This is a genomic window from Bradyrhizobium sp. PMVTL-01 (assembly GCF_051861855.1).
In the GTDB taxonomy this organism is placed as follows: Bacteria; Pseudomonadota; Alphaproteobacteria; order Rhizobiales; family Xanthobacteraceae; genus Bradyrhizobium.
Map to the genome: position 1 here is coordinate 628,817 of NZ_CP193983.1, position 57,671 is coordinate 686,487.

A 57,671-nucleotide genomic window follows, 5' to 3' on the forward strand; every position below is an offset into this window, starting at 1 on the left:
GCCCTGGTAGGCAGCATTGTAGCCCTGACGTTTAAGGTCAATCCGCATATAGAGGTCGCCGGCGCTTTGCCAGGTGGGCCGTCGCCGGCGCCAGCCCGCTGAGACCGGCCGTAAGGTCAACATGGTAGCTGGTCCGTCGATCGATTGGGCCGCAGTCTCCAGGATTTGGTCGGGTTCTTAACCGAACTGCGGGCACTTGGATGCGATCTCTACCTGCACCAACAGGCCCTCGACACCAGTACGCCGTCGGGCAGGACGATGTTTCAGATGCTTGGCGTCTTTGCCGAGTTCGAGCGCGGCCGGATCCGCGAGCGGGTGAACGCCGGACTTGCCAGAGCGAAGGCGAGGGGGGCGAAACTCGGCCGTCGGCCGGTAAAGCCGGCGATCGAGACGCGCATTCGCGAACTGAAGGCCGACGGCATGGGCATTCTCAAGATCGGCCGCACAGTCGGCGTCGGCACGAGCGTGGTGCAGCGTGTCCTCGGGCAGCGAACGGCTATTGAACCGGCTGCCCCCCGCCGAACCCCGATTGGGCGATCAGCCTAGAGCATCCGATTTGTCGTCAGAGCAACAGCACACAGCGTCCCTTCGCGATTTTTTTGCTGCGCTGGCCCTTTCGTCTGCCCGTGGCCCGACTGCGTGAGACTTTCGGCATGTGGACCCCAAGCTGACGTGGGATCGATCACCCCCGCCCCGGGGACGGCAGATCGCCCATCCCGATCGCCACGGTCGTTGATCGTTACTCCTGCGAGATCAGCAACTACTTCAGACCCGTCCCGCCGGGGCGGGGGCTAGATGCGGCGCAAGAAAAACGTCTCGAGTTTGCCCTTGCCCTTCACATCGATGTATCCGCGCGGATCGAGCGCGAAGGCCCCGACGAGGTGACGGGCCGTATCCTGGGAAACATGGATCCGATCGGGCAGGGAATAGGCCTCGAGCCGGCTGGCGACATTCACGGTGTCGCCCCAGACGTCGTAGATGAAGCGGTGCGCACCGATGATGCCGGCAACCACGGGGCCAGAATGTATGCCGATCCGGATCTGCAAGGACCACCCGAAATGGCCGTTGACGCGGCGCAGCCGATCGATCATGCCGACCGCCATTGTCGCGATCGCCGTGAACGGATCGGGATTCGGGTCGGGCACGCCGACGACGGCCATGTAGGCATCGCCGATGGTCTTGATCTTCTCGACGCCGAGTTCCAGCGCAAGCGCGTCGAATTCCGAGAACAGCCGGTTCAGATATTCGACCATCGAGGCAGGCGTTGTCCGTGCCGAATGCTCGGTGAAGCCCACGATATCGGCGAACAGAACGCTCACGCCCTCGAAGCGATCGGCGATCATGATCATGACCTCGCCATGGTTCAGGCGGCCAATTACCTGTTTTGGCAGGATGGTCGACAACAGCCGCTCGAACTTGGCGGTCTCATCCTCAATGCGGCGAAGATACCTCTGTTCGCGGTCGCGCCAGCGCTTCTTGTTCAGGCAAGCGTTGATCCGCGCACGCAGCAGGATCGGATCGAACGGCTTCGGCAGATAATCCTCCGCCCCGGCCTCGATGCAGCGGACGGCGCTCTCGGTCTCAGCCAAGGCCGTGATCATGATCACCGGGATGCGACGCAGTTGCTTATCGGCCTTCATGCGGACAAGCACATCAAATCCGTTGATATCGGGCATCATTAAATCGAGCAGGACGACGTCGAACTCATCGCCGGCGAGCGCCTGCAGCGCTTCCTGGCCACCGGCCACCGAAACCACGCGATGACCATCGCGGCTCAGTCGGCGGGACAGGAGATCGCGGTTTGCCTCGATATCATCCACGACGAGAATGGAGCCGGTTTCAGTGACAGCATCTGGCTCATGCCGGACTGGCCCGAGGCTGCGCATCAAGTCACGAACGATGACCGCGCCGGTCTGATCGGGAGCCAAGTTTTCCTCGACGTCGACCGAGAATCGTACGATGCGATCGAGACGTAGCAGCAGGTCGGTAGCCGCGACCAGCAGGCGGTCGAGATCTGCCCGAAGCAAGGCGTCTGGTAAATCAGCCACATCCTCGCGCAGCATCTCCCCATAGCCCTTGATCGCGTTCAGGGGCGTGCGCAGCTCATGACGCAGCACCTGCTCTTGCTCTGCGCCCGCTGAACCGGCCGGGTTCTTGGCGCGAGCGTAGTCCACCAGCCGGTCGACCTTGTCGGCCAGATCGCGGGCAGCGCCGAGGATGCGGTTCATATCGGGGAGAATGTCCGAGCGCCCTTTCCGGGACGCCTCGTCCTGGATGATCTCTGCATAGCCGAGCAAGGCATTGACTGGAGACAGCAGTTCCTGGCGGAGGTGGGCCAGCTGAATGCGCCCGGCGCGCGCGCTGTCGGTATCAGTGATGCTCATGGTCGGTCCGGACTCTCTGAGGCACCAGTTCGTCGAGCGCCGCCAGCACAGCCTTGCCGCTGTATTCGCCCTTGTGCACCAAATGCTGAACGTGGCCGCTGAGGCGTGCGAGATCCTCGGCGCCCAGCGTCTTTGCGGTGACGACGATGACCGGAATGCGCTGCCAGCGGGGGTCGGCGCGCACCCGCGCGACGAACTCGAACCCGTCCATCTCGGGCATTGCGCATTTCGCAAAAACGGGACAGCAGTTTCGCTAACTGACGGACAGCAGTTTCGCTAAATCGCGGACAGCGTAGCGGCGCTGGCTTTTGGTTGCCTGGTTGTTGAAGTCAGTTGGTATTCGTTTCGCTGTTTTCGACGTCGGTCAAGGGGCGTGCAGCTTTTTTCCTTCGTATGCTGTCGCCTTCGAGGGCGATACGGTGGGAGTTGTGGATGATCCGGTCGAGGATAGCATCTGCGATGGTTGGCTCGCCGATCATATCGTGCCATTGGGCAACGGGCAGCTGGGCGGTAATCAAGGTCGATTTGCGCCTGTAGCGCTCTTCGAAGATTTCGAGGAGATCGAGGCGCTGCTGGTCGTTGAGGGTGTGGGTGCCCCAGTCGTCGTATGTGGACGGCCTCTGATGGCAAGCACAATTTGGCACTTCGAACGACTTGGACGGCTGCGATCGTATGTCCGGCCTTTAGCCCGGATCATATCTCCGCTGGCCCTGATGAAGTCCGACAACCAAGGGGTCACATCAAGGATGCGAGCTTTGAGGCTCACACGACTGGTCGGGTTTTCCTGGTTTTCGGTGGCGACCGTTGTCTTTCATCATGCCTTTCTTGCACTTACCAAGCTTATAACTCTTCGATGCGGCTGTCCGACACTCAAAGTTTGCCGAACATCTCGGTGCGGAAGCATTCTCCGGTTTTCATCATTGCCCAGATGATCCGAGCAAGCTTGTTGGCGAGGGCGACGGTCACAAGCCGCGCCGGCTTTTTAGCCAAAAGCCCGACAATCCAGTCGCGCAAGCCGCCGCGGCGTTTTTCCACAACGTTTAGAAGCGATGTTGCTCCGAGAACGAGTAACTTCCTTATATATCGATTACCCGCCTTGGTGATGGTTCCGAGAGTTGGTTTACCCCCGCTTGAAATTTGCCTGGGCGTCAGACCCAGCCAGGCAGCAAAATCCCGTCCCGAATTGAATACGCTTGGGTCTGGTACACTGGCTGTAATTACCGAGGCAACAAGCTTGCCAACGCCGGGAATTTCTCCGAGCGAACGGCTCGTCTCGCTGAGCGCGTGAGCCTTGGCGATCTCCCTCTCCAAATCATCGAGTGCGCCTCCGAGCGCATCAATTTGCTGACCGAGAACCTTCGCGGCCAGGACAGCGGCGTCGGGAAGAGTCGCGTCGCCTTCTGCGAGGCCTAAAAGCTCGTCGACGCGGCCGGTGCCCTTGGCGACGACAAGACCGAATTCGGCCAAATGGCCGCGTAGAGCGTTCACGCTCATCGTTCGCTGTTTGACCAGCAGCTCGCGCGTCTTGTGCAACATCAGGGTCGCTTGCTGATCAGCGCTCTTGATCGGCACAAAACGCATGGCAGGGCGCGAGACCGCTTCACAGATGGCTTCCGCATCGACGGCATCGTTCTTACCTCGTTTGACATAGGGCTTTGTGTAGGCCGGCGGCATCAGAGACACATCGTGTCCCATGTCCTTCAGTTCGCGCGCCCAATAGTGCGCTGAGCCGCAAGCCTCCATGCCAACGCGGCACGGCTCGATCCTCGAGAAGAACTCGCGCATCGTCCGGCGCGTCAGCTTGCGCTTTACGGCTGGTGCATCCTCACTAGACAGCGCATGAATCTGAAAATAGTTCTTGGCGAGATCAACGCCTATTCTAATAAACTTCATCTCGGACGGTCTCCCTTCTTTGTGGCGCTCTGGCGACCACGCCTTGGCACTATGATGCCGTTGAGGTGAGGCCGTCCACACCATCAAGGATGAGTAACTGGACACGTGCGAGCTTGTCGATGAGGCGCGGGAAGCGACCATCGAGACGGGCCATGGCGAGGTCTTCGAACAGGCGCGGCATCCGCAAATAAAGGACGGAATGGTCGAGCCTGGCCGCCTGGCGTCCGAAGGCACACGCCAGCCAAGTCTTGCCAGTCCCGGTCAGGCCGGTGATGATGAAGTTCTCATGGGCTTTCAGCCAGGCGCCTTGCGCCAGCTGCAGGGTGTTGCGCCGGTCAAGGCCGCGGCGGGACGCGAAGTCGACGTCTTCGATACAGGCGTCGACGAAGCGCAGCTTGGCTGCGGCCAGGCGATTGGTCAGGCGCCGGTCGGCGCGCATGGCGGCTTCGCGATCAAGCATCAGGCCGAGCCACTCGTCGCGGCTGAGATCGGCGGCATTGTCCTGTTCGGCCAATTGCCGATAGGCGGCCGCCATTCCGGCAAGGCCGAGGGCCTGCATCTGGTCGAGGGTCGGGTGGGTCAGCATCACGATCTTCCTTTCCTTCATTGATAATAGGCGCCGCCACGGATGTTGGCGTGGGAGGGCGTGGCTTTGATGGGCTCGGCGGCAGGGCTCGCGCGGTCCAGCCCGGATTTGAGGATGGCGCTCACGGAGGAGTAATTGATCGCGTTGATGGCGAGCGCCCTCTCACAGGCCGGTTCCAGCCGATTGCGCTCGTAGCGCCGCGCCAGGGCGATGATCCCCATGGCGGAGCGATAACCCTGCTCGGGATGCGGGCGCTCACGCATCATCCGCTCGACCAGGGTGGCGGCGTTGACGCCGACCCGCGCTGCCATCTTGATCAAACTCGCCGGTGTCATATTGGCGTAACGCTGATGGGCCTTGGGCATGTGCTCGTTCACGGTGACATGGCCGCTGCGCTGAGAGCGGCGCACATGGCTGGCGACACGCGTGTGATCCTGGAAGATCTCGACGGCTCGATACGTGAGCCGGACGTCCACCCGACGGCCGATCAGTCGGTGCGGCACCGAGTAAAAGGTCTTGTCGACTTCGACGTGATAATCGGGATGGACCTTCGCGGTTTTCCACTCGGCGTATTCGAATGGTTCGCTCGGCAGCGGCGCCAGCGCCTCGCGCTCGATCTCCTCGAACAGCTGCCGGCGGGATTTGCCGATATGGCGCATCGGCCGATTGTTCAGCTCCTCCAGCAAACCGCCGATTGCGGCATTGAGATCGGTCAGGTTGAAGAACCGCCGATGGCGCAGCCGTGCCAGAATCCAGCGCTCAACAATTAGCACCGCGCCTTCAACCTTGCCCTTGTCGCGCGGCTTGCGGCTGCGGGTCGGCAAAATCGTCGTGTCGTAGTGCTCGGCCATGGCGGCAAAGGTTTGGTTGAGCGTCGGCTCGAACCATAACGCCTTGACGACCCCGGCCTTCAGATTGTCGCAGACGATCGCCTTGGGGACTCCGCCGAAGTACGACAGGGCCCGGGTCTGGCCTTCGATCCAATCTGGCAGTCGCTGACCGAAGCTCGCCATAGCGAAGGTCAGCGACGAGGCCCCGAGCACCGCGACAAATATCTGCGCCTGACGGATCTCGCCGGTTTGCGGATCGGTCACCTCCACCGTCGGGCCGGCATAGTCGGTCTGCATCACCGCACCCGCCGCGTGGCGGTGGCGGAAGGTTGGGTTCGCCCGCCGCCGATAGGCGTCAAACTTCTCGCAGAACCAAGTGTAACCGTAGCCGTCGGGATGAGCCGTCCGGTATTCCTGCCAAAGCAGCGTCAGCGTCACGCCCTTGCGCTTGAGTTCCTGCGCCACCCGTGGCCACTCAGGCTCGCTCAAGTCCTGCGGCGGTCGTCCGACCCGCCGGAACAAGGCCCGCTGTAACGCCGCCTCGCTCTCGCAAATCGGCGGCAGCGGCCAGCTCAAGCCCGCTTCGCGCGCCCGCAGCAGGTAGGTGGCAACCGAGGTCTTGCTGATCTGCAGCCGTTCCGAGACTGCCCGCACCGACAGGCCCTGCTCGTACGTCAGCCTCAGGATCGATCGTAGGTCCTTCACAGTGGTTCGTTTCGCTTGCTTCCGTCTCGGCATTGCCCCTCTCAAACTCAGCTTGAGAGAGAACATTGCCTGAACGGCGCTCCCGAAAACCAACCTCCCGCATCTGTCCGCGATTTAGCGGAATCCCTGTCCCGGAGTTACTGAAATCGCTGTCCGCGAATTACCGAAATCGCTGTCCGGGAATTGCCGAAACACGCAGGCATCATCAGATCGAGCAGGATTGCGTCCGGCAAAGCATCGTTCAAATGCTCGAGGCCCACCCGACCATTCTCCGCCTGCGTGACCCTGCAGTCGATCGACCGCAAAGCACGCCCCATCAGCTCGCTGGCTGCTGCATCATCCTCGACGATCAGCACGTGCCGCGGGCTGCACATGCGTGCCCTTGGGATCGCGATGCCGGGCCAGACGCTCCGCTACCCATGCGGCATCGACGGCTGCTACGAACGGCTGCAACGCAGCCGGCACCGTGTAATGTTCCGTATTGGAACATCCAGCCGCGGGCTGCGACGCGCCACTCGGGAGGGTGGTCGGCCCCAGCTTTTTGGAGCTGGGGCCGTTTCGTTTTTTTGTGTATTAAGACCTCCAGGCTAGCCGATGTGGTCGGCGCTAATTGGGATATCGACCTATGCCGACATCACCGACCGCGTCTGCCGCACGGTTGACAGACGAAGCTCGGCTCCGTCTTCCACGCAGCGGCGCCATGAACGAAGCCACATGGTCACGCGGGAAAATGCAGAACCAGCAAGACAGTCGAAGCGGCGATTAAGGCGGTAAACGCCAGGACCACGAGATAGAAAGATCTCTTTTGCCTTTCGTTCTGCTCGGCACTTTTGCGCCAGTGCATGGTGGCCGTCTCTCTCGCTCAGCTTTGCTGTCGATATCGCTGCAGCCACTCTCGGAAGGCGTCTCTTTGGTGGCGTGCAAGGAGGCCAGTGTGCACGAACCGGGTCGGCGCAGTCTGTTCGGTAAGCGACACTCTAGAGGGAGGGGAATCAGGACGCTAGTTGTCGGAGGATCCCCAGCTTAGGTCGTGGTGTTCTTGGTCATTTGGCAAGTTCTTGGCTCTAGCCGGTCCGACCGGGTGTCGGAGTAAAATAACCCGCTGGACTAGTGCCCTAATCTGGAATCTATTCCGCAGATAAAGCGCCCAGCATTCGTCCTCAACGCGCCCGAATCTCGATCGCATTCTTGGCGCGTCGGAAGCAGCGCTGGTAACCATGCTTCTGGCTACCGCTCCATCGCTAGACCTTGGCCCCCAGCCCCCAGCGATGGAGCGGTATATCACCCATCTTGCGCATTCCAGGGATGGTGATCAGGTGTTCCAGGCGATGGTGATCACGGATTCCAGCGATCGTGATCAGATGCGGAGGCGAACACGACTGACGGGTTTATGTGTGCTGGAAATGGTCTCCTGGTCAAGGCTGGCGGGTTGGTTCGGAGATCGTTCCGGCGGTCCATGGGAGGGCCCCGTGCGCGGCGCGGAGTGCCCCCATGAGCGACGGAGCGACGCGCGCGGGAGGGGCCTGTGGGCCGGCGGGGCGATCGTGCGCGAGGTGCTCACGGTTTTTTCTTTTCGCCAGCCTGACGCCGTAGACTGTCGCCTTTGAGCTCGAGGCGGTGCGCATTGTGAATGATGCGGTCCAATATCGCATCGCCAAGGGTGGGATCGGCAATGACGTCGTGCCATTGCGACACGGGGACCTGACTTGTGATCAACAAGGATCCCTTGTCGTAGCGATCATCGACAATCTCGAGCAGATCGCGGCGCTGGTCGGCGGTGAGCGGTTCGGGTCCCCAGTCGTCAAGGATGAGGAGATTGACGCGCTCGAGCGCGGCGATCAGGCGCGCCAGACGGCCTTCGCCGCGCGCCTGGGCGAGATCGGCGAACAGGCGGGATGTTCGCTTGTAGAGGACGGAGAAGCCGTCGCGGCAGGCCTTGTTGCCGAGCGCACAGGCAAGCCAGGACTTGCCGGTGCCGGTTGGGCCGACGATGACCAGGTGGTTGGCCTCACGGATCCATTGGCAGGTGGCGAGGGTTTGGAAGAGCGAACGGTCAAGGCCGCGAGCGGTGCGATAGTCGACGTTCTCAATGGCGGCGGCTTGCCGGAGCTTGGCACTGGTCAAGCGGCGCGTGAGGCGGCGGTTGTCGCGGGCGGTGACCTCGCGATCGACGAGGAGGCCGAGCCAATCGGCGTGCGGCATCTCGGCCGCCTCGGGGTTGTTCTGCAGTTCAGTGAGGGTATCGGCCATGGCGGCGAGGCCGAGGGCGCGCAAGCGATCGACGGTGGGGTGAATAAGCATGCTGATCTCTCCTGATCAATTGTAGTAGCTGCGGCCACGGATGTTGGCGTGGAAGAGGATGGGCGCCTCCTCGGCGGGAGGCGCGGTTCTGTCGGTGCCGTTCTTGAGGATGGCGGCGACCGTTTTGTACGAGCGGGCGTTGAGCAGCAGGGCCCGGGCGCAGGCGGCGTCGACGCGTTCCTGGCCGTAGCGCTTGACCAGCCCGAGAATGCCGATCGCGGAGCGGAAGCCCTGTTCCGGATGCGGCCGCGACCGCAGGATGACGTCGATCAGGGTGTCGGCGTCGGGGCCGACCTTGGCGGCTTCGGAACGAATACGCTCATGGGTCCAGTCACGATAGCGGCGATGCGAACTCGGCATATGCTCGGCAATCGTGGTCGGGCGATGCGGCAAGGTGCTGCGCAGATGCGAGGCCACGCGCTTGCCACGGAGGAAGATCTCGACGGTCTTTTGGGTGATGCGAGCCTCGACCTCCTGATGCAAGAGGTTGTGAGGGACGCTGTAGTAATGCTTGGCGATCTCGACGTGATAATCGAGGTTGACCCGGCAGCGCTTCCACTCGGCATACTCGTACGGTTCATCCGGCAAGGGGGTGAGCGCCTGATGATCGAACTCTTCGAACAGATCGCGCCGACTTCGCCCCCAGCTCCGGAGAGGTCGATCGTTCAGCTCGACAAGGAGGCTGTGGATCGCCTCGTTGAGGGCGGCGAGCGAGAAGAAGCGGCGGTTGCGCAGACGCGCCAGAATCCATCGCCCGACGATTTGGACCCCGACCTCGACCTTGGCTTTGTCGCGCGGCCGATACGGCCGCGCCGGGACGATGGCGGTGCGGTAATGGCGGGCGAGATCGGCATAGGTCCGGTTGACCATCGGCTCGTGAAAGCAGGCCCGGGTGATGCCGGCCTTCAAATTGTCGCTCACCGTCTGCCGGGCCACACCGCCGAAAAAGGCAAAGGCCCGCACGTGCGAGGCGATCCAGTCCGGCAGGCTCTGGGTGAGGCTGGCCTCGGCGTAGGTGTAGTTCGAGGCGCCGAGCACGGCGACGAAGATCTGCGCGCTGCGCACCTCACCGGTGAGCCCGTCAACTACCTCCATGGTGTGGCCGGAATAGTCGACGAACAGCTTCTCGCCGGCGACATGGACCTGGCGCAGGGTCGGCTTGAGGCGGCCGGCCCATTCCTTATAGCGTTCGCAGAACCACGCATAGCTGAAGCTGTCGGAGTTTGCGTCGCAATACTCCTCCCACAACAGCATCAGCGTGACGTTCGGGCGCCGCAGCTCGCGATGCACGAGCGCCCAGTCCGGATGCGGACGCTCGTCGCTGGGCCGATCGGAAGGCGGCGGAAACAGGCGGTTCTCGAGCTGGACGTCGTCATCGAGCTCCGTTGGCAACGGCCAGGTCAGACCGGCGCGGCGGGCTCGGTTGACGTACTTACTGACCGTGCCCTGGGCCAGACCGAGGCTGCGGGCAACGGCGCGTTGCGACATGCCGACGCTGTAGTGCAGGCGTAGAACTTCGCGAATGTGGCGCATGGACAGTCTCTCTGTCGGCATCTCGATCCTCTGCGGTTGGGCAAAAGACCGAGCTACCCCGGTTGCAGACTGTCAGCGGTGGGCGCCTCCTGGTTGTCCCCGATCATGATCGCTGGAAATAGCGATCACGATCGGCTGGAAACGGTGATCACGATGCTCTGGAATGGGTGATCACGATGGCCTGGAATCGGTGATCACGATCGGCTGGAACGCGCAACCCATCTTCGGCGGCAGCAGCCTCATATAGGTGCAGCTCGAGGCAGCCGCGCTCGGCTGCGAACTTCTTGGCATGTGTGAACGACTTCACACATGCACTTAGTTACATTCTGCTATTGACGGTCCATTGCTTTACCGAGGTCATACTTAGCATCCACCCAGCGTGCGAGCGCTGGGGGTTATTGTTGTGGATTAAAGGAATCGGCTAGGTGTCGGCAGCGACGGAATCCGGCCGGGGCTGGACAGTTGCGACCAGGGCCGTGCCTCCCGCACGGCCTTGGCTCAAATCCTTGGATTAGGATGCCTGCTAGGCCCTCGCACATTCCCACTTATTTCGAGCGCCTGGGTCTTGAAGCGAACTTAAAACGTCAGTCAATCCCCGGCGAAGTCGGTCCCCGCACTGTGGTCAAAGTGCTCGCGAAGGGCTGGATCGAGCCGGTGGGGCCAAACGGAAAATATCGGATCACAGGGCTGGACTTGATGCGATGAAGCGCAAGATCTGAACGACTACTACGACCGATCGAGCCGGGCTATTCCTATCGAGGCGCGGACAGGGTGCGCCGCCGCCTACGACGCCGGGTCCGCTCGCGAGCCTTCACCAACGCGCGCACCGCGACTCGCAGTTTTGATCTGCCACTCGCCATTGGAGACCCCTCTCCATATCTCTTTCCCCGGCCAGCCCCATCCTCTATCCATAGGTTGATTCCGGCCAGTGCATGGCGGCCACATCGGCTGACTTTTTGTGCATGGTGCCGAATCGCGCAGCTGTACATCCGAGCTACGCAACCGGCGACAAGCGAGGCACTGGCCTCACTGCTCGTGTCTTATACTGAGAGCGGGTTTTTCTATCCGTGTCACAAATCACGGTCGCTCCAAGGAGCCCGTCGGTCCGGCCGGCGGGCTCTTCTTGATGACCTCGCCAAAGGCTGGTTAACTGGACTCGTTCCAAATCTAGTGGAGACTCTTAACGTGGCTATCGGAATTGTAAAATGGTTTAATGCAACCAAAGGTTATGGCTTCATCCAACCGGAAGATGGCGGTAGGGACGTATTTGTTCATATTTCTGCAGTGGAGAAAGCTGGGTACACCGGCCTCGCCGAGGGCGCGCGCGTCAGCTACGACGTCATTGCGGATCGCCGTTCTGGCAAGGCGGCAGCGGAGAACCTTCGCATCGCTTAAGGGGTGCGAGATCGAAACTGAAGGAGCCCGCCGCAAAGGCGGGCTTTCTATTCCTAGTCAACGTCTTCTTCCAGTTCCTCGTCTTCTTCCAGTTCCTCAGCTTCTTCCAACTCCTCGATGGCGCGGTCAATCACGTCGATCGCCTGCTGCACCTCGATGATGGCTCTGATCGCCCCCTCAGGGATCTCGCCGGGAGATGCGATCGTTTGAGCCCAGGTGAGGCGCTTTCTGGCGAGAGCTGCGTGCGCGGTCATCAGAGTTTTGAGATCGTCATCGGCCATGGGAGTTCTCCCTCAGTTTCAAATGATGGCTAACAACGGCGCATGTCGGATGTATGTCGCTTGGCGGGCTTTTTCAGTCTTCCCCCGTCAATTCCTTCCCTCGTCCGATATCGACATCGATAAAGCTGTCCGGGGACATTTGCCGAGCTGCGTGACCTTCGCCTCGCTGGTCATCGGTCCAGTCTTCGCCCGCGACATGAAATTCACCGTCAAGCTGATGGTCGGGCCGTACAGCTTTCCGTCGGTCATAACGAACACGGCCGCCCCCATCGTGCCCTCGAGCATGGCGGACTGGATGCGCCCTGCACGAACCCGGCGGTATTGCAGAACCAATCCGGATCCAGCCTTCGTTCGGACGCACATCGATGAGACGCCACCCAAGCTGGCTTGCCCAGGGCGGAATAGGAATACGATCGAGCGCACTTGCAATCATGCGAACCTCCTTCGATCACCTCGTCGCTGCTCCCACTGGGCTCATTCGGGCAACCCCGCTTTCCGAAGCCCCTCAATCAGCAGCTTCGCGTTTGATCGCCCGCCGCGAGCGATAAACTCAGAGATTGTGAAGGCGGGATGGAGCTCAAGCACACGCGCCGCCGCTTCACGCGCTTCTGCATCGCGTCCGAGATCGGCGAAAGCGGACGCAAGACAACAATAAGCTACCGAAAACGAGGGTTCTGACGGAGGGCCTTCCTCGCGGCGACCACGGCCTCGTCAAAGCGACAGCTCAATCAAGGCCATCCCCATGCCGGTAAGCGGCCGGTGTAACAGCGGGTCTACCGGGCTCGCGCGAATGGCACGTTCAAAGCTGCGGATCGCTTCCTCCGGTGCCCGCACTTCGATAGACCTAGCCTCTGCAGCCCCATGCGGTAATCGCATTTGGGTTGCGCGCGACTGCCCGGTCAGCCATTTCGATTGCACCTTCATCATCGCGGACCAAGAACGCCGAGATCAGGGCAGCAAAAGCCAACGTTTCCGGATCACCATCGTCGATGCTCCAAGGCCAAGCGACAAAGCCGAATGGCTTCCTTGCGCTCGAATTGCGGATCGGCAGCAAAGCCAAAGACGACGTTGTTCATGTGGAGGACACCTGCCAGAGCCGCGACAAGGCCGAACCGAGGGTCCAGTTCCAAGGCACGATGCGCCAGCGTGATCGCCTGGGCCACCCCTTCGCGGGTCGCTAGGTAAAACTGCGGCATAGCCCGGAGATAAAGATCATAGGCAGTGAGGTTCTCCGGTCGCCGCCGCGCCGCCAGTGCAATCCCTGTTTGAAGCAGTTTTGGCTGAATGGCTGAGACAACCGCGACCGTCACTTCGTCCTGGAGAGCGAAAATGTCCGTCAGGTCACGCTCGAACCTGTCCGCCTATAGATGCGCGCCTTGGCGGGAGAGGCTTGGCGATCAATTCCCGCTTCAGCCGCTCGAACTCGGCGTAGGTGGCTTCCTCAGCACGTTGCATCAACGCAGAGTAACCGACCAGGTCGGCAGCCAAGATCGCTGCTAATCGCCTTTGAACCCGCTGCTCCGCCCCAGTGCCCTCCGAACGGCCCGGCAAAACACGTCGCTGGGACAAGGAGGAGCTTAGCACTTTGTTGTGGACCTGTGAGCGGTAATCGCGGGAGGGGCCCTGTTGCCCCAAGCGGCGGCCCGTGGCACGGCGGCAATAAGCGCGCGTCAACTCCCGATCCGCCCCAAGGCCCTGCCGGTGATCCTGACCGACCGACGAGGAGCGAGATGTCTGGGTGCGCGCGCTTGGGCGCGCTCGAGGGCCTCGACCACAAGCGCTGCTTCACGCACGAGAGCGGAAAGCATTCGGTCCACCCCGTTGCGACATCCACCATTGTTAGCGTCTGAATGAAGGCCCCGGATACGGACATGCCGCCGTGCGCAACCAGATCCGCTTCGCAGTACCCCGGCGGAGGTGATCCCCGGTCATTGAATGTACGCACCGGGACTTGCCGCCGTACGGCACTGGAAAAGCCCGCCCGCCGTCGGCGTCCTCCGGCTGCTGCGATCCTTACGTCGCTCAGCAGGCGATTGATCGTCGCCGCGCTCACCCTAAAACCTTAGACCGCTCATCAGCAGAAAGCGTCAATCTGCCGTGCCGTTCAAGAGCCGGAAGCAAGAACGGGATCATCGCGACGAGCCGCTTACTGCAGAGCCGGTCAGACGAGTCCCATAGCACAATCAGTGCCATACGAATGGAAGCTCCGTAAGTCCGGCCCCGCCGCCGCGTCACGGCCGACCCCGATGCCCCGTCCGCTGACAGCGCTCGGATCGCGTGCTTGCGATGCCATCCCGCAACGGCGCACAGCTCGTCTAGGATCCGTCCCTTCTCGAGCCGCCCGCTTGCCCGATAACGCTCGGCCAGCGCTGATGTGATCTCGCGCTTTGCGCGCATGCTGATCTTCCCTGCCATAGCCGCCACCGAACTGATTCAGCAGCTCCGCCCCAGACACGACAGGGAAGTTGTCCGGTAACATTTTTAGCGAGGCAATGCGGCGCCGCTGACCCAGCTCAATTGTTCCTCGGTCAACTCGATCTCGCCGTCCTTGGTCGTGGCGGTCAGATGGTCGGGCCGCGATGATTTTGGTTCGTAGCTCATAGATCTCGCCCGGTTTGAGCAACACGCGCACAAAATGAGGTGCGGCTGCCCGACACCGCTGGGACGCTCATCAAGCAGCGAACCCATTTTTCTCGAAACCAAAATTGCGACATGTGACTAGGGTCACGGTGGCGGCGAGAGCGTTGGGCCAGTGTGCCGGCACCAGTTGGGATGGCCCGCGCTGGTTCGGATGGAGAGAAATCATGAAAACCGCGCCGCGCAATGTCAAAACCAGTATCGAGGCCCGCGAGCCTAAGGACGAACTGAGAGAGGCGGAGCTGAGGACGGTCTCCGGCGGGCAGGTAGAAATGCAGGAAATCCACATAGTAAAATATCTGGATAAGGCTTCGCCAAAGCTTTTTTGATGGAGAAGATCGTGAGCAAGAGCAACGACATTTCGAACCCCGGTCGCGCCACGCAGAGCCGAGAACTACAGGACAACGAGCTGGACGCAGTGTCTGGCGGCATCATTGCCATCTTGATCGGTCTGTTGCTCCCAGCCGCTCAAACCGCCCGTGAACCTAAGTGATGGCAATAACGGAATGTCGGGATCTGGGTGTCGCCAGTGATCCAGTTCACAGTGGCGGCGAGAGCTTTGGGCCAGCGTGGCCACATCAGCGACGGATGTCCACGCTGCTTGGATGGAGAAGCTCATGAGCGAGACCAACGACACTTCGAAGCCCACCGCGCTCGAAGATCATCGCCCACTCGCGGATAGCGAGTTCGATGCAGTAATCGGCGGCACGTCGGAAACCGCATCTGCCAAACTTTCGGCGGCTTGCTGCAAGGGAACTCACATCCCTAATGTCATCATCGAGCTGGCTTGATGGAGAAGATCATGAGCACGACCCCCATGCACAATTCCGAAGTCCGCCCCGATGTACGCGAACTTACCAAGGACCAACTCGATCAGGTCTCAGGCGGAAAGCCGAGCGCGGCGCCCGTTAGGCCAAAGGAGTACCTCGTCATTACTATGGAAGATATTATCGTCACGAACGTTCGTTAAGCCGTTTACCGAAGGGCGGCTGCCTCTGTCGCCTGTCCCCGTCGCGACGCGACGAGCGGAGCGGGAGCGTTGCCAATTGCAGCATCCTGCTGGACCGCGGCTGGCGCAGACCGCCGCAACTCGATCCTGGCAACGCTGAGGCCATGTCCGCGTCACGATCCGCAAGATAGTCGAGAGCGGCGACGAGGGTTGATGTCGGCTGTTGCCGTGAACGGGCAGCGAACGGCTTGCTACCATGTTGCTACCCAACTCGGTAGCAAAAGACGGTACAGGGCGGGACCAGTCGGCCCCGCCTTTGCCATTTTGCTTAAGGGATTGCACAATACGAGAACGGACAGCCACAAGCGAATTACAAAACCGCTGACGGATCCGCTTGGGTGCGGTCGCAATAGCGGACTTGTCAGGAAAGTGCCGGAACCCGTGAGGCGCTGGACGAGGCGCCACTCAATCTCCTCCGCCAGTGCCGCTTACTGGGCAGACAGCGCAACGCATGATGCTTATCGCGGGGCCGCGCCGGCCATCGGTTCTTCGAGTGGCCTGGCGTGGCCCTCAGCAGCAGCGGAAACCGCGCGTCGATCCGGCGCCGTATCGCGCCGACTGCCGCTCCCGGAAAAACTCGGCGTAGCTCATGACCGCTTGTTCGGGATGCATGCGGCGCATGTGTTCCGCATAGGTTTCGTAGTCGGGCACGCCGATCATCAGTCGCGCACCGTCGCAGACGCACTTGCCGAAGGCGGCAAGCGCGTCTCTGAGATTCGTCGTCGCAACCTGTTTCATCCGCATCACTCCGCCGGGACCGCGACCTGCGGACCGTTCGTCGCTTCCGGCAGCTCACGCGCGGTCCAGCCGCTCGCACGCCAGGCGTCTATGCAGGCGCGAACACCGAAATAGATCATGCTCGCGACGAGTAGCACGAAGATAAAGGCCATTACCGCATCGATCGTATCGTTCAGCACGATCTGCCTCATCTCGTCCAGGTTCTTGGCCGGCGCCAGCACCTTGCCCGCGTCCGCAGCGGCGCGGAAGATGTTGGCGTGCGCAAGGAAGCTGACACTCGGCGCACTGTCGAAGACCTTCTGTAAGCCTGCCGTGAGCGTGCAGATCACGAGCCAGGCCGTGGGAAGCACCGTGACGAAGGCGTAACGCTCGCGCTTCATCTTGAACAGCACGACCGTGCACAGCATCAGCGCGATGGCCGCGAGCATCTGGTTGGAGATTCCAAACAGCGGCCACAACGTGTTGACGCCGCCGAGCGGATCGGTGACGCCTTGATAGAGGAAATATCCCCAGAACGCGACGCATATGCCTGTGGCGGTGACGTTGCCCGGGATCGATGCGATGTTGCGCATCCCTGGCGCGAACACCCCCAGGAGATCCTGCAGCATGAATCGCCCGGCGCGTGTCCCCGCATCAACCGCGGTGAGAATGAAAAGCGCCTCGAACAGAATGGCGAAATGATACCAGAAGGCCATCATCGCCTTCCCGCCGATCAGGTTGGCGAAAATCTGGGCCATGCCGACGGCGAGCGTCGGCGCGCCGCCGGCGCGCGAGATGATCGTCTTCTCGCCGACATCGACCGCCGTCTGCTTGATCTGCTCGGGCGTGATCGTAAAGCCCCACTCGCTCACCTTGGCGGCGGCGCTTTCGGCCGTCGTTCCGATCACCGCGGCCGGGCTGTTCATGGTGAAATAGACGCCGGGCTCGATTATCGAGGCCGACACCAGCGCCATGATAGCGACGAAGCTCTCCATCAGCATGCCGCCATAGCCGATGAAACGCGCCTGCACTTCGTTGTCGATCAGCTTGGGCGTGGTGCCGGACGAGATCAGGCTGTGAAAGCCCGACACCGAGCCGCAGGCGATGGTGATGAACAGGAACGGGAACAGGCTCCCCGACCAGACCGGGCCGGTTCCGTCGACGAAGCGCGTGAGCGCCGGCATTCTGAGATCGGGCGCGACAAAGAGAATGCCGAGTGCCAGAGCGACAATCGCGCCGATCTTCAGGAACGTCGAGAGATAGTCGCGCGGCGCGAGCAGCAGCCACACTGGCAGGGTCGAGGCGACGAAGCCATAGACGATCAGGAGCCAGCACAATTGCGTCGGCGAAAACGTGAACGCGGCCGACCAGGTCGGGCTTTCCGCGACGTTCGCGCCCAGGATGATAGCGGCCATCAGTCCTACAACACCGAAGGCCGAGGCCTCGCCCACTGCGCCGGGGCGGATGAAACGCATGTAGACGCCCATCAAGATGGCGATCGGTATCGTCATCGCGACGGTGAACATGCCCCATGGGCTGTCGGCTAGAGCCTTAACCACGATGAGGGCGAGCACGGCGAGAATGATGATCATGATCAGAAAAGTGCCGATCAGCGCGATGACCCCGGGCACGGGTCCAAGTTCCGAACGCACGAGGTCGCCGAGGGACCGGCCGTCGCGGCGCATCGAGACGAACAGGACCATGAAATCCTGCACCGCGCCCGCGAGCACGACGCCCGCGAGAATCCACAGCATGCCGGGCAGGTAACCCATCTGTGCGGCAAGCACGGGGCCGACGAGCGGGCCCGCGCCGGCGATCGCCGCGAAATGGTGGCCGAACAGCACGTATTTGTTGGTTGGAACGTAGTCGAGTCCGTCGTTGTGCCGGTGCGCCGGTGTCGGTCGATCGGGGTCGAGCTGAAGCACTGTGCGGGCGATGAAGAGGCTATAATAGCGATAGGCTATCAGATAGACCGCGATGCACGCGACCACCATCCAGAGCGCGCTCACACGCTCCCCGCGCACGAGCGCGACCATCGCGAGACCGAAGGCCCCTAGAACCGAGACCGCCGTCCAGACAAGCCAGTTGTCGAGGCGATTGCGGCTTTGCGCCATTGCACCCACCATGGTCTGTTTCCTCCCATGCGTTTCCGGGTTCGACGCCCGACCAGTTATTTCGATTGCGCTTCGTTCTCCCGCGAAACTCTAGCCTGTGCCTGCGTGGAGGTCCTGCTGCAGTCGGAGCAGAGTCGCCATCTCTAAGATTGGCACGCAAGACTAGCGCATAAGGCCTCGGATGTCATCGTTAACGATCTTTCAAGTACAGGGGGCTGGCGTTTGCGACGCACACTCAGCGGACTGACGAAACTTTCCTTGGCACTATCGAGCCCGACGTTGCTGTCCGGTGTTGATCCATATGTTGGCATCGGACAAGGGAGGGCGCGACGCCAAGCGATTTGCGGCAAGGCATTTTTCGACAGCATCGTCCGAAAGCGCCGCATCCAGTCCGGGTTGCTTGTAACTTCCGGTCATGCGGCAGCATCCATGAGTGCGCGACATCTTCACGGTAGTAAGGCTCGCCGCAATTTCGCGAATCTTTCGCCACGAATCAGAAGTCTCAATGAGACTCGCCATTGCCGAGTATTGTCCAGAATTTCTCGCGCACTGGCTCCGATTGATGAAGGGGAGAGTTCAATAGGAGGGACGGATGTCGATCATCGAAAAATTTCCGCGAAACAAGGCAGTAGATCTGGTCAAGCTTGAAGCAGATGTGACATCGGCTTTGCCAGCAATGCCTGTCAGGGCTGCACCACCGGTTCCATCTGAACCATTGCCGGATTATGTCGAGCATCGAGAAGGGGTCTCGCGTGTAGGCCAACTCACTGCCGAGGCGGTGGTGCGTGACTATGAAGCCGCGGCCAAAGAGATCGAAGCAATGGGAGTTGAGTTGATCAGCGCGGCGAGGAAATGCGAGGCGATGACCGCTGAGGTACATACCACGATTGCCTTCATGCGTGATACGGCGGCGTCATATCGCGAGGAAGCCAAGAGGATTTTCAAGCGAATTGAGGAGTGTGCACTCTTCACAGAGGACGTTCGCAAGACCTGCGAAACTGTAAAACGCCGGATCATGGAGGACAGAAGCATCGGCTGATCCGCCGCTGTCGTCCGTCCCTCCCGTGTATTGGCGGATAGCATTACCGTCGGGCGCCTGGATCATAAGGCGCTCCAGCGCCCAGCGGTATGACGAGCGCTATCGGCTGCGGCTCCAGCTGCCGACGCCCACAGGGTACGCTCTGCGCCGTACCCATCCGCCGACGTGAAGGCCGAGATGCGCGTGATAATCGCGACGCTGGCGGGAAACGGACGACCGAACGCCGATACCGCCATCGAGCATTTCTCCCCGATCACCTTTTGCGACGTGCAAGGTCAAGAATGCTGCGAGTCATTAACCTCATCCAAACCAAGTCGCCTCCTGGACTAGGCACGGCGGCAGGTTGGCAAGGCGCAACCGCAGCACGATAGCACCGCGCTCATCGTGTTCCCCGACGTTGAGCAGGGCAGCGCGACGGAGACGATACGATCGGTGGCCCGTGCGCGCTCATCATTTGACAGGTGAGACGTGCCTTGAGGGGGCTCACAACATTACCACCCAAAACGAAGCACAAACCTTCGGCTACGGGCCGGCATATCAATCAAATGATCTCGGGCCATCGATGCCGCTCGAAAGGCTGGCGAGGTCGCACAGGGGTCCCGCGCCGATGCCCGCCGCTGATGTAGCCTCCGGTCCACAAACGCAACAGCGGATTCGGTGGCCGCGAGCTTGCAGAGTCATAGCCGGCGCCGCTATGGCGCCGGCGGCTCCGTGGTGGCCCGCTTCGCTCGCCTCTTCGACGCGGTGCGCTCAGGCGGTCGAGTGGGCTCTCGATCCTGGCGATTATGCTGTCGCCACGCGGGTGTAGCGGGCCGTAGTCTCGAGCTTGTCGTGTCCGAGCAACGCCTGAATCGGGCCAATGTCGGTGCCGCGCTCTAGCAAATGGGTCGCGAAGCTATGGCGGAGCGTGTGAAGAGATAGCGCCTTGCGCAATTCCCCGTCTTTGACCGCCTCCTTGAACAGCCGCCTGAACTGACGCGTGGTCAGCGGCCGATGCTGACTGCGGCAGGGAAGAAACAGCCAGCGCTGTTCCGGCGCGACACCGGCATCATGCCTGGTCGGTCGCACCTTCCACCATTGCCGCAACAGGTCGGGGACTTCCGCCGGCAGCTTCACGTTGCGGTCCTTGAGGCCCTTCGACTGCACGATACGGATGATCATCTGCGCACTATCGGTGTCGCCCGCGCGCGGCCGCACCACTTCGCCGGCACGCAGACCGCAGCCATAGACCAGCGTCAGCATCGTCTGCGCCTTGAGGCTCGTCGCCATCGTCAGGACACGTTTGACCTCCTCGGGGCTCAGCACCGGCGGTAGCTTCGGCGGCTTCTTAATGTGCCAGACCTCGGCCGCCAGATCGCAGCGGCGCAGCGTGACTCGGAACAGGAACCGCACGCCGGTCATGATCGGATTGCGGTTGCAGACGCTGGCACCACTCTCGATGAGGTGCAGCTAAAAATGCCGCGCCTCATCGGGTGTGGCCGTATCGGGCGAGCGCTTAAGCCAGGCGGCAGACCGCTTGCAGCTTTGGATGTGACTGCGTTGCGTGTGCGGGTTGAGCTTGCGCGCAGCCATATCTTCCATCATACGCTGACGCAGCGGACTGACGGTGTTGGTCTCGCTCATGGGGAGCTCCATTCTGAGAGAGGTTGACGATACCTCGATTCTCAGGACGGGGCTCTCCAACGGCTATTAGGATCCGACTACCGCTCTCTCGGCTCTTGCCCCCGCGCAGCGGGCTGGAGCGCAGCGACTTTGTGCTTTGGCCCAGCTGCGAAGTTGCGCCCGGTCGGACGGAGGTCAGCTCGTTGAGCCAGAGCGGACTGGAGTTGCTACTGAGTTCTTCGCATTTTGATCCAATTGGGACATTCCTGGCCCGTCATTGCGTAGCGACGAACGGAAGGGGCAATTAGCCCATATGGAGCACCTTGACCTCCGTTGACTTCCACGGAACCACAACCTTAAATGACTCCATACTTTAGTGCGTTGCGGACCCTGACAGCACGCGGTTAACCTGACGGAAGTATCCCATGACCAATTTCAATCGCCGAGATGCACTGAAGTTGTCTGCAGTTTTTGGAGTGGCTGCCGCGGCCGGCAGATTCTCCTGTATCGAAATGGCCAAGGCGGGTCCGATCGAGGTGCCCACCATCGACAAGCTCAGCGTCCGCGTGCTGGTCGATAGCGCCAGCGATATCTTCTTCAAGCCCCAGCAGGCCAACGGGGTGAAGACGGAGCCCGGCCGTTCCGCAGATACGACGCGCCCGCTGCACAGCGAATGGGGGTTGTCGTTGCTGTTGGAGCCGCAGCGCGGTGATGAAAAGCGCACGCTATTGCTGGATTTTGGTTGGACGCCCGAGACCATCAACGGCAACATGGATTTGCTGAAGGTCGACGCATCGCAGATCGATACGCTCATCATGAGCCACGGCCATTTCGACCATTGGGGCGGGCTACTGGGGTTTTTGGACAAGCATCGCAAGGATTTGCCCGCCGACCTCACCATGTATGCCGGCGGCGAGGACAATTTCTGTCGGCGCTATGCCCGCATCGGCCCCGGCGAATTGAGCGATTATGGAATGCTCGACCGCCGTGATATCGCCAAGCAGAACGTGAAGGTCGTGTTGTGCGAGTCACCGGTGGTGATCGGCGGGCAGGCGTTCACTACCGGCAAGATCAAGCGCAACAGTATCGAGAAAGTGCTCCCGAACTCGATGGTGGAGTTCAAGCTCAAGGACGGCGCCGGATGCAACTGGAGCCATTATTTGCCCGCCGAAATGGAAGGCAAGATTGTGCCGGACGAGCACATCCATGAGCACGCTACCTGCTTCAATCTGAAGGACAAGGGACTTATCGTTATCAGCTCCTGTGGCCACGTAGGCATCGTGAACTCGGTGCGTCAGGCGATGGAAGTGTCGGGAGTTGAAAAGGTCCATGCGATCATGGGCGGGTTTCATCTCGGACCGGCGCCGGCGGATTATTTGACCCAGGTCGTCAGCGAAATCGGCAAGTTGAACTCGGATGTATTGATTCCGATGCACTGCAGCGGGCTGAATTTCACTCAGGAAGCGCAGCGGCAGATGCCGGGGAAGGTTCTCACGACCACGACCGGCTGTCGGATCACCTTCGGTATCTGATCTCGGAGATTGTCATGGTCGGGTTGAGGGCGTGCGCGCTTTTTGTCGCTGCGTTCTTGCTAGGCGGCCCGGCTGACGCGGCAGAACAGCCATCGGCCGCGCAGATGATGGACGATCTGATGTATGGCCGCGGCTCAGTCGGCGGTCCGTTCACGCTGACCGATCACACCGGCAAGCCGCGCCGTGACACCGAATTCCGCGGCAAGCTGATTGTCGTTTATTTCGGCTATACTTACTGCCCCGACGTATGCCCGACCGATCTGATGGCCATCACGCAGGCGCTCGACGCGCTGGGTCCGTCGGCCGAAGAAGTCCAGCCGATCTTCATCACGATCGATCCCGAGCGTGACACCAAAGTGCTGGCGGCCTATGTCGCAGCCTTCCATCACAGTTTCCTGGGCCTCACCGGCTCGCCGGACGAGATTCGGAAGGTCGCCAATTCCTACAAAACGTTCTATGCCAAAGTGCCCGACGAAAGGGGCGGGGAATATTCGATCGATCACTCCGGTGTCATTTACCTAATGGGCCGCAACGGCGAGTATCTGGGCTTCATGCCGCCGCAAACAAATCCCGACCGCTTGACCGAGGTATTGCGCAAATATCTCACACGATGACGGATGTCTTTTCGGAGTCAGACGTTAGAGCGAGCATGCCCGTTCATGTGCAGGTTTTTGAACGCCCGCCAGTTGACCGTGCGGAGCCACCTTGCTGCCGGCGTCCAAAAAACACAAGCTGCCGTCACCGCCGCCTCCAGTCTACGGCGCCTAGGGGTTTGCGCAACAAGATCGCGCTCGACGAATTGCCGCCTGAGCCCGAACTTGCGCCGCGGCCCGCGAGATGCTCATCCGACCTATCTCCAGCGGCCATGGGAGCGGTCTGGCTTTGCGGATCATCACCGGCAGCGCGGTTGCAGGAACGGACAGGAACCAACGGTGATGCCGTTCGTTTTTGGGGCACCACAGCGCCGTTGTCGCTCCGGTCTGTCGGAGTTCGTCCGTGTCCCTCTCTGGTTGCAGCTGGGTCGGGAGAGAGCAGCTGTATCAACCAGTGCTCCACCCGCTTCGTGCTTTTCTGCTCGGAGGCGCCGCGTGCTTCCTGGCCAGCGGCTTCCTCAGTGACGGGACCTATTACGCGAGCTACGAAATCCAATGGAAGAACCGCTGGCTCATTATCGGTGGCCTGGTGTTCGCCAGCTTTGCGCTGTTGTGGGCCTTGATCGGCCTGATCGGCCCTGACAGGGGCCGTGGACGAAGCATCCTCTACTGTCTGCTGCTGTCGCGGGCATCGAGTGGCTGTGCAGAGTTCCGCCGGAAGCACCATGGCTGAGGTTCATGACACTCAATACATCCGGACGAATGTCGTACTGTATGCCGCGCTCGCTGCGAACCTCGGCATCGCTGTCGCCAAGTTCGTCGCCGCCGCCATCAGCGGCTCGTCGTCCATGCTGTCGGAAGGTATCCATTCGCTAGTCGACAGCGGGAACCAGGTTTTGCTGCTCTACGGACAGGCGCGAGCGAAACGGCCGGCGGATGCCCATCATCCCTTCGGCTATGGGCGCGAACTCTACTTCTGGGCATTCGTCGTCGCGCTTCTGATCTTCGCGGTGGGTGCCGGCTTTTCCATTTACGAAGGTTGGCTTCACATCCTGGACCCCGAGGAGCTGCGCAATCCCACCCTCAACTACATCGTCCTGGCCACCGCCTTCCTGCTCGATGGCACATCCTGGGTCGTCGCGGTGCGCGCCTTCAACGCAGGCCGGTGCGGCGCGAGCTGGTGGTCGGCCGTCCGCCGTTCAAAGGATCCGGCCGGGTTCACCGTGCTTTTCGAGGACAGTGCCGCCTTGCTTGGCCTGATCATCGCCGCCATCGGCATCTGGACCAGTCAGCGGCTCGGCGATCCACGGATCGACGGCGTTGCCTCGATTGCGATCGGCCTCGTCCTTGCCGCCGTCGCCATCCTGCTGGCGCGGGAAGCGAAAGACCTGCTGATCGGCGAGAGCGCCGATCGAAATCTGGTAGCGACGATGTGGGACATCCTCGCACGCCGCCGCGAGATCGTCGCCATCAATCACGTTCGCACGATCCACACCGCGCCGGATGCGATCTTCGTCGCGATCAGCGCTGACTTTGACGATGGCCTGATGATGGGCCAGGCAGAAGCGCTAATCGAAACGATCGAGGTCGAACTGAAGCAGGCGCTGCCTGAGATCAGCTCAATTTATATCCGACCAGAGAAGCACGCAGACGCCGTCAGGCAGGAACGCCCGCGCCACACGGGGGACACAGGAGCTGATCACTCTCGAGCGTCCAAAGTGGCTACTGACGGCAACTAACGTAGCGCGCAACAGATGACCAGCGCAGTCCCTTCCCAACGCGCGGCAGCCACTAACGAGCGTCACTTCGGGTCAGATGTCCGCTCTGGGTCGAGAATGAAGCCGACGAGAGTGTGCAACCGGAATTAACGCGAGTTTTCTGTTTTGTGAGTGACAGTATGACAACGCGCTCAAGCCCAAGCGGTTTGGATTTAAACTTCAGCAATCCATAGTCCGAGCGTGGTCTGGCAAGCCCGCCGTGGACAAGCCGAACTGCGAACTCGAATTGCGACCGCGCTCGACAATGCTTTTTCGGTTGATTGAAAAGCATCGCGGCAATCGATTAATGATGACTTGTTGAAGCTGAGCCAACTTGGCGACTCTGAAAACCCCTTTCCCGCCGACACCGCGCGCAAAGCCGGCAAGTTGGAGCGGGCGAAGCGGGGCCGGCAAGCTTTAGTGCTCAGCCGCTCGCTTGATTAACCTCGACAGGCTGACGGTTCGTTGACCGTTCCTTTGCAACGGTCCTGCGAGTTGCCACGCGAGGTCTCCCTTTCCGTCGTAGACTATTTCCGCCTCTCGTGGAGACGATGATACGCAGCACGATGAGGTGGTCGCATTCACCGCGCAGTGCGATGCTCTTGCCTCCAGTAATCTTGATTTGGACATTGCCACGGGTCGTGCACACAGCGTCATGACTCACGGCAGAAGCTGGTAGTCACTCGAAACCGAACGTCTCCCGAGCCACGACTTCTCCGATCGATCCAACCAGGTGCCCATCAGGTGGAAAATGGCGTCCAGGATAAGCGACCTTCAACTCCTCGACAGCCCCGTACAGCTTGCAGATAGCCCTCGGCAGTTTAACGCGATCGCCGGGCTTCATCTTCTTCACGCGCGATTAGCAAACGCAGATTGACGACGACCAATCAGGAGATTGATTTCGGGTGCGGGGTTCTCGTTCCACCGAACGTCAAGCTGCGCGAGCATCCCTTGTGAGCTTGGATGCTCGAAATGCGCTCGAATCCATCCACGCTCGCTTGGTGTGCGCGGACGCGGCCGTGGCATTCCAAACAACGCTTGAGGCGATCAGGATGTAAGCCGAGAGCCTTGTTTATCGTGGCAGCCACCCATTTCCCTCCGACCTTCACTTCACACGTATCGATTTCCATGTCGCAACCATGACTGCAGTATAAATCGCTGAGGTAATCCTGGTGGCTGCACACCGATCCATGCGACACACGTTGCTCACCGGGATATGATCCGCAAAGAGCTTCATGCCTGTGCTCGCACCGTCAATTGCGGATCGGAATTGACGACCGTGAACCCCAACAAGGACGACGGCGGCGATCTTGTTTGTGTGGTCCGACCCAATCTGTAAAGTCGTATATGCTCGACCACGCACGGACTGTCCGGTGACACTCTTTGCAATTGAAACGACCAGTGGTCACAAGCGGCTGCTTCGTTTGGGTTGCGCTGTAGATGGCTTTGCAAAACAGGCAACTAACATAGACGCGCAATGGCCTTTGATCGGTCAAGATCGTTGCTCAGATGTCCGGTGAATGTGCCCATAGGCGCACCCAGACATCTACAAGCGATCGCTTGGAGTGTCTTGTGATACGGCGCCAGCTTTTTGTCATTTTGGGCCAGGGATGGGCCGGCGCGGTGCTGTTCGGTGTCGTGCAGCGCCGCCATGGCGAACAAACGAACGTCGCCGCACGCCTTCCGTGCCACACCTGCAACTCAAGCACATCCAAGCCATCATTGCGCCTTTCACGCCAGTAGTGCAGGGCAATTGGATGTCGGCGCTGCGCGGCTTGATGAAGTTTGCGGTCAAGACACAGTTGATTGCTTCCGATCCCACGGCCGGCGTGGTCAAGGATAAGGCCGAGCCCAGCGATGGTCATGTGGGGTGGCCCGAGGACGACGTCGCGAAGTTTCGCAAAACTCATCCCCTCGGTACGCGGCAAAGGTTGGCGCTCGAGCTAATGCTGAACTTGGCAGTGCGCCGCTCGGACGCGATCCGCATCGGGCCGGCCGACATCAAGGGTGGCTGGCTAATGGATTTCATGTCGCAAAAGACCAGCCGCACCACCGGCATGAAAATCTCGGTGCCGCTACGGGCCGAACTCAAAGAGACCGCGGCGATGAAGATGGTTTCGACAAAGACCTCTCTGGTGACCGAGGCCGGCGCCCCATTTGCCACCTCGGGTTCGTTCGGCGCCTGGATGCGCAAGGCGTGCGATCGAGCTGGACTGCCGGAAGTTTCCAGCCACTGTCTGCGCAAGCTGGGGATGATCCGCCTCGCCATGGCCCGCGTGCCGCCGCGCTCGATCATGGCTATCTCGGGCCATCGCTCGATGGCCGAGGTGCAGCGCTACGTAGGCCGACAACATGAAACTGGCCGAGCAAGCGATTGCCGAGCTCGATGCACCCAAAGCGGGAACGAAAACGTTCCAAAAGTGAGCTCCGGTTTGGGACGACGAGCGAAAAATAGCTGTCACCAACGTGCTGATCATGACCACGCGGTCGTTCCCCGGACTCGCAATCGGCGCCGGCCATCCTATCTCAGCCCGATGCGTACCGCGTATGAACTTTGCGTGCCCACCCCCGGCAAGCAGGTCCGCTCGGGACCGGATTGCTTCACGAAAACGGCTACCGGATGCTGGTGATCCGGGATAACGACCGCGTGCGGCTGCTGACCCGCAATAGGCATGCGCCCAAAACGCGCAGCGCCCCCACCTTAACCGGTTGGCCGAAGCCGGCGGCGTGATCGGGCGGCGTGCTCTGCGGCACGTTACCCCTTTAGCAGCCTCGGCAGATCGAGAGATTGGGCTTCAGCTTCTCAATTTCTGCTTGATCGCTCAGCGACTGTTTCGCCGATGGTCTTTCGGCGGGGTCGGCTTTTTGCCTGACCTTGGACTGTTTTGGGCGAGGCCCAATGGGCAGCAGCTCGCCTGTCTCTTCGCCATCGTCGCTACCGACTGTAAAGCCATCGGGACTGGGCTCCTGCGACAGCTTGCCCATGCGCGACTTGGGCAAAGTAATATCGATCGCCGGCGTTGCCAGAATGTTGTCGGTGGCTGCTGCCGGCGCATGTTTGTCATTGGCAGGCGGTGGCGAGTTCTTGGCGGCTGCGGATCGTGCCGAACCTTTGGCAGTCGGCGTTGGCGCTGGTACGTCGTCCGTCGCCATTGGCGGAGCAACGTTTTTGGTGGCCGGTGGCGGCGAACCTTTAGCGGTCGCCGACGGCGTCGAGGCAAAGATATTGGCAGGCGGTGGCGAGTTCTTGGCGGCTGCGGATCGTGCCGAACCTTTGGCAGTCGGCGTTGGCGCTGGAACGTCGTCCGTCGCCATTGGCGGAGCAACGTTTTTGGTGGCCGGTGGCGGCGAACTTTTAGCGGGCGCCGATGGCGGCGAGGCGAAGATAACGGGCGGCGGATACATCGGGACTTCTGGCGCCACTGTCGGCGGAGACGACGAACCTTTGGCTGTCGCCGGGTTGCGGCACAGACTGAGACCACCCCATTGACAGCTAGCCGGTGGTGGCGAACCTTGGTCGGTCACCAACGGTGGGGCCAGCGAGGTTTGACATCGAGCGCCGTGCAGCCAAAAACCTGCAAACAACAAACCGACGGCAAATAATGCAGCGCTTTTCAATCGCATTCTGCAATCCGCTTCGCTCAATCTAGACTACTCACATCGCGATCGAAAGGTGACCAAAATAGGGAGGATGCGCTGGAGACGATGCGGATTGCTGGCATCCTGAAGCATGCCTGATAATGCGCGGCAGATACAGTCGGACAGTGCGCTATCCGTCGATCGTGGAGGCCGCCGCAAGCTCCGCCAGAAGCAATTCTTTCCGGACGGCGAAGGGCCTGAAGCAGATCGCATTGCTGCGATTGCGTTTTTGCGGGATGTTGGCCCCATGCGCTTTTGTTCATGGCCAGCTCTCTCCAGTCCAATCGGAGTCGTAGCCGCGCGGGGCGCGCTTCAAGCTCGATTTTGGTTAAGCCTCGTAAGTCCCCCTTGGGTCCGGGTCTCGCAGTGAAAGCGTTGGTGTTTTGATCCCAAGACGCTTGAAAGTGCTAAAATATAGCTGCCTTAATGGTCTTGGTCAGATCGCGATCGGTGGAGGCAATCGTGAAGATTGAGCGAGTACTGGCAATCGCAGCCCGGGCACGCTTCAGGCGGCATATTTCATCAAATGTCGCGGTAGGGAGTGACAGCACCGGAACGCGGTCAACATCCGAGCGGTCGATCGTCTTGCGCGATGTGCGCGGGCCGCGGGCCCTCCTATCTGTTTGCACACAACCAAGACCCAAAGCCGACGTCAGCGCTTTATTGACTTAAATCAAGGGAGTTTCAACGACACGGTTTTGCAATATCCTCGACGCAAGATGGGCTGGGGCAGCTGATGAGTGTGGCGCGGACGAGCTGGTGGACGTGGGCGTGGCCCCTCGCCTCATGGCTTGTACTCCTACTCGCTCTGGTGGTTGGTCCCGGCGGGTTCGTATCCGCGCTCGCAGGCATTGCGTTGTTCGGTGCCGTATTCGCGGCAGTTTACCACGCAGAGGTGATTGCTCATCGTGTTGGCGAGCCGTTCGGGACCCTTGTCCTCGCTCTGGCCGTCACGACAATCGAGACCGCGCTGATCGTTTCGGTGATGATCGCGGCTCCGGCCGAAAAGGCAGGCCTGGCGCGCGATACGGTCTTCGCTGCGGTGATGATTGTGTGCAATGGCATTGTCGGCCTGTCCCTGCTCATGGGAGGCGCCCGGCATCGCGAACAGGGATTTCAGATCCAGGGGGCGAGCGCGGCTCTCGTCGTGCTGGCGGCCCTCACCTTTCTTGCCCTGATCCTCCCCAACTACGCCGCGGCGCAACTAGGTCCGGCCTATACGACGCCGCAACTGGTCTTCGCAGGCTTCGTGTCGTTGGTGTTGTACGGCGCCTTCGTTTTCGTTCAGACCGTGCGGCATCGCGACTTTTTTCTCCCCGTCAAGACCGATGATGAGGAGACGCACGAGCATCCGCCGTCCGTGCAAACGACGCTGGTGAGCGCCGGCCTCCTGATGGTCTCTCTCGTCGGCATCGTTGGGCTCGCGAAGGTTCTGACCCCCACAGTAGAATCGACCATCGCCCGCCTCGATGTGCCGAAGGCCGTCGTCGGCGTCGTCATTGCGGCACTCGTGCTGCTGCCCGAAGCTCTCGCGGCATTGAGAGCCGCGCAAATGAACCGGCTGCAAACAAGCCTCAACCTTGCCCTTGGATCGGCCCTGGCGACGATCGGCCTGACCATTCCGGCGGTTGCCGCCGTCTCGATCGTGCTCGGACAGCGCCTGCAGCTCGGTCTGGATTCCAAAGACCAATCCTTGCTGGCGATAACCCTGTTTATCAGCGTGATCACGTTCGGCACCGGCAGAACCACGGTGCTTCAAGGCATCGTCCATTTGATGATCTTTGCCGCCTTCATGTTTTTCGCTGTAGCGCCGTAACTGAAGAGCAATGCGTCGACCGGCTTTTCGAATCGTCATCTGCGCGTTCGCCGTCCTTGGTTTGCAGAGTTGTAGCGAGAAGCAGCAGGCCGCTACGATCAGCCGTTGCGCGGACGTTCGAGCCTACAAGGTTTCCAACACCGCCGAGAGCCGTATTCGCCGCTTTCCCCGTCTTGCAGCCGGCGGATGTCAGTAGCCTGTCGTTCGAGATCGCGGGCCAACTGAAAGCGGTCACCCTCATCGTGGGTCAGAAAGTGCAATTGGGCGATGTGTTGGCCGAGATCGACCCCCGCTCACTGCAGACGCAGGTCGAGCAGGCCGGCGCCGGCGTGCAGCAGGCGCAGGCGCAACTCGACAATGCAGAGGCGGATTTCCAGCGCAAGGAGGACCTGCTCAAGAACGGTGTTACGACCCAGGCCATATTCGACCAGTCGCGGACGGCGCTGCTGACCTCCCGGGCGCAGGTAGACCAGGCGAAGCGGCAGCTCGATCTCGCGAGCCACAATCTCGACCGCAGCAAGCTTCTCGCGCCGTTCTCATTCACTGTCGCGCGCGTGGACACGAAGTCGTTCGCACAGGTTGCGGCCGGACAGCCGATCCTCACGCTGTACAGCGATGACCGTTTCGAGATGTCTTTCCTGGTGCCGGCCCCGAGGTTTCAGAATCTGAAGGTCGGTCAACATGTCGGCCTCAAGGTCGCGGACCTGCCCGACGTTTCCATGACCGGAGAGATAAGGGAACTCGGCTCCAACGAAGTCACGATCGAGGATCTCTTGACCGGTGGACCAGCCGGCTTCCTCGTGCCGATCAGCGTGCTGGCGCCCGAGGGCGGCAAGGAACTCAAGGGACCGGCGACGGTGTTTGCCTATGACGGCAAGAGCTCCACGGTGCAGTCAGATCGCGCAGAACGCTTGGATCGATGTCATTCTCGGCAAAGCGCTGAGCGTATTGCCCCAGGGCTAGTGTGTTGGACCAGTCCGCAATCTGCTGCATTGGCCCTACCGACTCTCTGATTGGCGGCCAGCTGAATTTTGGACTACAGCGAAGAAACGCTATACCGATCTTCGCAGCATAGCGTGCTTATTTTTGCGGCATTCGGCCGCGGCACCGCTTTATCTTCCCCGAATAGTGCAGCAGTACAGATGCTCGCTACCATAACGAGTATAGTAGCTCGATGAATACAACTGGATTGCGGCATGCGCCGGACTTCGAGAAAGAGCGCTCCGCACGATGCGCCGGAGCCGCCCGGTTTCCTCGCTGCCGCACTTGGAGCACATCTGAAGGCGACCTCGCGCTGGGTGAGCGTGTCCTTCCCGGAACGCGGAATTGCAGCCGTACCGCAGTCCGCCCAGCCGGAGGCCTTGGGGGGCGGTCGTTGTCCCTTCCATCGGAGACCACTACGACTGCACATCGCGTGTCCTTCGTTTCCTTGGCCGACCGGAACGATGCAGACCCCGCACTTTCTGCTGTTGAAAAAGCTCCTCGCATACGTCACGCAACCATTGGCTTGCGGGGCCGTGATGGAAGCGGGCGCGCCAATATTGCTTCACCGTAAATCCGGCGATCGCCAGCGGGCAGTCGAGCGCGCGCAGTCCGTAGTAGTGAGCCAGCGTTTCGCCGATGTGCCTTGGAAGGTGGCGATCAGGTCGGTCGTCCCGATGATTGCGGGTAATCACAAAAAGCCGGGTAGCTCAAGCGCAACGGCGGGCCATGTCACCTTCCAAATTCAGGTCTACAAGCGAATTCATCCAACGGCTCTGACGCGTACGTATGAACCTGGGGCGTCTTCAATAATGGGCAGGTTGCCGCCGCCCGGCTCGCGTGCCGGTACCCGAACATCATCCAAGCGAGTGACCCATGCATCCCAGACCGGCCACCAAGAGCCTTGATGGCTGGTGGCGCCAGAGAGCCATTGGTCAGCACCGGCTGGCAGGTCGTCATTGATCCAGTGGCCATACTTGCTTCCCGGCGCGCTGATGACGCCTGCCATGTGGCCGGATGCCGACAATACAAACTTGATTGGGCCCGAGTACAGCCGGGTGGCCGCGTAAGTCGACTTCCAGGGCGCGATATGGTCCTCGCGGGTCGACAGGATAAAGGACGGGATGTTGATCTTGGACAGGTCAATCGGCGTGCCGGCGAGAGTGATTCCTCCGGGCTCGGCCAGACGATTCTCGAGATACATCTTCCTCAGATAAAACGAGTGCATCGCCGCGGGCATACGTGTTGCGTCAGAGTTCCAGAATAGAAGGTCGAACGGTAACTGCTCCTTGCCAAGGAGATAATTGTTAACGACGAAGGACCAGATCAGGTCGTTCGCGCGCAGCATGTTGAACGACGCAGACATATCCTGGGCGTCGAGATATCCGCGCTCGCTCATGCGTTTCTCCAAGGACGCAAGCTGCTCCTTGTCGATGAAGACGGCCATGTCGCCGACCTCGGAGAAATCAACCAACGTCACGAAGTAGGTGGCGCTTGCGATGCGGCTGACATCGTTCGCTGCCAAGTAGGCGGCCGTTGAAGCGAGCAGGGTACCACCGAGGCAGTAGCCGACCGCATTGACCTGTGATTCGCCGGTGGCTCCCTTAATCGCATCCAGCGCCGCCACTGGACCCTCAAGCATGTAGTCCTCGAAGCTCTTCTCGGCGAGCTTCTCGTCCGGATTAACCCATGAAATCACGAAAACGGTATGGCCCTGGTCGATCGCCCACTTGATCAGGGAATTCTTCGGTTGAAGATCGAGAACGTAGAACTTATTGATCCACGGCGGGATGATGAGGAGCGGCCGCTGCCGTACGTTTGCCGTGGTAGGAGCGTACTGAATGAGCTGCATCAGGTTGTTCTGGAAGACTATCTTTCCCGGCGTCGTAGCAATGTTCTCGCCGAGCCGGAAAGCCTTTAAGTCGGTCATGGTGATCGATAGGCGACCGTCGCCGCGACTGAGATCGGAGAGCAGATTCTCCAGCCCGCGGAGCAGATTCTGTCCCCCGGTATCCAGCGTGGCTTTCAGGACCTCCGGGTTAGTTGCGACGAAGTTCGAGGGCGAAATGGCATCAACAAACTGGCGTGTGTAGAAATCGACCTTGCGGGCTGAGATCTCGTCCATGCCTTTGACGTCCCTGACGGTCGAAAGAATAGCCTTGGCGACGACGAGATAGCTTTCCTTGACGTAGTTGAAGACCGCATTCTCGGTCCAGTCCGGATGCTTGAAACGCTTGTCGTTCGGCTTTTCGGGGTCAGAAGGGCCGGTCTTCCACATACGCTCCGCGGCCCTCTGCCAAAGGGCGACACTGTCGTTAAAGAGATCGATCTGAGCGTTCGCGACGGGAGTAGGATCGGACATCATTCTTGTCATGAGATCGACGAAGTCGAATCCGAGTGTTGACGTGTCGCCCATGCCCAGTCGGGTGACGTCGGTTTGGCTCGCGACGAAGCGCTGCATGAGCAATTGGCTCTGCTTTGCTATTTCATGCAGTTGGCTTGCGACAGCCAGCGCGTCCCACGTCGGTTGTCGATCTACCATAAGTCCCTCCCTCCGGCGTGTTTCGAAAATACTAACATTGTGGATATCGAAGGCAACGATCCGGATTGTCATTCGGCCTGCAATATTGACCCCCGTAAATTTGAACGCCGATTGACAGATTGCACATCCTGGCGCGCGGTTGTACGACTGCGTCCGGGATGAAAGTGAGGACGCTGCCGGTCGTGGCTCCCAAATCCGACTGGCCCCACGTGTCGGGCGAAAATCCAAGACATTTTGGCCGGTATTAGCCCCAATCTACGTAGACAGCTGCGACTGCCGGTGGCGGGAGCAGGAGGATGATTTGCGGTTCCGCGTTATTTGGATCGCCATATTTGGGATTGCGTATCGGCTTTGAAGGGTTCGTTTCATCAGCATTTGGCATGCATCGGTGAGTTCGTATCGTGACCGAACCAGGCGGATCGCGCTCGCCATCCCGTGGACTTCGTTACGTCACAACGATCATTGATGACGTCCAACAGGCCGCGAATTTCTACGCCAACATTCTTGGTCTGAAACGGGTCAAGAAAACGGTCTGCTACGACGACCCGGGCAGTTACCACCTCTATTATGGCGACAACGCCGGGAACCCCGGAACAGTGCTGAGCACCCTGGCATGGCGCTGCGTTGAAAAGGGGTTGGTTGGGGTCAGCGAAGTCGTGCAGACGGCTCTTCGTGTGCCGGCCGGATCGCTCGCGCCGCCTGGAGCTACAAAATATCCTGCCGCCGATCGAAGCTCCCATCCAAGCGCACCTTGCCGTTGGGAAACCTCGAGCGCCTCGTGCAAATGAGTTTGGGCGAGCTCCGAGTTAGGCCCTTCCAGCGCAGCCAGGACATCTCCGTGGATTCTGAGGGAGTCAGGCAGCAACCAGAGCGCTTCAGTAGCCTTGGTTCGGCTGCGTTCGCGTTGGGGTGCGCGGCGGGCGCTTGCCTCGCGGCCCCAATTTCCGGGGCTCTGCTAAACATCTCCGGCGGGGGACTCGATGGCTGGCAGTGGCTTTTCATCCTCGAAGCCTTGCCGTCGATCATAATGGCCTTGGCGGTTATCTTTTACCTGACGGACCGGCCGACCATCGCAACGTGGCTCGCCAACGACGAGAGGGGCTGGCTCGAAGGACGACTGGAGGCCGAGAGGCAGCACAGTGGCGGTGGAGCACGTCGGCATCCTCAAGGCGCTCACCGATCTCCGCGTCCTAGCCTGCGCATTCGTCTACTTTCTGTCTGAACGCGGCGAGCGATGGTGTCGCGTTCTTCCTACCGACGATCATCAAGAACTTCGGCGTGAGCAACTTTGAGACGGGTTTGCTCTCCGCCGTGCCCTTCTTGTTTGGCGCAGTCGAGATGGTCCTCCTGGGCCGTAACTCCGATCGCACCTTGAAGCGTCGGGAGCATGTTTTCTTCGCCATGCTCCTTGCGGTCGGTCTCGCGGGCGCGGGCCTCGTCTCAGCCCGGCGCTCGTGCTTGGCTTCCTCTGCCTGAGTCAGATCGGAGTTTCCGCGCCGCCCCCTCTGCTGTGACCGATACCGAGCCCCTTCCTGACGGGCGCTTCGGCCGCGGCAGGGATCGCCGGGATAAATGCGCTCGGCAACCTATCCGGGTTCGCCGGACCCTACGTCATGGGCTACCTCAAAGACGCGACCGGCAACTTCACGGCGGGGCTGCTGGTCCTGGGTGGCTGCGCCCTTGTCGGCAGCATTGTAGCCCTCACGTTCAAGGTCGATCCGCACACGAGGTCGCGGGGCGCTACGCCGGCCCGGCACCGGCGCCAGTCCACTGAGAGGACTTGTGAGCGGGAGGCTTTATCGCGACCTGTAACAGCCGCAAACCATCCAGAATAGTCGCTGGGTTCGGCTCGCGTACTCGGAGAGCCTGTTTGCACCAGGCAACGGCTCTCCGGCTTCAGCCAGCCACGCCAGTGCAGTGAAGACGTGTTGCGAAGTTGGTAACCGCGGCGGCCCGCCGCCTTTCATCGGCGGCGGGAAAAAGCCGAAGGCGCCCGGGAGCTCGAGCAGGCAAGAGCATTGATCCAGGAGACCGGGGCGATACTCTTCTGACGTTTCTTTTCCGCGGACGTGTCTAGCTCCAGCAGCCGCCCGGCATCAACCGGCGTCATTTGACGTTCGCAGACCGCTACCGAAAATCAGACTGCGTGGTCTAGATTCGTTCGATCGTTGGGATAAGGTTGCGATCACTTCCAAATTGAGAACGATCCTCGGGAGGAAATGATGCTCGACACCACGCTTAATGCGCGCGTTCAGGTCTTTCTTGACAAATTCGAAGCGGTCCTTGCTGCAGGCGATCTCGACGAATCCGTAGGGATGTTCGCGGCGGAATGTTATTGGCGGGACCTTGTTTCCTTCACCTGGAACATCAAAACCATGGAGGGCCGCGATCAGATCCGAGAAATGCTCAGCTCTTGTGTTCCGCACATAAAGCCGCGCAACTGGAAAATCGCCGAAGGCGAAAGCGCGAGCGAAGCCGGTGGCGTCACAGAATGCTGGATTTCATTCGAGACCGAGGTCGCCCGCGGTTACGGCTTGATCCGACTCCAGAACGGCCAGATCTGGACGCTTTTGACAACGATGGTCGAACTGAAAGGTCATGAGGAAAAGGCTGGCTTCACCCGGCCCCTTGGCGCCCGGCACGGCGTCAATCCCGGCGCCAAAACCTGGAAGGAATTGCGCGACGAGGAAGCCGAGCAGCTCGGCTTTAAGACCCAGCCCTACGTGCTCATCATCGGCGGCGGCCAAGGCGGTATCGCGCTCGGTGCGCGGCTGCGCCAGCTCGGCGTGCCCACCATCATCGTCGAGAAGAACCCCCGCGCCGGCGATTCCTGGCGCAACCGCTACAAGTCGCTCTGCCTGCACGATCCGGTCTGGTATGATCATTTGCCATACATCGACTTCCCGAAGAACTGGCCGGTGTTCTCGCCCAAGGACAAGATCGGCGACTGGCTGGAGATGTACACCAAGGTCATGGAGCTGAATTACTGGGCCGGTACGACAGCCAAACACGCCGAATGGGACGATGCCAAAAAGGAATGGGCTGTCGTCGTCGAGCGCGATGGCAAAGAGATCATGCTCAAGCCGAAGCAGCTGGTATTTGCGACCGGCATGTCCGCCAAGCCGAACATGCCGCAGTTCAGGGGCATGGACACCTTCAAGGGTGAACAGCACCATTCCTCGGGCCATCCGGGTCCCGACGGCTACAAGGGCAAGAAGGTGGTCGTGATCGGCTCGAACAATTCCGCCCATGATATCTGCGCCGCGCTGTACGAGGCCGGCGTCGACGTGACCATGGTGCAACGATCGACCACCCATGTCGTGCGCTCGGATTCGCTAATGGAATCCCTGGGCGATCTGTATTCCGAACGCGCGGTCCGCGGCGGTGTGACCACGGCGAAGGCCGATCTGATCTTCGCTTCGCTGCCCTACAAGATCCTCAGTCAGTTCCAGAAGCCGGTCTACGACAAGATCCGGAAGGACGACGCTGATTTCTATGCCGGGCTGGAGAAGGCTGGCTTCCGGCTCGACTTCGGCGACGACGATTCCGGGCTCTTCATGAAGTACCTGCGCCGCGGCTCGGGCTATTACATCGACGTCGGCGCCTCGCAGCTCATCATCGACGGAAAGGTAAAGCTGGTCGCGGGCCAGGTCGAGGAAATCACGCCTAACGGCGTCAGGCTCGACAACGGCAAGGAACTGCCGGCTGATGTGATCGTCTATGCTACCGGCTACAGCTCGATGAACGGCTTTGTCGCCGATCTCATCAGTCGGGAAATGGCAGACAAGGTCGGCAAGGTATGGGGGCTCGGCTCGAACACGACCAAGGACCCCGGCCCATGGGAAGGCGAACAGCGCAACATGTGGAAGCCGACGCAGCAGGAGGGCCTATGGTTCCATGGCGGTAATCTGCACCAGTCGCGCCATTATTCGCACTTCCTTGCCCTGCAGTTGAAAGCGCGCCACGAGGGCATCGAAACGCCGGTCTATGGGCTGCAAACCGTTTATCACAAGGCCTGCGATCTCATAGCATAACGGTGTTCGCGTGGGCTAGCGTGGCCGATCACTGCACGAACTCTGCACGAACTCTGCACGGGGTCTGCTGCGGGTGACAAGCGGCGGCCTCAGGGCTGCAATCCTGGCAGCCGGAAGCAGGGGACACATTATAGGGCCAAACTGAGAGCGGCACGTCGGCCGGTATCTTTTTAGAACGATTTGGCCAAGAAGGGCGTCGCGACCCTGCGGGCCATCATCGTAGAACCATGTTCGACCGAACGTGTTATGGTGACTGCATCTAATCTAGCCTTCACGCCGTCCGAGTTTTTAAGAGAAATCGAAAAGCGCGAGAGCGGGCCCGGTTGGGTTTCCACAACCCTCGATGTCCTATAATCTTCGTGCGTCTATCAGCGCGGATGCGTCTCAAAGGGAGCTGCGGCTGAACATGCATGTGATGAAAGCGGTCGCGACAATAGTGGTCCTGCTCCTGGTTGTGGTGAACGCGCTGCAATTGCTGCCGGCGGCGAGCGCGTTCCAAATGTATCTTTCGGGTAGTGCCGTGGTGCTGAGCCTTGTCGCGCTGATAGCGATCCTGGTTGGGGGCGGCCCGCCACGAGATAACCGAACTGCTGGCGCTGAGGCGGCCCGACCGACGCCTGTTCCGACTCGCACAAATCAGGCCGACGTCGAGATCGTCAGCTTTTTGGCGATGCTGCAGGCGAGGGGCCGCTTGGTCGATTTCCTGATGGATGACATCAACGCGCATGATGACGCCGAGGTTGGGGCAGCCGCGCGCGTAGTCCATGCCGGATGCAAAACCGTCCTACTGGAGCACTTCCGTGTCTCCCCCGTGCGCACAGAGAGCGAGGGATCGACGGTGCAGGTCGCGGCTGGGTATTCGCCGGACGAGTACCGGCTGCTGGGCAAGATCAGCGGCCCGGCGCCTTTCTCGGGAGTGCTTGTCCACCACGGCTGGAAGACGGATGCGGTGAATCTACCGCGCGTGTTGCGGAGCTCGACCAATCGACTCCCGGCAATCGCTCCGGCGGAGGTGGAACTGAGATAAGCGGGCTCGCGTCAACCAACTGCCGGAGGCGGAGTCGGACCACGTATAACCGGCGCCTTCCATCACGTGCGGCTATTGACGCGAATTGCCAGCACGACAACCAGGATAACCTCTCATGAGCGCTCGTTTCAGTCTTGCGATGGACCTCGGCACCAGCAACAGCGCAATCGCGATCGCCGATCTCGAGAGTGGCGAGACCAGGATTATCGAAATCGCGCAGAGCCTCGGACCAAAGCAGATCGGCGAGATGCCGACACTGCCATCCGCCAGTTACATTCCTCACTCCGAGGAGTTCCCGCAGGGTTCGTTTCCTCTGCCGTGGAACGACGCAGGGGAGCGCGTGATCATTGGCCAGTTCGCACGCGAGCGGGGCGCGCTCGTGCCTGATCGCCTCGTGACCTCCGCCAAGTCCTGGCTGTCCAATCCGCATATCGACCCGAAGCAACGGATCCTGCCTTGGCGCTCCGATATCGCGGAAGAGAAGCTCTCGCCATTCGAATGCTCACGCCTTTACCTCCAACACCTCAGGGACGCGTTCCTCTATGCCGAACGGGCGCAGGAGCGGGATTGGGATCTGTCGAAAGGCGAAATCGTAGTAACCGTTCCTGCTTCGTTCGATGAGGTCGCAAGAAGCCTCACCGCCGAGGCCGCCAAGGCTGCGGGGCTTGGGGACGTCACATTGCTGGAGGAGCCGCAGGCTGCATTCTACGCCTGGATGGCGCAGACGCGCGGAGAATGGCGAAACCTGATTGCTGATGGCGATATCGTGCTGGTCTGCGATGTCGGTGGTGGGACAGCCGATTTCAGCTTGATCGCGGTCACAGATGTCGAAGGCCGCCTGGAGCTTGAACGTGTCAGCGTGGGCGAGCACATTTTGTTAGGTGGCGACAATATGGATTTGGCGCTCGCACATGCGCTGAATGCCAAGCTTGAGGCCGAGGGCAAACGGCTGGACTCCTGGCAGTTCCTGGCGCTCGTGCATGCGGCTTCGAAAGCCAAGATCGTTCTGTTTGACGATGGCGGCCTGGCACAGGCGCCAATCGCGGTCCCCTCGCGCGGCTCCAGCCTGCTTGCCAAGACTGTCTCTACGACTCTCGATCGTGAGATGTTGGAGCAAATCGTTGTCGACGGTTTTTTCGCCAGAACAATCCTTGACGACCTGCCGCGCGAGGGCCGTATGGCAGGGCTGCAGGAATTCGGTCTACCCTACGCTTCCGATCCGGTCGTCAGCAAGCATATCGCCCAGTTTCTTGCTCAGAGTCTGCAGAACGTGAAGGCAAGCGAAAAACTTGCCGCTCTGGTGGGAGCATCGGCTGGCGCGCAGGTGCTGATGCCGACCGCGGTCTTGTTCAATGGGGGCGTTTTCAAAGCCGCGCCAATCCGAACCCGGGTGCTTGATCTGCTGGCGTCCTGGAATGGGGGCCAGCCAGTGCGGGAATTGCGGGGTTTTGAACCAGACCTCGCCGTCGCACGCGGCGGCGCGATCTACGGACGTCTCCGCGCCACCGGCAAGGGCATACGCATCAAGGCCGGCGCGGCGCGCTCCTATTACATTGGCCTAGAAACGTCGATGCCCGCCATTCCGGGCTACAAGCCGCCGCTGAAGGCATTGTGTGTTGTCCCGCAGGGGATGCAGGAAGGCACAGAACTGCTGATCGAAGGACGAGAGTTCGGCCTTGTCACCGGTCGCACGGCGGAGTTTCGGTTTTTCTCCTCGTCGGTACGAAGCGGCGATACGCCGGGACAGATACTCCCCGACGCCGAGCGCGAGCTTGATGACGCTGGCCTGCTCGAAGTCGCGATCCCGGCACTGGACGTCCCAGTGGGGCAGGTGGTGCCGGTCCACGTCAGTCCCGTCGTCACCGAACTTGGCATCCTTGAGCTTTGGATGAGGCACACGAACTCCGATCGCCGGTGGAAGGTTGAGTTCCAGGTCCGCACGGAATAGCGGCCGGACCGACTCTGGAGGTAATTCTTGACGAAAGACCGCGCCCGCTTCGCCATTGGAATCGATCTCGGCACGACCAATTCCGCACTTGCATTCGCGCCGCTGGTCGGTGAGGGAACGCCGGAGGTCCTTCTCATCCCGCAATGGGAAGGCCTGGCGAGTCTGAGCGAGAAGCCAACGCTACCGTCTTTCTTGTACCTGCCAGAGGAAGCGGTCGCGGCGCAGTTGCGCGGCGAGGAGGTCGGCGCCGGGCAATGGATCGTCGGCCTTTTTGCACGTATGAAGGCAAGCGAAGCGCCCGGACGGGTCGTCCATTCCGCGAAGTCGTGGCTTTGCCATCACGCCGCCGACCGGTCGGCACCCTTTCTGCCGTGGGGATCGGCGGTTCTGCCACGTGAGCAGAAAATCTCACCGGTACGAGCGTCGGCGCTGATTCTGAATTATCTGCGGGGGACCTGGAACGGCCGGTTTGCGCAAGCCGGGTTTGCGTTCGATGACCAGGACATCACGGTTACCGTCCCGGCTTCCTTCGATGCGGCGGCGCAGCGCCTGACGATTACCGCCGCCGAGGCGGCGGGCTTCCCCGCCGATGTGCGACTGCTCGAAGAGCCGCAGGCTGCGTTCTACTGCTGGCTGGAAAGCCACGACCCAGCGCGCGAATTATGGCAGTGGCCCGACAGCGGCGATGCCGGGCTTCGACACGTGTTGGTCATCGATATCGGCGGCGGCACCTCCGATTTCAGCATTTTTGAAGTTCGCCCGAACGAGCAAACGCCGAACCCTGACATCAGGCGCGTCGCAGTGAGCGAGCATACGCTGCTCGGCGGCGACAATATCGACCTTGCCGTCGCGCATTTCCTGGAGCCGCGGCTTGCCGGGGCGGGTGGCCAGCTTTCCGGCCCGCAATGGGATCAGCTCGTCGCCGCCTGCCGTCATCTGAAAGAGCAGGCGCTGGGCGGTACGGGGCCGCCGGATGAGCGGTTCGTTGTCGCAGTGGCCAGTCGCGGGTCGGGGATGGTCGGCGGCTCGCAGACGGCGACGGTGACGCGGGCGGAAATCGAGAGCCTGTTGCTGGAGGGATTTTTTCCGTTCTGCGACGCGGCGGCGCGGCCGTACCGGACGAACGCGGCCCTAAGGGAATGGGGGCTTCCTTATCCTGCCGACAGCGCGATAACCCGACACCTTGCCGAATTCATCAACGATCGCCCGCGCATTGATGCCGTCCTGTTCAACGGCGGGTCCGTCCGACCGTCGCTCCTGCGCCAAAGACTCCGCGAGCAGATCGGACGCTGGCAGGACGGCCTCGTGCCTCAGGTTCTGGAGAACGAGGCACCGGACCTCGCTGTGGCGCGTGGAGCCGCACGATTTGGTGCGCTTCTTCACCACCGTTCGGGTCGCATCGCCGCTGGCGCGGCCGCTGCGATCTTTCTCGAAGTCGAGGGGATGCGGGCAACGGATCGCGAGGCTGTGGATGCGCCCCTCGTCTGCGTTCTTCCTCAGGATGCAGCGCCGTCGCAGCTTTTTGAGATCGCTGATCTCGGGCTTAAGCTCCGCACCGATCAGCTGGTGCGCTTCCAGGCTTATTCCTCAACCCGGAGCGACAGCCGGGCCGGAGACATCATCTCCCGGTCCGAAGGCGAATTTCACCCGTTGCCCCCGCTGCAGACCATTGTCAGGACGGCTGAGCTATCCGGTCCGGAGGCGGGCGGGATGTTGCCCGTCGGTCTGACGGCGCGGATGAACGCACTGGGGCTGCTCCAGATCTCGTGCGTCAGCGCCGCCCCCGCCATCCAGCAGTCCTGGCCGCTGGAATTCGACATGCGCGAGCACGTCCAAGGCGTCGCGGGCGCGGCCGGTGCGAGGCGGGCGCGGCAGGCAAACGCTCCGATTGAACCGAACGCTTCAGCGGACGCGCTGGAAACGGCCCGCAGGCAGATCGGGATCGTGTTCACCCAGCCTGCCAATATCAGTAAAAAGAACAAAATTACTGCTGCCATGATCCTCAAGGGTATGGAGCGAATCCTCGTGTCTGGCAGAGGTGAATGGAACGGGTCTCTGCTGCGCGCCCTTTGGCCTGCGCTCGAGGAGCGGTGGGACGACAGACGACGTTCGGCGGACCACGAAGAGGCATGGCTCATCATGGCTGGTTTCCTGCTGCGCCCGGGCTTCGGCGTTGTCCGGGACGAACTTCGTATCGATGCCCTGTGGCGGGTGCACGACGATGGCCCGTGTTTTGCCGGTCGGCGGATCAAGAGCCAGGAATATATACTCTGGCGCCGGGTGGCGGGTGGGCTCACCCGCGAACGTCAAACCAGGCTCATGGCTGGAGAGATCGACAGGATCCGCAGCGGCAAGGCGCCTGACGAACTGGTGCGCCTGGCTGGATCCCTGGAACTGATCGACCACGACACCAAGGCGGAATTGGTGCGGTGCTTCTGCGACACCGCGGTGACGCTTGCACGGGCCAAGCAGCACTGCGCTCCTTATCTTGCGGCGCTCGGGGTCCTTCTCAACCGAACTCCGCTCTATGCAGGGCCGGAGACCGTCGTCTCGCCGGATCTCGTCGAGCACGCGTATCAGGCTTTCGAGCGCTTCGATTGGACTACGCCGGAGTTGCTCGATCTGCAGACTCTCTTCCTCCGCGCCGCGCGCGTCGTCGACGATAGGAACCTGGATCTACCGGTGTCCTTGCGCGGCCTGATTGCCAGCAGACTGGAGAAATCGGGCGTCCCTGCGCTGCAGACCGCAAAAATCAAAGCGTTCGTTCCGATCGGACGATCCGACCGCGCCAGTCTATACGACGATTCACTCCCTCCCGGTCTGCTCCTGATCGAATAGCCATGCACGAGGCCCGCGCCACTAAATTAGCGGCCATGCTGCCGCGCCGCCCGATGGTTCGTACCGACATGACCCACCTTTTCCCACCAATCAGAACAGAACCGCGGACCATTGCGGTCAGCGCGCGGGTTGCCGATCCGAGATGGAGACGGACGGCAAAGTACTGGGCAGGTCGTTGATCGGCCGCGACGGATCGCTATCGATCGTGTAGCCCAGCATGCGGTATTCGGCCCGCCGCTTTGCAGCCATCCGCGCCAGCACCGGTACTGAGGCATCCACATAGTCGACGACGAGAACGTCGGATTTCCCGGCATATCGTCGATGGAGCCGGCCCACATATTGCGCCAATGTCCCCTTCCAGGAGATAGGCATCGTCAGGAACAGCGTATCGAGCCGCGCATCGTCAAACCCTTCACCATGTGACGCCCGGTCGCCAGTATCAGACGTTCTTCCTCTTCAGGTACACCCAACGCCGCCTCGGCGCGTTTTCGCTCGGCCACCGACAGACCTCCGCGCAAGACCGCGATATTCTTGACAAAGGAGGAGAAGCGTCTCTCAAGATAGTTGAGATGGTCTTTCCGTTCAGTCAGAACAATGGGCGATCGCTTTCTTTCGAGAGCTTCCAGAACATCGTCGAAGATGAGATCATTGCGCTCTATCCTGAGACAAGGCTGCGTAGATTTCCGGCATCGGAGGTCTTTCCGCCGACGCGAGGGACAGGGGTAGCTTGAACCTTGTCGTCCGGTCGCGAACCCGATGGCGGATGCCGCGCTGGGACGCCTGGGTCCGCGCGTCGACCCTGTGTCGAACCGGACCGCACTGCATGAAAATAATCGGGTGATGCCCGTCCTTTCGGGCAACCGTGGCGGATAGCCCGAGAACGAAGCGGGCCTTGGTGCGCCGGGCTACCAGCTCGAAGCTCGCGGCGGAAAGGTGGTGGCATTCATCGACGATCAGATGTCCATACGCGCCAATGAGATCGTCGACTTCGCCATTCCTGACCAAGCTCTGGATCAGCGCTAAGTCGACGACGCCGGTCGGTTTGCACTTGCCGGCCCCGATCACCCCGATCTGCTTCGGGTCGATATCCAGGCAGGACCGCAAGCGCTCCACCCACTGATCGAGAAGCTCGCGGCGGTGGACCAGGACCAGTGTATTACGATGGCGTCGTGCGATCAGCGCGGCGGCGTCGACCGTCTTGCCGAATGCCGTCGTGGCCGCGAGGACGCCATGATCGTGGAGAGCGAGATCGGCTAGGGGTGTCTGCTGGGGCGGCAGCAACTCTCCGCGGAATGACAGTTCCGCCGGCAACGGCTGACCGAGTTCGCGACGATCTTCCAGAACAACCTCGATTCGATGGCTTCGAGCGAGTGCGGCTACCTCGTCGAAACAGCCGCGCGGCAGAGCCACGTGCCGCGGATGAAACTCGGCGCAGGAGACGACCGGGGGCTTGCCGAATGTCGGGAGGCGCATGGCCTGAGCCCGATAGAACTCCGGTTTTTGGAATGCCGCCAGCCGGACGAACTGCGCGACCAACGCCCGGGGAAAGCTGAGCCCTTTCGAGGTAAATCTGATCAGCAATAACGACGTTCAGCGTCTTCGGAAGAGAGGCCTCGATCCGAACTGGCTCCGTGCGGCGCGACGGGAGCAGTTTCCACGGCTCGTCGGCAGCTTGGTCTTCTACCGGCATCCGGACGCCGAGGATGCGTCCCGAATGCTCCGCCTCGTCGGCAATCCCGAAGACCGAGCCCGCCGAATTTCGAATCAGCGCGGATAGAAGGGCCCACTGGTCTTCGTAGGGTTTTAGGTTTTCGTCGACAAGACGCTGTTGCCGACTTCGCGTGCCCGTCCCTGCAGCGGCAGGGCGATCAAACCCCCATCCCGCCGAGCGGCATCGTATCCTGGTTCGGAAAAAACCTATCATAAGAGGAGAAGCCAATCTCTGGGCGCCTCTCCATTGTCTCGGTGATGAGTGCGGCCCCCATCTGACGGGCCGTCCGCGCCGGGACCGGCTCGCAGAAAAATGTCCAGATATGACCTCCGTCCCGACCTAGACCGTTCGAGAGCGGCGGCGATGCCCCTGCGACGGCACGTTTCCAAGAATGCTCCGGCATCCTCCGTGCACGCTTTCTTGTCGAAATCGGCGGCAAGGAACAGGCATGTCTCATCGGAAAGCAAGGGATAGACTCCGGCGATAAAATCACCAGATCGAGTATCGCCGCCTCGAAGATGCCTTTCGATAATCTCGTCGGACGGAGGAAAAATGCCTGATGGGGCATTCTCCACATTTTACCTTTGGCTTGCCGCAAATGCCCTTTGCCCATTCGTTGAAGCAAGCCGGCGAATTCCGGCGCGACCGGTCTTGCGGTTTTCCCATCGCACCGGTCGGGCCCTATAGGTGGGCGGCGGACGGTCTGCGATCTCATCCCTTCTTGATTAACTTGGAGCCGCAACGTGTCTGACGTCGAGCGCACCTCGGCCGGAATGCAAATGGTCATTCCGGGCTGCGAACGGCGAACGCTACCCCGGTCCACGACGCGGGTTGACGAAACTGGTCAAGGTTTGCCCGGCTTCTACAAGCCCCCCAGCCTGCGGGAGCAGCTCGCAAGCCGCGCCGATGCGCCTCTGCGGCCGAGCAAAGGACAGAAGGTATTGCCGAAAAGCGGATTGTTCGGCCAATAGACGATCGTGCCCCTACTCGCCCGGAACGCAGCCTTACTGGCAGAATATGCGTAACACCGTAACAGCGATACGGCCGTTACACCGTAACGCGGCCGCAACGCACACTGCCGTTACGCTCTCGGACACGGCGAGGATCGGCACGGGACCTTTCGAGGCGACCCGTGCCGGTCGCCAGGATCGTGCTCGCAGGAAAACGGCGCCATCGCTTACTGACGCATCACAGCGATCGCAGCGAGAACCCGATATAGCAGTCGTCCCAATTGCAACAGCGCCAGCAAAGTCCAGGTGTTGGCGATTTCGCATCGACCGCGTACATAGATCAAATGGCACGCCCCCGCAAATTTGATCCCGAAGAAGTTCTCGGCCGCGCGCGCGAGGTGTTCTGGCAAAAGGGTTTCCAGGGCACCTCGCTTGACGACATTACCGAAGCGACCGGGCTCAATAAGCCCAGTCTCTATGCCGCCTTCGGGGACAAGAATGCGCTGTTCCTGAAGGTACTTGACCGCTACCACGCCTACATCGTCGAGAATGCCGCGCGCATCATCAATGAGGGGCCGTCGGCGCGCGCTGCGATCGAGCGCTGGCTGACCGGTTTCGTCCCGCGCTGCTCCGGCGTCAAGGGCAGCCGGGGCTGCCTCTCTGTCAACGCCTCGGTCGACGGCGCCGGCGAGAACAAGGAGGTCAGAAAGCGGGTCGCGGCCTTCAACCGCAAGCTCGAACTGTTGCTCCGCGACCGTCTGCGCGCCGACCGCACACAATTTTCTGATCAGTTCGATCCCGACGCCGTCGCGCACACGATTATCGCAATCTATCAGGGACTTATGGTGCTGGCCAAGGACGCACCCGAGGCCGCGCGGGTGCGCGCCGCGCTCGATCAGACGATGAAGCTGCTTGTTTGATTGCATTTTTCCGTTATGTACTACGAAGTATATAATCGGGGAGCCGCCATGAAGGCCATTCAGATCGAAGCGTTCGGTAATCCTGCCGAGGTGTTGAAGCTCGTCGACATTCCTGATGTCGGGCCACCCCTCGCGGGCGAAGTGGTGATCGCACTCGAAGCGTCGCCGATCAACATGAGCGACCTGTTGATGATCTCCGGCCGCTACGGCTACCGACCGAAGCTGCCGAGCATCGTCGGCACCGAGGGCGTCGGCCGCGTGGTCGCGGTCGGCAGCGGCGTCAAGCATCTGAAGGAAGGCGACCGCACGCTGGTGCCCTATCCCGCGCCCGCCTGGGCGGAGCGGATCAAGACCGACGCGACGCGGCTCAGGCCACTTGCCGGCGACAACGTGGAGCAGCTTGCGATGCTCGGCATCAATCCGCCGACCGCATATCTGATGCTGACCGACTACGTGAAGCTGAAGCCGGGCGCGTGGGTGATCCAGAATGCGGCCAATTCCGGCGTCGGGCGTGCTCTGATCGGGATCGCAAAATCGCAGGGACTGAAGACCATCAACGTCGTGCGGCGTGACGACGTCGTCGCGGACTTGAAAGCGGCCGGCGGGGATGTCGTGCTGGTCGACGGACCCGATCTTGCCAAGCGCGTGGCGACTGAAACCGGCGGCGCACAGATCTCGCTCGCGATTGACGGTGTCGCCGATACCGCAACGGCAAACCTAATCGGATGCCTAGCGCCGAAGGGTTCGCTGGTGTTCTACAGCGCGATCAGCGGCAAGCCATTCACCGCACCGGCGCAGCCCTTCATCTTCCGCGACATCGCAATCCGCGGCTTCTGGCTCGCCAACTGGTTCAACAGCGCAAGCGCAGACCAGATCACCGCGATGTATGATCAACTCGCCCCGCTAGTCGCCTCCGGTGTCATCAGCGCCCCGGTCGCCGGGACCTTCAGCTTCGCGCAAATCCCGGAAGCGGTTGCGGTTGCCGCGAAGAACCGCGGCAAGGCGCTGTTCACGCCGGGATGATCAAACCGCGGCAATTTTCTCAGATGTCCCGGGCGGCGGGGCCTGACGCGGGGCAATACGCAGGAGGCGACAATGCCTTCACCTCCACAATTCGATCGACTTAGTCGCCCTCACGGCTGCCAGCATCCTGCTGCTGGGCTTCGCCGGCGCCATCGCTGCCCTGCTGATCCGCTAAGGCGGCGGCCGCGAAAACAGGCAATTTTCGTGCTGTAAGCCGTTGCCGTGCTGTACCAATGGAATCAAGACTTTACCGTGTAGTGCCGCGTGCTCCCGACAGCACGGAAACAGCACGGCGCTTCGCGCTTTGTTCTTTCAAGGACTAAACGAAAACGCGCCGGGCGTGAACCGGCGGGCCGAATGTCCAAATCTGGGTCCGTTTAGTTCGCCCAGGTAGTCGGCACGTTCTCCAACACTGCTATCGGCTCGCCGCCCCGCCATCGTTGAGGATGCTTGGGCGGCGTGGAATGCTGCATCGGCCGACAGTCCAATGCGCGCTCATGGGTATCCTGAAAGATCGGCAAGAAGCTTGTCCGGGCCGCGGGACTCTGCTCCTGCCAGGAGCAAGTTTCACTTAAACGCAAGCATCGGCCCCCTTTGTCAGGGTCGACCAATGCGTGGCGGGTTCGGCCGACCTCAGGCAAACCCCTAGCGGCTTCTCTCAGCACGCGATCGGAGCGATCATTGGCGGAATGTCCAGACCAGCCCGACGCCCACGCCCCCGAGGGCCGCCCGCTCAAGATCACGTTCGGCGAGATGCGCGAGATGGGTGTCCGCGACATCATCGTATTTTGCGCCGACTATCGTTGCGGCCACAGCGTTGCGTTGAGCGCCGATCGATGGGCTGATGCTGTACGCCTATCGGATATCGAGTGGCGGTTCATCTGCCAGTCCTGCGGCAGACGCGGCGCCGACGTCCGACCGGATTTTGAGAGCGGTAAGCCGCCAATGGCAATGGCCCCATGTCATGGGGTAGTTTCCCGGGCTGTCTCGTTACGTTAGTAATTCCGACGAACGATAATCCTCATGAACTCGCCCCGGAAGAAGGAATGGACCTTCACGACTTGGGAGCCGTGGAGGAGGAGGCTGCCCGCGCGCTGGCAGATATGGCGCGGGACACCATTCGAACAAGATCCTCCCCCGGCGAGGCGCGCGAGTCGGGTCGGGGCCGTCTCCGCACCAAAGCCCCTCGACCTCTTGGATCCTTCGATCTGTAGATCGACACCATTCGCGCGCTGTAGCACGGGATCGGCGCCGGACCCTACAGGCTCATAGAAATGATGGCTGCCAAGCCCACGGCGGCTGCACCCCACGCCAATGCAACACCCAAGGCCGCATAGCCATCGTCGCCTCCTCCCATACGATGGGGGCGCTGGCGGCTCGCGCGCGCTAATGAGATAGATCAAAGGCCAACGAGTAGCGCTGCTGCGGCGCGCCCACAGTGAAAACACCACCGCCAATAGCAAGCACGAGCACTAGTTGTTCTCTGCCCATGCCCTAACTTAACCTAGATTAAGTCGGTGTGGCTATGCAGCTTATCGCGGAAACACGCTTCGGAAAATCGGCCCAGCAATTAGCGATTGGGCAACGGCGGCCTTGGATTCACAGCGTCCCAATCGGGCCTTTGCAGCGCAAAAAAAAGGCCCAAGCCGGAGGGGGGCGCGCCCGGCTTGGGAAGCGCTCACTCAACGAGCAGCGGCCCCAGCTCGCGGGTACCGGGGGCAGGGAGCTGGGGCTACCCTGGAGAAGGGCTTAACTTGCTAGTCAGTTCGGGCGTGAACAACATTGCGATCCCGGTTCCATAACGGGAACCTATGCGGTAGGTTCTGCGCCCATCAGGGGTGATGGGGATGGGGCGATAGAGCTTTTTAGGGCTCAGAAGATTGCTGAGGCACCGGGCGCCTCAAGGAGGCGATGTCACTTCTGCGATGAGACGCAAGAGATTGGGCACAGCATCCAAATGTTCGAGTGCGAGCACTGCGGAGAGCGAAGCTGGGACGATTAAGGCCGGAGGGTAGCGGTTGACGCGCTCGACATAGCGGCTGATCCGTCGGGCTTGCCGCGCCAGCTGAACCGCAGCACGGCGCTGTTGCGTTGGCGCAGAACGTGGCCGGCGCCGATACCGAAAGACTTGCTCATGGCGTGGGCATGGCCGCGCCTCCAGCTTCGTCAGCTTCGACTCGTCCATTCCCGGATAAGCATCCGGAGCGGATACGTTCCCATTGTGAGCCGAGGAAATATTCACCGGGCGAAAGCAGTTCCTGGGTGAAGCGATTCGCCTTCGGCCCAAACGTTACCTATCTAGGACTCCGGTCAGTGGAGTTCTCGCGTATGGCCTCGCCGTCGATCATTCCGAACGATCGCCTCGACAAGGACTTCTACATCGTCCTCGACGACTTCCGCGACGGAGCGGCCTTCCGCGAGACCGACGAAGGCATCGACCATTCCACGCTGATTAGCGACCTGCTCACCGGACAATATGATCGGGTGCTTCGCGTGGTGGCGCTCAACCCGGTCGAGGGCTGGTCGCGCGACGCGTCCGAGGACATCGCGCGCGAGCTCGAGCGCAGGGTTGCTGCCGAAGGTCACGAGATCTCGGAGGCCTTGAAAGATTTCATCGAGAGCCAACTTGGCCGCTCGATCGGCGTGCAGCTCGCGCTTCTACTCCGGATCGGAGGTCGTGGCTGAAAAAGGCGAGCAGCCGCAGTGCGCGACGTTCCCTACTGGAGGCGTTCGATATCGAACTCAAACCGAGCCCGCATCACAGGGCCGTTTTCGTCGCGAGCCTCAATTACTAAGTTGGCGGAATTCGATCGAATGCTGTCTCGCGCTAAATCTACCAGCGCGCGCGCGGCCTCATTCCGAACGGCCTCCATGTCGGGGAGGTCCATTCCCTCCTCATCCTGAATGAGATGCTTGCCATCTCGCAGGTCGAAATAGTAGCGCGGCATAAGAGTCTGCCGTGGAACACGATGTTGTCTGATCTCGGCAAAATAGTTTCTGTTAGGGGCCATTTCCTTAATCGATGTTAAGCTTGCGCCATGTCGCTTACTTTTTTGTTCCCGACCATTTCGTCAGGTGCGAGCGGAGTGCTGCGCCGATGGCTTGGATAGCCTCACCATCCCATCTTTGCGGCCGTCACGTTCGTCAATTCGTGAGCGGTGGCCGCCTCGGTGGGCATCGGCTGCTGTGTTTTAAGCTCCGGCGGTTCTGACGTGAAGTACTGCACCAGCAGACGTTCGAAAACGATCAGCGGCGCATCTTCCTCTGCTTCCTTCGATGCAACGCGTCGTACCATAGCCACCTCTCTTGAAGCAGTATGCTGGACTCGTCTTCCGCAGTACGACTAGCAGCTAGCCAAAGCGTGGCTCTTGATCCACCGCAAGCAACTCGTCTCCCCACCTTGAGCAAGGAATTTGCTGACTTGAGCTAAGTCAACACGACACCCCCTTCCAGAAGACGATTGGGGTCGCAAAGCCTGAAGCGGTGCCTTCGTTATTCGTGCTGAACGCGCGTGGTGCTTCCCTCCCGGGTGGGAAGCTCGTCCTCGCAGGCGCTTCCGCGATCGTATTTGCGGATCGTCCGGTCCGTGCCGCGGGACAGCGACAAGCGATGGATGCCGCTCGAATACAATGCGGACGGGTCGCTCGACGTTTACATTCAGAGCGACTCGCCGTGAAGGGCACGGGAGGCAAACTGGTTGCCAGCTGCCGGAGGCGTGTTCAGTATGTCGATCCGCATCTACCGGCCCGAGCAGTCTGTGCTGGACGGTCGTGGAAGCCGCCCGGTATTCGTAAGGTTGCTACGTAAAGTGCCGGCTATCCTGGCTTTCGGCTTCAGCGGCAGACCCTTGAAAAGGCCTGCCACTTCGGTCGGCGCAAACTGCAAATTGATTGAAATCAAGCGAGAACGTCCGTAGCCGGCTTTAATGCCGCTATGCACGCGCAAAGCCTCAATGCACAGTTGAGCGTAGCGATCGCCGCTGGCGTCGCTGTGGGACTAGCTGTTGCTGCAATAACAGTTTCGGCGAAGCCCAACACGCCTTCTTATCCGCTTGGTGTAAAAAGCGATCCTCTGGAGGTCATTGTGCCGCGATCGGGTTGCCTGCAAGCGGTCTGGCCGTATGGGTGCGACTTCGTCGACGCCGTACCGGAAACAAAGCACGTCAGACCCGACCGAAAACGACAACGTCATGGCTTGAGACGGCAGCTGTCTTGAAGAGGGGCGCGCACAGTTGACCCACGTCAAAGCTTTGCGGGAACGCCGCCAATATCCTTCGAGCGTTGACCTTGAGATCCGATTGACACGAAGGAATGATTTAATGAAGTGTCTTTCTTCCCTTATCGGCGGTGCCATGGCGCTGATGGTGACTGCTGCGTCTGCCCAGTCCATCAACCTGACCGGGCAATACACCTGTGTTCAGGCATGCCGGGGCGGCATGCTGGCCGTCATCACTCAGAATGGACCTGAGTTGAACTTGACCACCGAGGCAGGCGTGCCGTCCCGAGCCTGGCTGGACTGGATCTATCCGAATAGTCGCATCTGGATCGATGCCTACGACATCAGCGCAGTCTACACACCGGATGGCATGACCATCCAGTTCGACAATGGGACCGTTTGGCAGCGCTACATCCCGCCGTCACCTGCGCCCGTGATCCATCGGCGAAGGTAGGAACGCCGTTTCTACGGCGAGTTCATTACCGGTCCGTCGCGCGGCCACGGCGAGCAGTTGGCCTGAGGTTGACCGCTGCTGACCCCTGAGCTGCCAACCCACTAACCACCTTGACGTTGCCTGTCGGGAGCAGACCGGAGCTGACGGTCCTCACTTGCGATTGCGGATCGCTCGCCATCCGGAGTCAGCACGGCCAATGCGATCTCGCCATCCCTAATGTAGTGGTTGACGCGACCGGTGGAGAGGGTTTCGCCGGCCTTGTAGATCCGGACTTCTTCGATCGCGCCATTCTTCCTCAGTTCGGCGATCATGTAGTCGCGCTCCGCATTCGTGTCGGCGTCGGTGGCGTGGGTGATCTGGAACGAAAGGCGCGTGAGCGAGATGCCGGTGTCCCGAGTGGCCGCACCGATCCAGAGAACGCGTTGATCGGCCGGGGGGCGTTCGATGGCTAGCCAGAACTCGGCCGTTCCCCAGGTTGCGCTGGCGCGCGTCAGGCTCAAAGCCCAGAATCTGACATGATGGCGCTTTCTCGGACTGCTGTCGATCGCCTGCTGGAAGCCGATATCCTGGCCGCGACCGAACAGGTAGAGCGTGCTGAACGGGGCCGTCGGATATGGCTTGTTGCGGACGAAGGCTTTCACCATTCCCCATGAGCTGGCGAGACTGAGCGGGTCCGCCTCGAACCAGCCAAGCTCCGCGAAGCACTGGCGGAGCTGGAGAAGCGTGCCGACCAGCACGATGTTGACGGGATCTCCAGGCAGTCCGTCTCCGGTGACAGTGTAGCTCGGCACCTGCTTGCTTTGGAGAATCCTGAGGCCAATGCGGATGATGCGGGGGAGGATGCCATAGGCGGCGAGGCCATAGGTGACCGCGACGGCAAGTATCCAGGGAAGCCTGCGGTCGGCCGTCTCGAACACGACGAAGACGATCAACCAGACGCAAAATACGCCCAGTCCGAAGATGAGCACACGTTGAATGAGACGCTTCAGCAAGTTCATGATCTCGCCTGGTCTAGTCGGTGATCGTCCTGCGACCACGAGGTGGCGGTACAATGCAACGTCACAGCCCAAACAGCGGCATCTGCCTCCTTGGGCCTCGATAGCGGAAGCTACTTCATTCCGCTCGAGGTTTCGATCACCGGCAGGTTGCCGACTTTTTGGCCCGTCGAAACGATGTCGCGAATGTCGGCAAGGCCTAATGGCGCTTGCTGATGAGATCATTGAATGAGTTCACTTCACATGATGGCCGCTTAGGTGAAGGGTTTCGGACGCGGCCGCTTGAGGGATGGCGCGGCGTATTCGGCGGCCGGCGTCCGAAAGCCTCCAAAGGAAACCGCGCTGGGGGGACGTAGGACGATGCCGCGTGATCGAGTTAAGTCGCGTCAAACAACCTTGCGACGATCAATAGGGTCGCCTATGGGGTTAATGTTTGGCGGCACCTGTACTTTCACGGACTTGGCCGTAGTAAAAATACGACACCACACAATCTAAACGTGAGTTCCTCGATATTCGAATCTCATGAGGCAAAGTTCAGGGCGAAGGCCTCCCTGACAAAGGGGGCCGATGCTTGCGTTTATAAGTGAAGCTTGCTCCTGACAGGAGCGAGGCCCCGGCGCGGAGCGTCTTGCCGATCTTCAGGATACCCATGCCCTCGGCCTTTCAGAGCAATCGGATCAGCGTCAGCGATGCCGGCGGCGTCGCCAAGTGCGCTGGGACCCTCGGATAGCGGAGTTATCCAAGTTAAAGGCGGTCATGCTCATGGTGCCGGTATGTGGATCAAAAATGAATGCACCGAATGCTATTCGCGCCGGCAGTTACAACTCACGCGCGCATGCGGCATAATCGCACCTAGGTTGCTTTTCTTTGCGAAACCTCTGCACAGGGTATCTAATAATGGTTGAACTCTGTAGGTTTAGTATTTTGGGTTTACAGTCATGCGCCACGTTTCGAGGCAACGACATCCCGAGAAACCCAAGCCCTTCACGTGGGTCGTCCTGTATGGAGGTATGTCCGTTGAGTGTAGCGACGAGGCCGGCGCGAAGAAATTAGCGGCCAAGCTCCGCCGGAAAGGTTACCGGCTGGCGGCTCGAACGGCGGATGGCGTATCGCCCTCCTGGCGAATCGATCCCGAGGATCTTGACGAGTGGCTGAGCCGGGAAACCCAAGCCAGTTGATGGAGGCGGGGCTGGCGCTCCAGCAGGCACGACGCTCTATTGGGTCCGCGGTGCCGCCGGTTCCCGCTGGCGGCGTGAGGAATTCCGTTTGCACGGATACTCCAGAGCGCGACCGATGGATGGACTATGCCCAAAGGCTTACAGACCAAGATAGCCGAATCATCCTAGTCCTAGGACACCTCGGGCGTTCCCATTACCGTCCGGGTCTCCAACGGCCCCGGCAATTGTGTGCTGGGGCCGTTTTTTGCGTTGGTCATCGTTATCGAAGCCTCCAGCGACTGTGAACGGAAAGCGAATCGTGCTGTCGGGAGCACGCGGCACTACACGGTAAAGTCTTGTTCCATTCATATAGCACGGCAACGGTTTAGCTACGTGGCTGATAGCTTCCGAGAAGAGCCTGTTATCCGAAAATATCCTCGACAGCGAGTTGTGCTGAATGACCAGAGAGGGGACCCTTCCAACTGATAAGATTTCATACGAAACGGAGTCGGTTAGTCGACTGATAAGGAAAACCGACAAAGCTTATCAGTTGAGCACCGCTTGGCCCCAAAACCCCCCGTAGTCCGCCGGCGAGCTGGTTTTCAACGCACTGAAAAGACGCTGGGAGCGGCCGCTAACTATCTACAGGAGTCTGATGGTCACATTAGCCTTTCCCCGGTGGCGCTCTCCCCGATAAAACCAGTCGTAGAGCCAAGGCAGACCGATCACACCATCGTTGACGTACAGGAAGATCTCGCCGCTGCGGCGAGCGGTGAACTGATCCCTGTAGACTTGGGGGCTGGTGCTTGGGACGGGCTTGGGGTCCAGGAAGTATTCATCGACGCCGGTCTCGCCGATTCGCGCGATCAGCCGGTACCACGGCCGGAACAGAATCCGGCGGAGCAGGATCGTCGCATAGCCCTTCACTTCATCGAAGCCGCGCATGGTCGAGGTCCGGTAACCTACTGGCGTCGTCGGCTTGTCATCGTCCTGCCATGGCTCGCTCTCGCTCATCGTGACCGCGATCTCGTACTTGAAGCCTGCCCGAACCGTCAGGTGAGTAGGTGCGCACAGCTTGCTCGTATCAAACTCGTTGCCCGCCTGGGGTATTCCCTTGTCGGCGGCGACGAGGGCCACCGGCGGTGTGCCTTTGCAGAAGGCGCCCATGGAATCGGCCACGTTGAAACCAAAGTGGCCCAAGGCTGTCGCGCCGTACCAGACCATAAGGAAGGTCAGCAAAAAAGGTACGACGTGACGGCGGCCAGCATTGAGAACGGCTTGATACACCGGATGGGTTCGGAACGCGTAGATCGCAGTATGGACGGCGCCCGACAGCGGTGCGGGTGAGGCGCGGTTCTGCCAGATAATCCGCATGCCGTCGCGGATGCGTGCGCTAAGCGAATTGCCCACGCCCACGAGCACGGCGACGGCAATGCCGCCGCCGACGAACCATTCGGGGTTGGCGGCGTACCAATCCGTCCACCAGTGGAAGGCGCGCGGCAGGAAGGATTCGAGGGCGCGGACCGCTTCGGACACCATCCGGATGCCGCTCTCGTACTCGTGGGCCGGACGCAAGGGGTGGAAGAGCCAGAACCCGACGAGATGCAGAGTTGCGGCGAGCGTCGCAAAGTACGCAATGCGGCGCATCCAGACGAAGTTCCAAAGCTTCTCCTGTGCGACGTACCGCGCCGAGGCGCCCGCCGCCGTTTCGAAAGTGCCTTGGCTGAGTGGCGTAAGCTTGCCGTTGCGGGAGACAACGAGGTAATCCGGCGGCAGGCCGATCGGCGCGTAAGCGTTGCAGCCGCTGTCGATCCGGTCGAAGACGCTCTCGTGGATCTTCGGCACGGGGATCCTGACATCGACATACGGGTCGTTGCACAGGTCGCTAACCTTGCGCGGACCGTAGCGATAGTACGAGCCTAGGCCCGAACGTGAATCGTAAAGCCGTCCGTCCTTGTCCTGGGACGAGCTAATCCACTTGATGGAATCAGGGTCAGCGAAAGGCGCGCTTTTGAAGATCAGGCCACGCTTGATCGCCTCATCCACAAGCCAGTTGAGGGGAACGAACGCCACTGCGTCATCGGGATAGCCGCCACCCACGTTGGCGTGCACGCCGACGAACCAGACCTGGACCAGCCGTTCGTCATCGATCGTGGTGGGAACGGCCGGCCTCGATTCACCTTCCTCGGTCCATAAGACGGGATGGAAGGTGGTGCGCTCGTCATCGAGCGCGAGGGCGTGGCGGGCGCATTTCACGCGTGGGCTCAGAATGCGGTTTGGAAGCTCGAGAGGCCAGACCCAGTTGCTAACGCCACGGGTCATTTCATCCAGGGGCAAGCCGTAGGCCGCCACGGTGTCCCAGACGCCGATGAATTCGATCGCCGGAACGTCCTTCCGGGCGATCTGCGCATAGGATTTGTTGTGCCGGAAGAGGTCGAGGATCGGGACAAGGATGCTGTCGCGAAGAGCGCGGAAGAGAACCTCGATCCGCCAAACGGAGTGATATCCTTTAG

General features: G+C 60.8%; 47 protein-coding genes and 6 pseudogenes (2 of these 53 running past the window's edge). 27 read left to right on the forward strand and 26 right to left on the reverse strand.

From position 1 onward, the window contains the following. A protein-coding gene (locus ACRQ5Q_RS43905) for an MFS transporter (RefSeq protein ID WP_439400454.1) crosses the window boundary here: on the forward strand, positions 1–102 show its 3' end. The gene continues 1,239 nt to the left of window position 1, outside the view; the window shows 102 of its 1,341 coding nt (coding positions 1,240–1,341); its start codon lies off the left edge, out of view; its stop codon occupies positions 100–102. Between the two features lie 39 nt (positions 103–141). After that, positions 142–546: pseudogene (locus tag ACRQ5Q_RS43910) on the forward strand (recombinase family protein); the annotation flags it as partial. Between the two features lie 245 nt (positions 547–791). Here ACRQ5Q_RS43910 and ACRQ5Q_RS43915 read toward each other — a convergent pair. The 9 genes and pseudogenes from ACRQ5Q_RS43915 to istA (ACRQ5Q_RS43955) form a co-directional block, all read right to left on the reverse strand. Next, positions 792–2,384, reverse strand: coding sequence for an adenylate/guanylate cyclase domain-containing protein (locus tag ACRQ5Q_RS43915; RefSeq protein ID WP_439400455.1), 1,593 nt, complete (start codon positions 2,382–2,384; stop codon positions 792–794). After that, complete coding sequence (locus tag ACRQ5Q_RS43920) at positions 2,371–2,604, reverse strand: hypothetical protein (protein WP_439400456.1); 234 nt, start codon at positions 2,602–2,604, stop codon at positions 2,371–2,373. Before ACRQ5Q_RS43920 ends, ACRQ5Q_RS43915 begins: the two co-directional genes overlap by 14 nt. 109 nt (positions 2,605–2,713) lie before the next feature. Further along, a pseudogene (locus tag ACRQ5Q_RS43925) lies at positions 2,714–2,989 on the reverse strand (ATP-binding protein); the annotation flags it as partial. Positions 2,990–3,254: 265 nt separating this feature from the next. Then, positions 3,255–4,277: an IS110 family transposase gene (locus ACRQ5Q_RS43930; RefSeq protein WP_439400457.1), complete on the reverse strand. Its 1,023-nt coding sequence runs from the start codon at positions 4,275–4,277 to the stop codon at positions 3,255–3,257. 82 nt (positions 4,278–4,359) lie between these two features. Next, positions 4,360–4,863: pseudogene (locus tag ACRQ5Q_RS43935) on the reverse strand (ATP-binding protein); the annotation flags it as partial. A gap of 17 nt (positions 4,864–4,880) precedes the next feature. After that, on the reverse strand, positions 4,881–6,431 hold the full coding sequence (gene istA, locus ACRQ5Q_RS43940; protein ID WP_439400458.1) for an IS21 family transposase: 1,551 nt from the start codon (positions 6,429–6,431) through the stop codon (positions 4,881–4,883). A gap of 104 nt (positions 6,432–6,535) precedes the next feature. Next, the gene (locus ACRQ5Q_RS43945; protein WP_439400459.1) at positions 6,536–6,754 is read right to left on the reverse strand and encodes a response regulator; all 219 of its coding nucleotides are present in this window, start codon (positions 6,752–6,754) and stop codon (positions 6,536–6,538) included. A gap of 1,201 nt (positions 6,755–7,955) precedes the next feature. Continuing rightward, positions 7,956–8,699, reverse strand: coding sequence for an IS21-like element helper ATPase IstB (gene istB, locus ACRQ5Q_RS43950; protein WP_439392912.1), 744 nt, complete (start codon positions 8,697–8,699; stop codon positions 7,956–7,958). A gap of 15 nt (positions 8,700–8,714) precedes the next feature. Beyond that, entirely contained in the window at positions 8,715–10,253 is a 1,539-nt protein-coding gene (gene istA / locus ACRQ5Q_RS43955) for an IS21 family transposase (RefSeq protein WP_439392910.1), read from the reverse strand. A gap of 1,164 nt (positions 10,254–11,417) precedes the next feature. On the opposite strand from istA (ACRQ5Q_RS43955), the gene ACRQ5Q_RS43960 reads away from it, so the two are divergent. Then, entirely contained in the window at positions 11,418–11,627 is a 210-nt protein-coding gene (locus tag ACRQ5Q_RS43960; protein ID WP_439400460.1) for a cold-shock protein, read from the forward strand. A gap of 53 nt (positions 11,628–11,680) precedes the next feature. Here ACRQ5Q_RS43960 and ACRQ5Q_RS43965 read toward each other — a convergent pair whose 3' ends face one another. Together ACRQ5Q_RS43965 and ACRQ5Q_RS43970 are read right to left on the reverse strand one after the other, a co-directional pair. After that, positions 11,681–11,908, reverse strand: a complete 228-nt coding sequence (locus ACRQ5Q_RS43965; RefSeq protein ID WP_439400461.1) for a hypothetical protein — start codon at positions 11,906–11,908, stop codon at positions 11,681–11,683. Positions 11,909–12,885: 977 nt separating this feature from the next. Continuing rightward, complete coding sequence (locus ACRQ5Q_RS43970; RefSeq protein WP_439400462.1) at positions 12,886–13,218, reverse strand: hypothetical protein; 333 nt, start codon at positions 13,216–13,218, stop codon at positions 12,886–12,888. Positions 13,219–14,712: 1,494 nt separating this feature from the next. Here ACRQ5Q_RS43970 and ACRQ5Q_RS43975 point away from each other — a divergent pair. From ACRQ5Q_RS43975 to ACRQ5Q_RS43990, 4 genes are all read left to right on the forward strand, one after another. Beyond that, entirely contained in the window at positions 14,713–14,874 is a 162-nt protein-coding gene (locus ACRQ5Q_RS43975) for a hypothetical protein (protein WP_439400463.1), read from the forward strand. 11 nt (positions 14,875–14,885) lie between these two features. After that, positions 14,886–15,038: a hypothetical protein gene (locus tag ACRQ5Q_RS43980; protein WP_439400464.1), complete on the forward strand. Its 153-nt coding sequence runs from the start codon at positions 14,886–14,888 to the stop codon at positions 15,036–15,038. Between the two features lie 124 nt (positions 15,039–15,162). Beyond that, positions 15,163–15,336 carry a hypothetical protein gene (locus ACRQ5Q_RS43985; RefSeq protein WP_439400465.1) on the forward strand — a complete coding sequence of 58 codons (174 nt, stop codon included), beginning with the start codon at positions 15,163–15,165 and terminating at the stop codon, positions 15,334–15,336. Positions 15,337–15,347: 11 nt separating this feature from the next. Then, positions 15,348–15,515: a hypothetical protein gene (locus ACRQ5Q_RS43990; protein ID WP_439400466.1), complete on the forward strand. Its 168-nt coding sequence runs from the start codon at positions 15,348–15,350 to the stop codon at positions 15,513–15,515. 549 nt (positions 15,516–16,064) lie between these two features. On the opposite strand, the gene ACRQ5Q_RS43995 is transcribed toward ACRQ5Q_RS43990, so the two are convergent. Then, a complete protein-coding gene (locus tag ACRQ5Q_RS43995) occupies positions 16,065–16,292 on the reverse strand; it encodes a YbdD/YjiX family protein (RefSeq protein ID WP_439400467.1) in 228 nt (75 codons plus the stop codon). Between the two features lie 5 nt (positions 16,293–16,297). Further along, the gene (locus ACRQ5Q_RS44000; RefSeq protein ID WP_439400468.1) at positions 16,298–18,397 is read right to left on the reverse strand and encodes a carbon starvation CstA family protein; all 2,100 of its coding nucleotides are present in this window, start codon (positions 18,395–18,397) and stop codon (positions 16,298–16,300) included. 580 nt (positions 18,398–18,977) lie between these two features. Here ACRQ5Q_RS44000 and ACRQ5Q_RS44005 point away from each other — a divergent pair. Further along, a complete protein-coding gene (locus tag ACRQ5Q_RS44005) occupies positions 18,978–19,424 on the forward strand; it encodes a hypothetical protein (RefSeq protein WP_439400469.1) in 447 nt (148 codons plus the stop codon). A gap of 783 nt (positions 19,425–20,207) precedes the next feature. On the opposite strand, the gene ACRQ5Q_RS44010 is transcribed toward ACRQ5Q_RS44005, so the two are convergent. Together ACRQ5Q_RS44010 and ACRQ5Q_RS44015 are read right to left on the reverse strand one after the other, a co-directional pair. Further along, entirely contained in the window at positions 20,208–20,825 is a 618-nt protein-coding gene (locus tag ACRQ5Q_RS44010; protein WP_439400470.1) for a tyrosine-type recombinase/integrase, read from the reverse strand. A gap of 48 nt (positions 20,826–20,873) precedes the next feature. Then, the gene (locus ACRQ5Q_RS44015; protein ID WP_439400471.1) at positions 20,874–21,047 is read right to left on the reverse strand and encodes a hypothetical protein; all 174 of its coding nucleotides are present in this window, start codon (positions 21,045–21,047) and stop codon (positions 20,874–20,876) included. 404 nt (positions 21,048–21,451) lie between these two features. On the opposite strand from ACRQ5Q_RS44015, the gene ACRQ5Q_RS44020 reads away from it, so the two are divergent. The 4 genes from ACRQ5Q_RS44020 to ACRQ5Q_RS44035 all read left to right on the forward strand — a co-directional run bounded on the left by ACRQ5Q_RS44020 (position 21,452) and on the right by ACRQ5Q_RS44035 (position 24,890). Further along, positions 21,452–22,558 (forward strand): MBL fold metallo-hydrolase, encoded by a 1,107-nt coding sequence (locus tag ACRQ5Q_RS44020; protein ID WP_439400472.1) that lies wholly within the window; start codon positions 21,452–21,454, stop codon positions 22,556–22,558. A 14-nt stretch (positions 22,559–22,572) separates the two neighbouring features. After that, the gene (locus ACRQ5Q_RS44025; RefSeq protein ID WP_439400473.1) at positions 22,573–23,172 is read left to right on the forward strand and encodes an SCO family protein; all 600 of its coding nucleotides are present in this window, start codon (positions 22,573–22,575) and stop codon (positions 23,170–23,172) included. Positions 23,173–23,554: 382 nt separating this feature from the next. Then, a complete protein-coding gene (locus ACRQ5Q_RS44030; protein ID WP_439400474.1) occupies positions 23,555–23,884 on the forward strand; it encodes a hypothetical protein in 330 nt (109 codons plus the stop codon). Next, positions 23,877–24,890, forward strand: a complete 1,014-nt coding sequence (locus ACRQ5Q_RS44035) for a cation diffusion facilitator family transporter (RefSeq protein ID WP_439400475.1) — start codon at positions 23,877–23,879, stop codon at positions 24,888–24,890. Before ACRQ5Q_RS44030 ends, ACRQ5Q_RS44035 begins: the two co-directional genes overlap by 8 nt. 442 nt (positions 24,891–25,332) lie before the next feature. Here ACRQ5Q_RS44035 and ACRQ5Q_RS44040 read toward each other — a convergent pair. Next, positions 25,333–25,752, reverse strand: a pseudogene (locus ACRQ5Q_RS44040) (DUF6998 domain-containing protein). An 841-nt stretch (positions 25,753–26,593) separates the two neighbouring features. Between ACRQ5Q_RS44040 and ACRQ5Q_RS44045 the strand changes: the two are divergent. After that, complete coding sequence (locus ACRQ5Q_RS44045) at positions 26,594–27,538, forward strand: tyrosine-type recombinase/integrase (protein WP_439400476.1); 945 nt, start codon at positions 26,594–26,596, stop codon at positions 27,536–27,538. A 133-nt stretch (positions 27,539–27,671) separates the two neighbouring features. Here the strand turns inward: ACRQ5Q_RS44045 and ACRQ5Q_RS44050 are convergent, their stop codons facing one another. Beyond that, complete coding sequence (locus ACRQ5Q_RS44050; protein ID WP_439400477.1) at positions 27,672–28,313, reverse strand: hypothetical protein; 642 nt, start codon at positions 28,311–28,313, stop codon at positions 27,672–27,674. 970 nt (positions 28,314–29,283) lie between these two features. Here ACRQ5Q_RS44050 and ACRQ5Q_RS44055 point away from each other — a divergent pair. Both ACRQ5Q_RS44055 and ACRQ5Q_RS44060 read left to right on the forward strand, forming a co-directional pair. Beyond that, positions 29,284–30,363, forward strand: a complete 1,080-nt coding sequence (locus tag ACRQ5Q_RS44055; protein ID WP_439400478.1) for a calcium:proton antiporter — start codon at positions 29,284–29,286, stop codon at positions 30,361–30,363. 173 nt (positions 30,364–30,536) lie between these two features. Then, complete coding sequence (locus tag ACRQ5Q_RS44060) at positions 30,537–31,376, forward strand: efflux RND transporter periplasmic adaptor subunit (RefSeq protein ID WP_439400479.1); 840 nt, start codon at positions 30,537–30,539, stop codon at positions 31,374–31,376. 384 nt (positions 31,377–31,760) lie between these two features. Here ACRQ5Q_RS44060 and ACRQ5Q_RS44065 read toward each other — a convergent pair. Both ACRQ5Q_RS44065 and ACRQ5Q_RS44070 read right to left on the reverse strand, forming a co-directional pair. Continuing rightward, positions 31,761–32,065, reverse strand: a pseudogene (locus ACRQ5Q_RS44065) (LysR family transcriptional regulator); the annotation flags it as partial. 42 nt (positions 32,066–32,107) lie between these two features. Beyond that, a complete protein-coding gene (locus ACRQ5Q_RS44070) occupies positions 32,108–33,886 on the reverse strand; it encodes a PHA/PHB synthase family protein (protein ID WP_439400480.1) in 1,779 nt (592 codons plus the stop codon). 401 nt (positions 33,887–34,287) lie between these two features. On the opposite strand from ACRQ5Q_RS44070, the gene ACRQ5Q_RS44075 reads away from it, so the two are divergent. The 6 genes from ACRQ5Q_RS44075 to ACRQ5Q_RS44100 all read left to right on the forward strand — a co-directional run bounded on the left by ACRQ5Q_RS44075 (position 34,288) and on the right by ACRQ5Q_RS44100 (position 43,733). After that, positions 34,288–34,674, forward strand: coding sequence for a hypothetical protein (locus tag ACRQ5Q_RS44075; protein ID WP_439400481.1), 387 nt, complete (start codon positions 34,288–34,290; stop codon positions 34,672–34,674). Positions 34,675–35,149: 475 nt separating this feature from the next. Continuing rightward, positions 35,150–35,362, forward strand: a complete 213-nt coding sequence (locus tag ACRQ5Q_RS44080; RefSeq protein WP_439400537.1) for a hypothetical protein — start codon at positions 35,150–35,152, stop codon at positions 35,360–35,362. A 746-nt stretch (positions 35,363–36,108) separates the two neighbouring features. Further along, positions 36,109–37,920, forward strand: a complete 1,812-nt coding sequence (locus tag ACRQ5Q_RS44085) for an NAD(P)/FAD-dependent oxidoreductase (RefSeq protein ID WP_439400538.1) — start codon at positions 36,109–36,111, stop codon at positions 37,918–37,920. Positions 37,921–38,326: 406 nt separating this feature from the next. Further along, positions 38,327–38,947: a DUF2760 domain-containing protein gene (locus ACRQ5Q_RS44090; protein ID WP_439400482.1), complete on the forward strand. Its 621-nt coding sequence runs from the start codon at positions 38,327–38,329 to the stop codon at positions 38,945–38,947. 115 nt (positions 38,948–39,062) lie between these two features. Further along, the gene (locus ACRQ5Q_RS44095; protein ID WP_439400483.1) at positions 39,063–40,895 is read left to right on the forward strand and encodes an Hsp70 family protein; all 1,833 of its coding nucleotides are present in this window, start codon (positions 39,063–39,065) and stop codon (positions 40,893–40,895) included. Positions 40,896–40,922: 27 nt separating this feature from the next. Beyond that, complete coding sequence (locus ACRQ5Q_RS44100) at positions 40,923–43,733, forward strand: Hsp70 family protein (protein WP_439400484.1); 2,811 nt, start codon at positions 40,923–40,925, stop codon at positions 43,731–43,733. Positions 43,734–43,850: 117 nt separating this feature from the next. Here ACRQ5Q_RS44100 and ACRQ5Q_RS44105 read toward each other — a convergent pair whose 3' ends face one another. From ACRQ5Q_RS44105 to ACRQ5Q_RS44115, 3 genes and pseudogenes are all read right to left on the reverse strand, one after another. Next, positions 43,851–44,081, reverse strand: coding sequence for a hypothetical protein (locus ACRQ5Q_RS44105; protein ID WP_439400485.1), 231 nt, complete (start codon positions 44,079–44,081; stop codon positions 43,851–43,853). Positions 44,082–44,378: 297 nt separating this feature from the next. Then, a complete protein-coding gene (locus tag ACRQ5Q_RS44110; protein WP_439400486.1) occupies positions 44,379–45,314 on the reverse strand; it encodes a DEAD/DEAH box helicase family protein in 936 nt (311 codons plus the stop codon). A 287-nt stretch (positions 45,315–45,601) separates the two neighbouring features. After that, positions 45,602–46,019: pseudogene (locus ACRQ5Q_RS44115) on the reverse strand (TOTE conflict system archaeo-eukaryotic primase domain-containing protein). 168 nt (positions 46,020–46,187) lie between these two features. Between ACRQ5Q_RS44115 and ACRQ5Q_RS44120 the strand changes: the two are divergent. The 5 genes from ACRQ5Q_RS44120 to ACRQ5Q_RS44140 all read left to right on the forward strand — a co-directional run bounded on the left by ACRQ5Q_RS44120 (position 46,188) and on the right by ACRQ5Q_RS44140 (position 51,022). Next, positions 46,188–46,415, forward strand: a complete 228-nt coding sequence (locus ACRQ5Q_RS44120; RefSeq protein ID WP_439400487.1) for a hypothetical protein — start codon at positions 46,188–46,190, stop codon at positions 46,413–46,415. A gap of 260 nt (positions 46,416–46,675) precedes the next feature. Continuing rightward, positions 46,676–47,314 carry a TetR/AcrR family transcriptional regulator gene (locus ACRQ5Q_RS44125; RefSeq protein WP_439400488.1) on the forward strand — a complete coding sequence of 213 codons (639 nt, stop codon included), beginning with the start codon at positions 46,676–46,678 and terminating at the stop codon, positions 47,312–47,314. Positions 47,315–47,362: 48 nt separating this feature from the next. Next, positions 47,363–48,337: a zinc-dependent alcohol dehydrogenase family protein gene (locus ACRQ5Q_RS44130; protein ID WP_439400489.1), complete on the forward strand. Its 975-nt coding sequence runs from the start codon at positions 47,363–47,365 to the stop codon at positions 48,335–48,337. 959 nt (positions 48,338–49,296) lie between these two features. Next, positions 49,297–49,551 (forward strand): DUF6894 family protein, encoded by a 255-nt coding sequence (locus ACRQ5Q_RS44135; RefSeq protein ID WP_439400490.1) that lies wholly within the window; start codon positions 49,297–49,299, stop codon positions 49,549–49,551. A 1,114-nt stretch (positions 49,552–50,665) separates the two neighbouring features. Then, positions 50,666–51,022: a hypothetical protein gene (locus tag ACRQ5Q_RS44140; RefSeq protein WP_439400491.1), complete on the forward strand. Its 357-nt coding sequence runs from the start codon at positions 50,666–50,668 to the stop codon at positions 51,020–51,022. A gap of 32 nt (positions 51,023–51,054) precedes the next feature. On the opposite strand, the gene ACRQ5Q_RS44145 is transcribed toward ACRQ5Q_RS44140, so the two are convergent. Both ACRQ5Q_RS44145 and ACRQ5Q_RS44150 read right to left on the reverse strand, forming a co-directional pair. Continuing rightward, positions 51,055–51,285 carry a DUF6894 family protein gene (locus ACRQ5Q_RS44145; protein ID WP_439400492.1) on the reverse strand — a complete coding sequence of 77 codons (231 nt, stop codon included), beginning with the start codon at positions 51,283–51,285 and terminating at the stop codon, positions 51,055–51,057. 164 nt (positions 51,286–51,449) lie between these two features. Then, positions 51,450–51,632, reverse strand: a complete 183-nt coding sequence (locus tag ACRQ5Q_RS44150) for a hypothetical protein (protein ID WP_439400493.1) — start codon at positions 51,630–51,632, stop codon at positions 51,450–51,452. Positions 51,633–52,568: 936 nt separating this feature from the next. On the opposite strand from ACRQ5Q_RS44150, the gene ACRQ5Q_RS44155 reads away from it, so the two are divergent. Beyond that, a complete protein-coding gene (locus tag ACRQ5Q_RS44155) occupies positions 52,569–53,006 on the forward strand; it encodes a hypothetical protein (RefSeq protein ID WP_439400494.1) in 438 nt (145 codons plus the stop codon). Positions 53,007–53,107: 101 nt separating this feature from the next. Here ACRQ5Q_RS44155 and ACRQ5Q_RS44160 read toward each other — a convergent pair whose 3' ends face one another. Then, the gene (locus ACRQ5Q_RS44160; protein WP_439400539.1) at positions 53,108–54,004 is read right to left on the reverse strand and encodes an LssY C-terminal domain-containing protein; all 897 of its coding nucleotides are present in this window, start codon (positions 54,002–54,004) and stop codon (positions 53,108–53,110) included. Positions 54,005–55,800: 1,796 nt separating this feature from the next. After that, positions 55,801–57,671, reverse strand: partial view of a DUF2235 domain-containing protein gene (locus ACRQ5Q_RS44165; protein ID WP_439400495.1) — the 3' portion only. Its footprint extends 403 nt past the window's final position; 1,871 of the gene's 2,274 nt are visible here — the last part of the coding sequence; the start codon falls outside the window, past its right edge — the gene reads right to left on this strand; it ends in the stop codon at positions 55,801–55,803.

Bases quoted from the DNA above. Each gene is read 5' to 3' on its own strand.
- ACRQ5Q_RS43915 (WP_439400455.1), bottom strand. From the start codon at position 2,384: ATGAGCATCACTGATACCGACAGCGCGCGCGCCGGGCGCATTCAGCTG.
- ACRQ5Q_RS43920 (WP_439400456.1), bottom strand. From the start codon at position 2,604: ATGCCCGAGATGGACGGGTTCGAGTTCGTCGCGCGGGTGCGCGCCGAC.
- ACRQ5Q_RS43930 (WP_439400457.1), bottom strand. From the start codon at position 4,277: ATGAAGTTTATTAGAATAGGCGTTGATCTCGCCAAGAACTATTTTCAG.
- istA (WP_439400458.1), bottom strand. From the start codon at position 6,431: ATGCCGAGACGGAAGCAAGCGAAACGAACCACTGTGAAGGACCTACGA.
- istB (WP_439392912.1), bottom strand. From the start codon at position 8,699: ATGCTTATTCACCCCACCGTCGATCGCTTGCGCGCCCTCGGCCTCGCC.
- istA (WP_439392910.1), bottom strand. From the start codon at position 10,253: ATGCCGACAGAGAGACTGTCCATGCGCCACATTCGCGAAGTTCTACGC.
- ACRQ5Q_RS43965 (WP_439400461.1), bottom strand. From the start codon at position 11,908: ATGGCCGATGACGATCTCAAAACTCTGATGACCGCGCACGCAGCTCTC.
- ACRQ5Q_RS43975 (WP_439400463.1), top strand. From the start codon at position 14,713: ATGAAAACCGCGCCGCGCAATGTCAAAACCAGTATCGAGGCCCGCGAG.
- ACRQ5Q_RS43985 (WP_439400465.1), top strand. From the start codon at position 15,163: ATGAGCGAGACCAACGACACTTCGAAGCCCACCGCGCTCGAAGATCAT.
- ACRQ5Q_RS43990 (WP_439400466.1), top strand. From the start codon at position 15,348: ATGAGCACGACCCCCATGCACAATTCCGAAGTCCGCCCCGATGTACGC.
- ACRQ5Q_RS43995 (WP_439400467.1), bottom strand. From the start codon at position 16,292: ATGAAACAGGTTGCGACGACGAATCTCAGAGACGCGCTTGCCGCCTTC.
- ACRQ5Q_RS44000 (WP_439400468.1), bottom strand. From the start codon at position 18,397: ATGGTGGGTGCAATGGCGCAAAGCCGCAATCGCCTCGACAACTGGCTT.
- ACRQ5Q_RS44005 (WP_439400469.1), top strand. From the start codon at position 18,978: ATGTCGATCATCGAAAAATTTCCGCGAAACAAGGCAGTAGATCTGGTC.
- ACRQ5Q_RS44010 (WP_439400470.1), bottom strand. From the start codon at position 20,825: ATGACCGGCGTGCGGTTCCTGTTCCGAGTCACGCTGCGCCGCTGCGAT.
- ACRQ5Q_RS44015 (WP_439400471.1), bottom strand. From the start codon at position 21,047: ATGAGCGAGACCAACACCGTCAGTCCGCTGCGTCAGCGTATGATGGAA.
- ACRQ5Q_RS44020 (WP_439400472.1), top strand. From the start codon at position 21,452: ATGACCAATTTCAATCGCCGAGATGCACTGAAGTTGTCTGCAGTTTTT.
- ACRQ5Q_RS44025 (WP_439400473.1), top strand. From the start codon at position 22,573: ATGGTCGGGTTGAGGGCGTGCGCGCTTTTTGTCGCTGCGTTCTTGCTA.
- ACRQ5Q_RS44035 (WP_439400475.1), top strand. From the start codon at position 23,877: ATGGCTGAGGTTCATGACACTCAATACATCCGGACGAATGTCGTACTG.
- ACRQ5Q_RS44050 (WP_439400477.1), bottom strand. From the start codon at position 28,313: ATGTATCCGCCGCCCGTTATCTTCGCCTCGCCGCCATCGGCGCCCGCT.
- ACRQ5Q_RS44055 (WP_439400478.1), top strand. From the start codon at position 29,284: ATGAGTGTGGCGCGGACGAGCTGGTGGACGTGGGCGTGGCCCCTCGCC.
- ACRQ5Q_RS44070 (WP_439400480.1), bottom strand. From the start codon at position 33,886: ATGGTAGATCGACAACCGACGTGGGACGCGCTGGCTGTCGCAAGCCAA.
- ACRQ5Q_RS44085 (WP_439400538.1), top strand. From the start codon at position 36,109: ATGCTCGACACCACGCTTAATGCGCGCGTTCAGGTCTTTCTTGACAAA.
- ACRQ5Q_RS44090 (WP_439400482.1), top strand. From the start codon at position 38,327: ATGCATGTGATGAAAGCGGTCGCGACAATAGTGGTCCTGCTCCTGGTT.
- ACRQ5Q_RS44095 (WP_439400483.1), top strand. From the start codon at position 39,063: ATGAGCGCTCGTTTCAGTCTTGCGATGGACCTCGGCACCAGCAACAGC.
- ACRQ5Q_RS44130 (WP_439400489.1), top strand. From the start codon at position 47,363: ATGAAGGCCATTCAGATCGAAGCGTTCGGTAATCCTGCCGAGGTGTTG.
- ACRQ5Q_RS44135 (WP_439400490.1), top strand. From the start codon at position 49,297: ATGTCATGGGGTAGTTTCCCGGGCTGTCTCGTTACGTTAGTAATTCCG.
- ACRQ5Q_RS44140 (WP_439400491.1), top strand. From the start codon at position 50,666: ATGGCCTCGCCGTCGATCATTCCGAACGATCGCCTCGACAAGGACTTC.
- ACRQ5Q_RS44145 (WP_439400492.1), bottom strand. From the start codon at position 51,285: ATGCCGCGCTACTATTTCGACCTGCGAGATGGCAAGCATCTCATTCAG.
- ACRQ5Q_RS44150 (WP_439400493.1), bottom strand. From the start codon at position 51,632: ATGGTACGACGCGTTGCATCGAAGGAAGCAGAGGAAGATGCGCCGCTG.
- ACRQ5Q_RS44160 (WP_439400539.1), bottom strand. From the start codon at position 54,004: ATGAACTTGCTGAAGCGTCTCATTCAACGTGTGCTCATCTTCGGACTG.